General features: G+C 66.1%; 43 protein-coding genes, 2 tRNA genes and 1 pseudogene (1 of these 46 running past the window's edge). 30 read left to right on the top strand and 16 right to left on the bottom strand.

All coding sequences use genetic code 11. The features are described from left to right. The 4 genes from DUGA2_RS05420 to DUGA2_RS05405 form a co-directional block, all read left to right on the top strand. Window positions 1-706, top strand: partial view of a hypothetical protein gene (locus DUGA2_RS05420; RefSeq protein WP_070267744.1) — the 3' portion only. 260 nt of this gene lie to the left of the window's left edge; only the last 706 of its 966 coding nucleotides appear in the window; the start codon falls outside the window, past its left edge; its stop codon occupies window positions 704-706. Window positions 707-720: 14 nt separating this feature from the next. After that, entirely contained in the window at window positions 721-3,750 is a 3,030-nt protein-coding gene (locus DUGA2_RS05415) for a T6SS effector BTH_I2691 family protein (protein WP_070267743.1), read from the top strand. 19 nt (window positions 3,751-3,769) lie between these two features. Next, window positions 3,770-4,786 (top strand): DUF6708 domain-containing protein, encoded by a 1,017-nt coding sequence (locus DUGA2_RS05410; RefSeq protein WP_141753195.1) that lies wholly within the window; start codon window positions 3,770-3,772, stop codon window positions 4,784-4,786. 79 nt (window positions 4,787-4,865) lie between these two features. Further along, on the top strand, window positions 4,866-5,402 hold the full coding sequence (locus tag DUGA2_RS05405) for a hypothetical protein (protein WP_141753194.1): 537 nt from the start codon (window positions 4,866-4,868) through the stop codon (window positions 5,400-5,402). Window positions 5,403-5,408: 6 nt separating this feature from the next. Here the strand turns inward: DUGA2_RS05405 and DUGA2_RS05400 are convergent, their stop codons facing one another. Beyond that, entirely contained in the window at window positions 5,409-6,617 is a 1,209-nt protein-coding gene (locus DUGA2_RS05400; protein WP_070267739.1) for a cation:proton antiporter, read from the bottom strand. Window positions 6,618-6,876: 259 nt separating this feature from the next. Between DUGA2_RS05400 and ahpC the strand changes: the two genes are divergently transcribed. Both ahpC and ahpF read left to right on the top strand, forming a co-directional pair. Next, complete coding sequence (ahpC, locus tag DUGA2_RS05395; protein WP_008442943.1) at window positions 6,877-7,440, top strand: alkyl hydroperoxide reductase subunit C; 564 nt, start codon at window positions 6,877-6,879, stop codon at window positions 7,438-7,440. 108 nt (window positions 7,441-7,548) lie between these two features. Continuing rightward, the gene (gene ahpF / locus DUGA2_RS05390; RefSeq protein WP_070267737.1) at window positions 7,549-9,144 is read left to right on the top strand and encodes an alkyl hydroperoxide reductase subunit F; all 1,596 of its coding nucleotides are present in this window, start codon (window positions 7,549-7,551) and stop codon (window positions 9,142-9,144) included. Window positions 9,145-9,274: 130 nt separating this feature from the next. Here ahpF and DUGA2_RS05385 read toward each other — a convergent pair whose 3' ends face one another. The 7 genes from DUGA2_RS05385 to DUGA2_RS05355 all read right to left on the bottom strand — a co-directional run bounded on the left by DUGA2_RS05385 (window position 9,275) and on the right by DUGA2_RS05355 (window position 15,225). After that, window positions 9,275-10,402 (bottom strand): AI-2E family transporter, encoded by a 1,128-nt coding sequence (locus DUGA2_RS05385; protein ID WP_070267736.1) that lies wholly within the window; start codon window positions 10,400-10,402, stop codon window positions 9,275-9,277. Continuing rightward, window positions 10,399-10,881, bottom strand: a complete 483-nt coding sequence (locus tag DUGA2_RS05380) for a cyclic nucleotide-binding domain-containing protein (RefSeq protein WP_008442934.1) — start codon at window positions 10,879-10,881, stop codon at window positions 10,399-10,401. Before DUGA2_RS05380 ends, DUGA2_RS05385 begins: the two co-directional genes overlap by 4 nt. Before the next feature lie 64 nt (window positions 10,882-10,945). Continuing rightward, window positions 10,946-11,563, bottom strand: coding sequence for an ATP-binding cassette domain-containing protein (locus tag DUGA2_RS05375; protein WP_070267734.1), 618 nt, complete (start codon window positions 11,561-11,563; stop codon window positions 10,946-10,948). After that, window positions 11,554-12,693, bottom strand: coding sequence for a hypothetical protein (locus DUGA2_RS05370; RefSeq protein WP_229214601.1), 1,140 nt, complete (start codon window positions 12,691-12,693; stop codon window positions 11,554-11,556). Before DUGA2_RS05370 ends, DUGA2_RS05375 begins: the two co-directional genes overlap by 10 nt. A gap of 143 nt (window positions 12,694-12,836) precedes the next feature. Next, window positions 12,837-12,913 (bottom strand) — tRNA-Asp (locus tag DUGA2_RS05365). Between the two features lie 23 nt (window positions 12,914-12,936). After that, window positions 12,937-13,012: transfer RNA gene (locus DUGA2_RS05360), tRNA-Val, on the bottom strand. Between the two features lie 110 nt (window positions 13,013-13,122). Continuing rightward, entirely contained in the window at window positions 13,123-15,225 is a 2,103-nt protein-coding gene (locus tag DUGA2_RS05355; RefSeq protein WP_070267732.1) for a S9 family peptidase, read from the bottom strand. Window positions 15,226-15,275: 50 nt separating this feature from the next. On the opposite strand from DUGA2_RS05355, the gene DUGA2_RS05350 reads away from it, so the two are divergent. The 3 genes from DUGA2_RS05350 to DUGA2_RS05340 all read left to right on the top strand — a co-directional run bounded on the left by DUGA2_RS05350 (window position 15,276) and on the right by DUGA2_RS05340 (window position 17,908). Beyond that, window positions 15,276-16,556 (top strand): MFS transporter, encoded by a 1,281-nt coding sequence (locus DUGA2_RS05350; RefSeq protein WP_070267731.1) that lies wholly within the window; start codon window positions 15,276-15,278, stop codon window positions 16,554-16,556. Window positions 16,557-16,626: 70 nt separating this feature from the next. Beyond that, window positions 16,627-16,983: a nuclear transport factor 2 family protein gene (locus DUGA2_RS05345; protein WP_070267730.1), complete on the top strand. Its 357-nt coding sequence runs from the start codon at window positions 16,627-16,629 to the stop codon at window positions 16,981-16,983. An 88-nt stretch (window positions 16,984-17,071) separates the two neighbouring features. Further along, complete coding sequence (locus DUGA2_RS05340; protein ID WP_070267728.1) at window positions 17,072-17,908, top strand: helix-turn-helix domain-containing protein; 837 nt, start codon at window positions 17,072-17,074, stop codon at window positions 17,906-17,908. Here DUGA2_RS05340 and DUGA2_RS05335 read toward each other — a convergent pair. Beyond that, window positions 17,905-18,738: an ABC transporter substrate-binding protein gene (locus DUGA2_RS05335; RefSeq protein ID WP_070267727.1), complete on the bottom strand. Its 834-nt coding sequence runs from the start codon at window positions 18,736-18,738 to the stop codon at window positions 17,905-17,907. The genes DUGA2_RS05340 and DUGA2_RS05335 overlap by 4 nt on opposite strands. Before the next feature lie 124 nt (window positions 18,739-18,862). Between DUGA2_RS05335 and DUGA2_RS05330 the strand changes: the two genes are divergently transcribed. The 4 genes from DUGA2_RS05330 (at window position 18,863) to DUGA2_RS34770 (ending at window position 32,328) form a co-directional block, all read left to right on the top strand. After that, complete coding sequence (locus tag DUGA2_RS05330) at window positions 18,863-20,014, top strand: DNA polymerase IV (RefSeq protein ID WP_070267725.1); 1,152 nt, start codon at window positions 18,863-18,865, stop codon at window positions 20,012-20,014. A gap of 81 nt (window positions 20,015-20,095) precedes the next feature. Further along, window positions 20,096-20,992, top strand: a complete 897-nt coding sequence (locus DUGA2_RS05325) for a recombination-associated protein RdgC (RefSeq protein ID WP_070267724.1) — start codon at window positions 20,096-20,098, stop codon at window positions 20,990-20,992. A gap of 172 nt (window positions 20,993-21,164) precedes the next feature. Next, window positions 21,165-28,988, top strand: a complete 7,824-nt coding sequence (locus DUGA2_RS05320) for a hypothetical protein (RefSeq protein WP_070267722.1) — start codon at window positions 21,165-21,167, stop codon at window positions 28,986-28,988. Window positions 28,989-29,115: 127 nt separating this feature from the next. Further along, window positions 29,116-32,328, top strand: a complete 3,213-nt coding sequence (locus DUGA2_RS34770) for a hypothetical protein (RefSeq protein ID WP_070267720.1) — start codon at window positions 29,116-29,118, stop codon at window positions 32,326-32,328. A 5-nt stretch (window positions 32,329-32,333) separates the two neighbouring features. On the opposite strand, the gene DUGA2_RS05310 is transcribed toward DUGA2_RS34770, so the two are convergent. Next, window positions 32,334-32,819, bottom strand: a complete 486-nt coding sequence (locus tag DUGA2_RS05310) for an asparaginase domain-containing protein (RefSeq protein WP_070267719.1) — start codon at window positions 32,817-32,819, stop codon at window positions 32,334-32,336. A gap of 139 nt (window positions 32,820-32,958) precedes the next feature. Here DUGA2_RS05310 and DUGA2_RS05305 point away from each other — a divergent pair, with 139 nt between their 5' ends. Then, window positions 32,959-33,726, top strand: coding sequence for an L-asparaginase (locus tag DUGA2_RS05305; RefSeq protein ID WP_070267718.1), 768 nt, complete (start codon window positions 32,959-32,961; stop codon window positions 33,724-33,726). Here DUGA2_RS05305 and DUGA2_RS05300 read toward each other — a convergent pair. Beyond that, complete coding sequence (locus DUGA2_RS05300) at window positions 33,723-34,718, bottom strand: D-2-hydroxyacid dehydrogenase family protein (protein WP_070267717.1); 996 nt, start codon at window positions 34,716-34,718, stop codon at window positions 33,723-33,725. The genes DUGA2_RS05305 and DUGA2_RS05300 overlap by 4 nt on opposite strands. A 282-nt stretch (window positions 34,719-35,000) precedes the next feature. Here DUGA2_RS05300 and DUGA2_RS05295 point away from each other — a divergent pair, with 282 nt between their 5' ends. The 6 genes and pseudogenes from DUGA2_RS05295 to DUGA2_RS05275 all read left to right on the top strand — a co-directional run bounded on the left by DUGA2_RS05295 (window position 35,001) and on the right by DUGA2_RS05275 (window position 41,654). Further along, the gene (locus DUGA2_RS05295; protein ID WP_070267716.1) at window positions 35,001-36,869 is read left to right on the top strand and encodes a phosphoenolpyruvate carboxykinase (GTP); all 1,869 of its coding nucleotides are present in this window, start codon (window positions 35,001-35,003) and stop codon (window positions 36,867-36,869) included. A gap of 126 nt (window positions 36,870-36,995) precedes the next feature. Next, window positions 36,996-38,042 (top strand): annotated as a pseudogene (locus DUGA2_RS34360) (dipeptidase); the annotation flags it as partial. After that, window positions 37,948-38,247 (top strand): membrane dipeptidase, encoded by a 300-nt coding sequence (locus DUGA2_RS34955; protein ID WP_373994823.1) that lies wholly within the window; start codon window positions 37,948-37,950, stop codon window positions 38,245-38,247. The pseudogene DUGA2_RS34360 and the gene DUGA2_RS34955, both read left to right, overlap by 95 nt. Before the next feature lie 38 nt (window positions 38,248-38,285). Beyond that, complete coding sequence (locus DUGA2_RS34355) at window positions 38,286-38,903, top strand: TetR/AcrR family transcriptional regulator (protein WP_070267715.1); 618 nt, start codon at window positions 38,286-38,288, stop codon at window positions 38,901-38,903. A gap of 191 nt (window positions 38,904-39,094) precedes the next feature. After that, window positions 39,095-39,715 carry an HAD hydrolase-like protein gene (locus DUGA2_RS05280; RefSeq protein WP_070267713.1) on the top strand — a complete coding sequence of 207 codons (621 nt, stop codon included), beginning with the start codon at window positions 39,095-39,097 and terminating at the stop codon, window positions 39,713-39,715. Between the two features lie 124 nt (window positions 39,716-39,839). After that, window positions 39,840-41,654 carry a DUF885 family protein gene (locus DUGA2_RS05275; protein WP_070267711.1) on the top strand — a complete coding sequence of 605 codons (1,815 nt, stop codon included), beginning with the start codon at window positions 39,840-39,842 and terminating at the stop codon, window positions 41,652-41,654. Window positions 41,655-41,737: 83 nt separating this feature from the next. On the opposite strand, the gene uvrA is transcribed toward DUGA2_RS05275, so the two are convergent. Continuing rightward, window positions 41,738-44,584, bottom strand: a complete 2,847-nt coding sequence (gene uvrA, locus DUGA2_RS05270) for an excinuclease ABC subunit UvrA (protein ID WP_070267710.1) — start codon at window positions 44,582-44,584, stop codon at window positions 41,738-41,740. A gap of 232 nt (window positions 44,585-44,816) precedes the next feature. Here uvrA and ssb point away from each other — a divergent pair, with 232 nt between their 5' ends. After that, window positions 44,817-45,326, top strand: coding sequence for a single-stranded DNA-binding protein (ssb, locus tag DUGA2_RS05265; RefSeq protein WP_070267708.1), 510 nt, complete (start codon window positions 44,817-44,819; stop codon window positions 45,324-45,326). Window positions 45,327-45,498: 172 nt separating this feature from the next. Next, window positions 45,499-46,587: a lipid A-modifier LpxR family protein gene (locus DUGA2_RS05260; protein WP_083296222.1), complete on the top strand. Its 1,089-nt coding sequence runs from the start codon at window positions 45,499-45,501 to the stop codon at window positions 46,585-46,587. On the opposite strand, the gene DUGA2_RS05255 is transcribed toward DUGA2_RS05260, so the two are convergent. After that, complete coding sequence (locus tag DUGA2_RS05255; RefSeq protein ID WP_070267705.1) at window positions 46,569-48,626, bottom strand: DUF262 domain-containing protein; 2,058 nt, start codon at window positions 48,624-48,626, stop codon at window positions 46,569-46,571. The genes DUGA2_RS05260 and DUGA2_RS05255 overlap by 19 nt on opposite strands. Further along, a complete protein-coding gene (locus DUGA2_RS05250; RefSeq protein WP_070268333.1) occupies window positions 48,619-50,016 on the bottom strand; it encodes a DUF262 domain-containing protein in 1,398 nt (465 codons plus the stop codon). The genes DUGA2_RS05255 and DUGA2_RS05250 overlap by 8 nt, the downstream gene beginning before the upstream one ends. A gap of 115 nt (window positions 50,017-50,131) precedes the next feature. On the opposite strand from DUGA2_RS05250, the gene DUGA2_RS05245 reads away from it, so the two are divergent. The 4 genes from DUGA2_RS05245 (at window position 50,132) to DUGA2_RS05230 (ending at window position 52,456) form a co-directional block, all read left to right on the top strand. Then, complete coding sequence (locus DUGA2_RS05245; RefSeq protein WP_168167764.1) at window positions 50,132-50,857, top strand: ABC transporter substrate-binding protein; 726 nt, start codon at window positions 50,132-50,134, stop codon at window positions 50,855-50,857. 83 nt (window positions 50,858-50,940) lie between these two features. Continuing rightward, window positions 50,941-51,762, top strand: coding sequence for a hypothetical protein (locus DUGA2_RS05240; RefSeq protein WP_083296220.1), 822 nt, complete (start codon window positions 50,941-50,943; stop codon window positions 51,760-51,762). Next, the gene (locus DUGA2_RS05235) at window positions 51,759-52,112 is read left to right on the top strand and encodes a hypothetical protein (protein ID WP_070267703.1); all 354 of its coding nucleotides are present in this window, start codon (window positions 51,759-51,761) and stop codon (window positions 52,110-52,112) included. Before DUGA2_RS05240 ends, DUGA2_RS05235 begins: the two co-directional genes overlap by 4 nt. Before the next feature lie 74 nt (window positions 52,113-52,186). Beyond that, window positions 52,187-52,456 carry a hypothetical protein gene (locus DUGA2_RS05230; RefSeq protein WP_141753193.1) on the top strand — a complete coding sequence of 90 codons (270 nt, stop codon included), beginning with the start codon at window positions 52,187-52,189 and terminating at the stop codon, window positions 52,454-52,456. A gap of 19 nt (window positions 52,457-52,475) precedes the next feature. Here the strand turns inward: DUGA2_RS05230 and DUGA2_RS05225 are convergent, their stop codons facing one another. Continuing rightward, window positions 52,476-53,129 (bottom strand): hydrolase, encoded by a 654-nt coding sequence (locus DUGA2_RS05225; RefSeq protein WP_070267698.1) that lies wholly within the window; start codon window positions 53,127-53,129, stop codon window positions 52,476-52,478. 250 nt (window positions 53,130-53,379) lie between these two features. Between DUGA2_RS05225 and DUGA2_RS05220 the strand changes: the two genes are divergently transcribed. Then, window positions 53,380-55,449 carry a HAMP domain-containing sensor histidine kinase gene (locus tag DUGA2_RS05220; RefSeq protein ID WP_070267696.1) on the top strand — a complete coding sequence of 690 codons (2,070 nt, stop codon included), beginning with the start codon at window positions 53,380-53,382 and terminating at the stop codon, window positions 55,447-55,449. Continuing rightward, on the top strand, window positions 55,446-56,210 hold the full coding sequence (locus DUGA2_RS05215) for an ABC transporter substrate-binding protein (protein WP_070267694.1): 765 nt from the start codon (window positions 55,446-55,448) through the stop codon (window positions 56,208-56,210). The genes DUGA2_RS05220 and DUGA2_RS05215 overlap by 4 nt, the downstream gene beginning before the upstream one ends. A gap of 35 nt (window positions 56,211-56,245) precedes the next feature. Here DUGA2_RS05215 and DUGA2_RS05210 read toward each other — a convergent pair whose 3' ends face one another. Further along, window positions 56,246-56,824: a hypothetical protein gene (locus DUGA2_RS05210; RefSeq protein ID WP_070267692.1), complete on the bottom strand. Its 579-nt coding sequence runs from the start codon at window positions 56,822-56,824 to the stop codon at window positions 56,246-56,248. A 77-nt stretch (window positions 56,825-56,901) separates the two neighbouring features. On the opposite strand from DUGA2_RS05210, the gene DUGA2_RS05205 reads away from it, so the two are divergent. Both DUGA2_RS05205 and DUGA2_RS05200 read left to right on the top strand, forming a co-directional pair. Continuing rightward, entirely contained in the window at window positions 56,902-57,228 is a 327-nt protein-coding gene (locus DUGA2_RS05205) for a hypothetical protein (protein ID WP_229214600.1), read from the top strand. 78 nt (window positions 57,229-57,306) lie between these two features. Then, on the top strand, window positions 57,307-57,671 hold a 365-nt coding region (locus tag DUGA2_RS05200), incomplete at its 3' end, for a TolC family protein (protein ID WP_168167763.1).

Here is a 57,671-nt window from a genome sequence, read left to right as displayed (position 1 = left end):
CCTGGACCTTGCGGAGGATGAGCGGGCCGCCGCCCAGGCCGGCGGACTCGATGGCGAGGGCCGGGCGGCGCACCGCATCGGCGGTTGGCTGCAAAGCAGCATGCAGTCCGAGGAACTGGCCGGGCTCGTGGCCAGCATGTGCCGCCTCGACACCGACGCCTACACCAAAGCCACGTATCTTCGGCTGGGCGACCGCCGGGTGCTGGATCTGTTGTGCCATGTGGTGGACGCCAGCCGGGTCGCCGGCCAGTTCGGACGCCTGCAAAGCTGGGACTATCTCGACCCCGCAGGGCGCTTGCGCCGCCTGCGTTCGCCCGGCGAGCAAGCGGCGCCGTTGCGCTTGAGTGCGGGGGAGTGGCAGCGCCTGGTGCGCGGCGAGCTGCTGCACCGGACCGTGGCCCAGTGGCTGGGGGAGATTGCGCAAACGGATGGCGTGCCGCCGGAGGTGCTGTACGCCGCCGCCGAAAGCGCGGTGGAGCATGCCGCCAGTGCGGCGCGGGTATGGCCGCACCGATTCAAGACTGCCGGCGATGAGGCGGTATGGGCCGTGCTGTCGCTGCTGCATCCGTCGCTGCCGCACGCGCCCGCTGTGCTCAAGCTGCTTGCCGACTCCGGCTCGGAAGACGATCCACCCGAACCCATGCGCTATTTGCACCGCGATGTCCGCAGCCTTGCGCAGCAGGCCAGCGCCGTATTGAATCGATAGAAAATCAGGAAACCATGGTAACGACTACCGGTTGCGATGTCTGCAACAAGAGCTCTCTTTCACTACTGCTGTTACGTCCCAGCCCGATCGCGAACAGCCCGCTGCTGGCCGCCGCCGGCGCCCGGGGTGTGGCCGCCGACCCGGCCGTATTGACCGGCATGCTGCCGAGCCCTGCGCCCAAGCAGTCGCGCTTTGCGCTGCGCCTGCTACGCGCCGGCTATGTGCATATCTTCCTGCCGTCGCCGCCGGCCGGCGTACCGAGCTGGCTGGTGTACCGGGTAACGGAACAGGCCGACCTGGTGCCCGAGGGCAGCGAGCTCTTCGCTCAGGCAGACGCCAGCGTGAGTTGCAGCCGCAGCGGCCACATCGCCATGGGCTTGAAGGTCGTCAGCATTCCGCAGGCGCACAAGGTCACGGAACTGTGGGTGGCGTACAGCGCCAACCTGTGGAACGACACGCTGCGCGGCAAGAACAAGGCGGATCCTGCGGTCATGCAAAAGATCTCCTTGCAGAGTTGTGGCGTCAACAGCTTTGTCCCCACTGCGGACAAGCTCAAGGCGCAGGTGCTGGAATGTGCGCTGAACAAGCTGTCGATCGACGGCGCGTCGGATCACGATTTTCCATTCAACAGCATCGCTTCCAGCGCGGAGGACTTGGCTGCCAATCTGAAGCTGGCCGCCGCCAAGCATCCCAAGACAGCCGGCAAGGAAATCGCGGTTGTCCTGCGCGATCCGGTCGGCATCGCCACCGAGCTCAACGCCCTGCGCGTACGGCGGAATGAACTGCTCAAGAAGGAAATCGCCAAGCCGGAAAACCTGCATCCGTTGAACAGCTCCGCCACCGTGCTGGGCTTGAAGCAAAGTCTGGTGCGGGAGGAAGATCTCAGCAGCTTTGAGCAGGTGAGTCCGTTGCGGACGCTGTCGGCCTATATGCAGGACGACTGGCCGGCCGGCACCGAATGGCAGGCCGTGACCGATGAAGACAGGAAGATGCTGCTCAGCCGCGTCAAGGGCGACGGGGCGTTCAGCGAATTCGTGCTGTCGCCTTACAAAGCCGTTTTCGAGAAAAAGAACCTGGGACGGGTTTTCTATCCCGACCATGACAAGCGCGCCGCCGAGTGGACGAAGAAAAAGGTCGAGGAAAACTGGTCGAAACTGGCCAAGTATCATGACGAGGAGGCACGCGCCGCCTGGATCAAGAACTTCGATGCCAAGATGAAGACCCTGCACTACGATCCGCTGGCATTGTTCGAGGAGGACTGGCACGCGGCGACGGAGGACAAGCAGACGCTGGCGTATTTCGCCCGCCATTTCGATCCGCTGGCCAAGGCCGACCCCTTGAAGCAGCCAGCCTCCGGTGTGCTCTACGCACGTGAAAATCATCTCATCAATCAGCCCGCGCCGTTTAGCGAGGGCTTGCTGACGCGCTATCTGGCCAAGCTCGGCCGGCCGATCACCGACGAGGAGGCGGTCGTGCTGCGCGCGCTGGTCGGCAATCAGGATGCGATGATCAAGATGGTGCACATTCAGTTGACCGGCGACCCCGGCGCCGCCGGCATGCGCGACAAGAGCTATGACCTGGTCAAGGGCTTCAGCGAGCTGGGCATGTCGAAAGGGGCGCTCACCGCCAATTCCTGGATAGGCCACGCGATTGCGCTGTTCAGCGTCGGCCAATTGAGCGCGTTGAGCGGCGCTGCGCTGACGGTCGCCGCGCGTGAAGCCAAGACCAGCAGCGTTACCGCGAGCATCATGGCCAAGCTGCAGATGATGGCGCACGTCCAGCGCTGCCTCGAATATTCGGTACAGGGGGCGCTGCATGGCAATGCGCCAAATGTGCCGGTGCTGCTGAAGATGCAGGTCAGCGCGGACGACGCTCTCAAAATATTTGCGGCACGTTCCGGACAGCCGATGGGGACGAGCAAGACGCGCATCAAGAAAGCCAAGGCCAACAACGCCAAGGTCACGCTCACCCTGGCGACGGACACGGACGCCATCAAGGCCGCCAACGGCAACGTGGGCGACATCGCGCAGAATCCTGCGTCAGGCTCCGTCAAGATGGGCAAGGCGGCGACCTCGGCGGCGATCGGCGCGGCGGGTTCGACGGCCGTCCTGACCGAAGAAAAATTCCTGCAGCTGTATCAAAGCCAGGCAGGGACGGGAGCGAAGGCCGCGAATATGCTGCGGTCCGCATTGCCCAACCTGGCCAAGACCAGCGGCGGCGCCTGGTTGATGGCGATGGCGAAAACGCTGGACGCGCGCCTCGCCTTGGGCAGCATGATTATTCAGGCAATAGGCGTCTGGAATGGTATGGACGCGGCCAGTCAGGCGAAGTCGGAATCAAGTTTGACGGATGCCAATTACGGTGTGCTAGACAGCGTCTTAGGTTTTACCGGCGGAGCTTTGGCGTTGTGGAGTGTCGGAGCCGAGCTGCGAGTAGTGGCGCGGCTGGGACATCAAGCTGTGGGAGCCCATATTGGAATTGGCTTGCTTAAAATTGGTGGGTCCATCACGGGGATCGCGGGTGGTGCGGTGAACTATGTCGCCTCCCAGAAGAAGAGTGACGATCAACGAGCTCTCGGCAATAAAGATGCCGCGCGCCTATACAATTATTCTGCTATCGCATTCCTGGCCACGGGCGCAACCTCAACCCTTTTAACTGGGGGCGCAATTGCCGGTGCCTTAGAGGCCCGCGCCATCGGCGGCGCAGTTGTGCGGACGGTTGCCACCCGCCTCGCAGCCAATGCGGTTTTTGCCACAGTGGGTGGAATTGGCCTCACCGTGTCGGGTATTGGATTATTGCTGCTGGGAGCTGGTGTGGTGGCACAGATTGGGGCTATCGTCCTCACCCCTACTGATATGCAACGCTGGCTAGGCCGAAGTTATTTTGGACGTGACGGTGGTCTGATATTCTCAGGAAAAAGAGATGATATGTTTAAAAAAGGTGACTGGGCGGCTGAAAAAGAGGCGTTGGACGAAATAATCGCCGACGCTGCCAAACAGCAAAGTGAAAATAAAGATACAAAAAAAGTAGAGCAATCCGCTTAATGAAAGAGGCAAAATTGCCATGAAAAAAAAACTTAACATTGAACCTGTCTCACCCACGGATGAAGAAAAATCAATGGTGAATGGAAGTGTTCCACGCTCAGAGAGAGAAACGTCAGGGATTGTCAGTAGATATAAAAAATATCAATCTGCAGGTACAGCGTCAATTTCCTTTGGTTTGATTAAAAAAAACTATGAGAACGCTATTGAATATACGGGCATCGCTAAAGGAACCCGCGGAGTCCTGATGCTCACTGGCTTGCTCGCGGCATGTTTCACGTTTTGGGGCGGGCAAGACATCCTTTTCAGGATGTTAAATAGAGAATCAGATGGGTTGTTTGATGTAATCCCAGTTGTCGCCGTAATTGCCTGCTTTGCTATCGGCAGCTATATGGGAATAAAGTACACGCGCTTTGAACTCTTTAGGCCTGAGGACGAACCGACTATTTTTGATCGAAAAAACCGCAAGGTGTACCGCATCTTTAGAGAGACGTATTCGGGTTGGCGAGGTCTGTTTCTCCCGTGGCCTTTGAAAAGCGCAGAGTATGACTGGGATCTGGTGGATGCCGAGCATCAAGCTGCAGTGACTACCACGGGCTCAACGGTCAATCGTATCCATGCGTTGATTTTCCTGGTCCGCAAAAGCGCTGACGATCCCACCATTGTAGACAGCTTCACCATCGGGAACAGCATGCAAATGGGCGAAGTGACGGTACCCGCCGTGTGGGAACATATCCGTCGGTTTATGGAGGAAGATGGTCCTCATCTGGCGCCCGGTGAAGTACTGCAGTCCTTCGACCCACCTAAAGGTTTTTTGCAGTGTATGGCCGCCACCGGCCCATATGGTAAGAATTTTCGAAGCTGGTGGAGGGACCACCCTTTGCTCATGGTGATGGGCCTGGTTTTCTTCCCCATTGTTTTTCCGCTGATGACACTCGTCGGCATTTTTAGCTGGCTCAGCTACAAAACTGCTATTCCCATCAAATGGTCTGCTGCGGTGCTGGCGGCGGTAGGGCCGGCAGTAAAACAGACTAAATAATATGGCGGAGCGATTCGTTAAGCGTGCCGGAGTAGTAGAGCATCTGCACGTGGAACGGGACGCCAGCGGAGACCTGGCGATGGATATCTTTTCCTGCACCGTCGGCGGCGAGGAGCTGAGAGGGGGATTTCATCAGGTCGAATTCCACAACGGCGACTTCATTGAGTTTGCCGTCGGCTTCGAGACCGGCGACGCGACCGTCTACGCCGCCAGAAGCCCCAGCCTGCGCATCCTGTGGATGCCGCCGCACCGCGTGCGCGGACACGCGATACAAAAGATCTGCGATATCAAGTGGAGTTTTTTCTTTCCCACGCTGGCGATCATTCTGATCGGGATATCGGAATTTTTTATCGACAAGGATTTCGGCAAGAATAGCTTCGCCGCCGATTTCTGGTTTTACCTCATGTTCTTCGTGCTCACCCTGATCATCACCGTGTGGATACGGTCGCGCTTCAGGGCGTTCGCCGTGGAGACAACCGAGGTGATGCGTGCACTTGGCTATGACCACCCGGAACAGGTCGATTTGTGGGTACGTCACAAGGCGGCGCAAAAAGCAATGGCCGCGTCGACGAACACGCCGCCGCCATTGCTGAAACCCTGGAGCTATCGATATTAAGCCCGCTCAGGAACTGGCCTGCTGCACCAGCCCCGCATGGGCTGAGCGGTTCAGCTTGGGATGCACGACCGGGATGGTCAGCATGGTGCTGGTGGCCGCCATCAGCAGCAGGGCCGTGAAGGTTTCGTTGGTGATGATCTGCTTGTCGAGCAGGATGTTGGCGAAGATGATTTCAATCAGGCCCTTGGTCTGCAACAGCCAGCCGATGATGGACGCCTCGCCCGCTTTCCATTTCAATATCCTGCCGGCGATGTGGACGCCGACCAGCTTGCCGCCGACCGAAGCCAGTAACAACAGCCCCGCCACGAAGAACACCGAATAGCCGCCCAACTCCCACTTGGTGCGCAGGCCGGTGCTGAGGAAGAATACCGGCATCAGGATCAGCAGCACATGCTTGAACAGCGTATCGAGCGTGGCGCGGTCGAACCAGTCCGCGTCCATCACCACGCCGGCCAGGAAGGCGCCCACCATGAAGTGCAGGCCGGCCCAGTCGGAACCGAAGCTGCAGATCACCAGCCAGATCAGCGCCGCGTACCAGCGGTCGTTCTCCTGCAGGCGCACCATGACGCGGCGGAACACGAAGGTCAGCACGCCGAAGGCCAGGATGAAGCCGGCCTGGCGGCCCACGCGCTCCCAGTCAAGCAGGATCAGCGCCAGCACGCCCCAGATCGCCACGTCGTCGAGGCTGGCGTAACGGAGGATGCGCTGGCCCATCGGCTGGCGCAGGATGTCGAGTTTTTCCAGCAGCAGCACCAGCACCGGCAGCGCGGTCACGGCGCAGGCCATGCCCACGCCCAGCGTGAATTGCCAGTCCAGGCCCTTGGCGCCCTTCCAGCCCTGGTAGCCCAGCAGCAGCACGGCGGCGGCGCAGCCGAATACCAGCGGCATGCCGAGCGCGAAGCTGGCCGTGGTCGCGCTCTCGCGGCGGTATTGCCAGACTTTTTTCAGGTCCAGCTCGATGCCGGCGATCATCACGAACAGCATCACACCCCACCAGGCGATGCCGTTCAGCGCCTTCACCACGTCCGGCGCGAAGACGAATTTGTGGTACTCGGGGAAGGCCGCGCCCAGCACGCCGGGACCCAGCAAGATGCCACCGATGATCTGGATGATGACCAGCGGCGCGTAGTAATCGGTCTTGAAGATCCGCCATACCAGGTAGGGCACGGTAAAGATCAGCAGCATCGCGATCAGGAAGATTTCGGTGGTGTTCATGGGGAAACGGGCTCCTCGTGTTATTCCGGCAATGTTATCCAACTCATCCTCCATGGCGCAATCGGAATAAAAGGGTGTGGTAACGTTTCCACAATGCGCACCGCTGCGCGAGCCTGCCCGAAACAGGGATAATAGCTATTCGCTTTGCTTGTTCTATAGCTAGTGACTATTGAAACTATTGGAACAATCAATTTTGCAAATGAGGCGAAAGCCCTTAAACTGGCGTCTCAATGATTCACAACCCAACGAGGAAACCACAATGTCCCTGATCAATACCCAAATCAAACCATTCAAGGCAACCGCTTACGCTAACGGCAAATTCATCGACGTCAGCAACGAATCCCTGAAAGGCAAGTGGTCCGTCCTGATGTTCTACCCAGCCGACTTCACCTTCGTCTGCCCTACCGAACTGGAAGACCTGGCCGACCACCAGCCTGAATTCGCCAAGCTGGGCGTGGACGTGTACGGCGTGTCGACCGACACCCACTTCGCGCACAAAGCATGGCACGACACCTCGGATGCAATCAAAAAAGTTAACTACCCGCTGATCGGCGACCCAACCGGCACCCTGTCGCGCAACTTCGAAGTCATGATCGAAGAAGAAGGCCTGGCACTGCGCGGCACCTTCGTCATCAATCCGGAAGGCTTCATCAAGGTGCTGGAAGTGCACGACAACGGCATCGGCCGCGACGCTTCCGAACTGCTGCGCAAAGTGAAGGCCGCGCTGTACGTGGCATCGCACCCAGGCGAAGTTTGCCCGGCTAAATGGACCGAAGGCGCAGCGACCCTGACCCCATCGCTGGACCTGGTTGGCAAGATCTAAGTCCGAGCACGTCTTGAAAGAGACCGCAGCACACAAGTAATACCGCGATGCCGGTCCGGGCGTCCGGCCCGGCATACGCCTAAATATTTGTAAAAAGGAAGAAAAATCATGTTAGATGCAACTCTCAAAACCCAGTTGAAAGCCTACTTGGAAAAAGTGGTGCAACCGATTGAGATCGTCGCTTCTCTCGATGACAGCGCCAAGGCCCGCGAGATGGAAGAACTGCTCCAGGAAATCGTCCTGTTGAGCGACAAGATCACGCTGGTCAAGCGCACCGACGATGCCGAACGCAAACCGTCGTTCAGCATCAACCGCCCGGGCACCGATATCGGCGTGCGTTTCGCCGGCGTGCCGATGGGCCATGAATTCACCTCGCTGGTGCTGGCGCTGCTGCAAGTGGGCGGCCACACCATCAAGTTCGACGACGCCGTGATCGAGCAGATCCGCAACCTGGATGGCGATTACGAATTCGAAACCTTCATCTCGCTGAGCTGCCACAACTGCCCGGAAGTGGTGCAGGCGCTCAACGCGATGTCGGTGATCAACCCCCGCATCAAAGTGACCACCATCGACGGCGGCGTGTTCCCGCAGGAAGTCGAGGCGCGCCAGATCATGGCCGTGCCGATGATGTTCCTGAACGGCGAGCATTTCGGCCAGGGCCGCAGCAACGTCGAAGAGATCCTGTCCAAGCTGGACAAGAACGCCGGCGCCCGCCAGGCAGCCGAGCTGAGCAAGAAAGACGTGTTCGACGTGCTGATCGTCGGCGGCGGTCCCGCCGGCGCGGCGGCGGCCATCTACGCCGCCCGCAAGGGCATCAAGACCGGCGTGCTGGCCGAGCGTTTCGGCGGCCAGGTGCTGGATACGCTGGCGATCGAGAACTTCATCTCGGTCACGGCCACCGACGGTCCCAAGTTCGCCGTGGCGCTGGAGCAGCACGTCAAGGAATACGAAGTCGACATCATGAACACCCAGCGCGCCGCCAAGCTGGTGCCGGGCAAGCTGATCGAAGTGCAGACCGCCAGCGGCGCGACCTTGAAAGCCAAGTCCGTGATTCTGGCGACCGGCGCCCGCTGGAGGGAGATCAACGTGCCGGGCGAGAAGGAATACCGCAACCACGGCGTGGCCTACTGCCCGCACTGCGACGGCCCGCTGTTCAAGGGCAAGCGCGTGGCGGTGATCGGCGGCGGCAACTCCGGCGTCGAGGCGGCGATCGACCTGGCCGGCCTGGTCAAGCACGTGACCTTGATCGAGTTCGGCGCCGAGCTGCGCGCCGACGCGGTGTTGCAGCGCAAGCTGCGCAGCCTGGCCAACGTGACCGTGATCGTCTCGGCGCAGACCACCGAGATCCACGGCGACGGCAAGATCGTCAACGGCTTGAGCTACAACGACCGCGTGTCGGGCGAGGCGAAGAAGGTCGAGCTGGAAGGTGTGTTCGTGCAGATCGGCCTGGTGCCGAACACCGAGTGGCTCAAGGGCGCGGTGGCGCTGTCGCGTCATGGCGAGATCGAAGTCGATGCGCGTGGCCAGACCTCGATCCCCGGCGTGTTCGCGGCCGGCGACGTCACCACGGTGCCGTTCAAGCAGATCATCATCGCCACCGGCGACGGCGCCAAGGCGGCACTGTCGGCCTTCGATCACCTGATCCGCTCGGACGACGAGGAAGTCGTCGCCGAGTCGGCCGGCAAGCAGGCGATGACCGCGTAAAAACATTGGGGTCAAGTCTGACATTTGGACACAGGCTCTACCGTAAGCAGCCGCTTGCGGCAGAGCCCGTGTCCAAATGTCAGACTTGACCCCCGACCTTTAAAAGGGCCGCTACGACAGCGGCCCTTTTTTATGTGGCCAGGTCGGCGCTGGCCTGCCGGGTGCGCAGTTCCATGGCGTTGCGGTGGCGTGCGCGCAGGCGCGGGTCGGTGATCAGGCGGCCCAGCGTTTCGCCGATCACCATCACCACGCCCAGCAGCGGCAGCACCAGCATCAGCCCCGCCACGCCGGCTACCGAACCGCCGATGAAGATCATCAGCACCGTGATCAACGGATGGATGTGCAGGCTGCGGCCCAAGGTCAGCGGCATGAAGACGAAGTCGTCCAGCAGCCGCACCGTGATGAACACGCCGATCGCCATGTACGCCACCGACGGATCGGCCGGCGCGTCGGTCGAGGCCACCATCACCACCAGCACGCAGCCGACGATGGAGCCCACATACGGCACCCACGCCAGCATCGCCGCGATCAGCCCCAGCACCAGCGGCGACGAGACGCCGATCGCCCACAGCCCGAAGGCCAGCACCGCCGTGTCGAGCACGGTCAGCTTGATCAGGCCCTGGAAATAGCGGTGCGCGGTCTGGTCGACTTCGTGCAGCAGGTACAGCGTGCGTTCGAAGAAAGCATTCGGCACGGCGCGCGCCAAAAACTTCTTGAAGCGCAGGCCGTCGCGCAGGAAGAAGAAGGTCAGGAAGGGCGCCAGCAGCAGCGACGGCAGCCACGCCGCCACCGACACCAGGATGTCGGTCAGGTGCTTTTGCACGAAGGTGCCGGTGAAGGCGCTGACGCGGCTGTTGACCGTGCGCGCCAGCTTGATCTGCTTGAGGATGGGGAATTGCTGCTCCAGCGACAGCATCGTGTGGCGCACGAACTCCAGGCCGCCGCTGAGGTACTTGCCCAGCATGTCCTGCCACGAGTCGGACGGGCCGGCGTCCCAGTAGATGAAGACCAGGCAGGCCGCCACCAGCAGCAACAGGAACACGCTGCCGACGATCAGCGTGGCGGCGTTGTGGCTCACACCCATGCGTATCAGGCGCTGCATCGGCGGCTGCAGGATGTAGTACAGCACGATCCCCAGCAGGAAGGGGATGGCCAGGAACAGCATCTGCTGCAGCAGGAACAACAGCACGCAGGTGGCGGCGATGATGCCGCTCCAGACCACCGGCCCGGCGCGCTGCTGGGTGGGCAGCAGGTTCATAGGGCCTCGACTTGCGGTTTGCCGGTCATCCAGTCGCGCAGGCGGCTGCCGATGTGGCGCGCCAGGGCCAGCGAGATCTTGTAGCCGATCACGGCGTCGGTCTCCATCAGGCCCATGAAGTCGGCGCGGAAGAATACCGCCAGTTCGCAGTTGTCCAGCGCGCGCGTCTGCGCGTTGCGCGGCGTGTTGTCCAGCAGGGCCAGGTCGCCGAAGAAGGAACCGGCCGACAGCTCGGCCACCACCTCGCGCGTGGCGCCCAGCTTGCGGCTGATGATGACGCGGCCCGACATCACCAGGTACAGCGCCTGGCCTTCCTCGCCCTCGTCGAAGATGATTTCATCGGCCAGGTAGCGACGCTCGTGCATCAGGCCGTCGACGATCTTCAGTTCGAGCGGGGTCAGCGTGGCGAACAGCGCCGATTCCTTCAGGCGCAGCAGGCGCGGCGACAATGCGGGCGATTTCAGGAAACCAAAGATCAAGGGAACTCCGTGCAGGACTAGGTAGGCCGGCCGGGCCGGCTCGGCTCATCGTTCCCATGATAACTTAAAGTTGCACGGTACCGGCCAGCGGCAAGGCCGGGTCGAGGTGGCTGGTGAGCAGGATGCACTGGCGCGCCAGCCGCTCCGGCGCCGACAGCTGACGGCGCAGATAAGCCATGGCGTCGGCGTCGAGGCCGTTGAACGGTTCGTCGATCAGCAGCAGCCGCACCGGCAGCGCCAGCGCCAGCGACAGCTGCATCTTCTTGTGCTGGCCCAGCGACAGCGTGGTGACGGGCTGGTCCAGCGTATGCAGCAGGTGGAAGGCTTCCAGCTCGGCGTTGAGCAGCGCGGGGTCGGTGTGGGGATACAGCGACAGGTGCAGGTCGAGGATTTCGCGCACGGTCAGCCACGGCAGTTGCGGCGTGTCGCCGCCGCAGTAGCAGCACTGCAGGCGGTAGGCCAGCGGCTGGGCCTGCAGGTCGATGCCGTCCAGCGTGATCCTGCCGCCATGCGGCGTCAGCGCGCCGCCGGCCAGCTTCAGCAGCGTGGTCTTGCCGGCGCCGTTTTCGCCGCGCAGCCAGGTGATGCCGGCGCCCAGCTGCAGGTCGTAGCGGCGGAACAGCGGATGGCTGGCGAATTCAAAGGTCAGCTGGTCGATGCGCAGCACGGGGTTCAATTCCATAGTTCGCTTCCAATGGCAATCAGGATGATGATGGCGCTGATGACCAGCCCCACGCGGCCGTTCACGCTCAGGCGGCGCAGCGCGATCACGGCGACCTGGGCGACGCCGGCAAAGCACAGCCAGACGGTGGCGACGGTGGTGCTGTAGCCGGCGCTGCTGGCGCGGCCCAGGTGGCCCAGCGTCAGCAAGGCGAACCAGGCCATCACGGCCAGGCCGGGCAGCAGCGCCGACACGCGCGCAAAGCGGAACAGCTTGTCGATCGGCGCCGGCCACGCCGCCGCGACCGGGCGCAGCAGGGCGATCTGTTCGGTCACGGCCTTGTCGCCGCGGTCGGTCAGCAGCATCAGCAGCAGCGCGGCGTTGGCGGCCCACAGCGTCGGCGGCACCACAGGCGGGCGCCACAGCCACACGGCGATGCTCAGGACCGCGCCCAGCAGCAGCACGGTCTGCTGGATGCCGACCACGTTCTCGCCCCGCCAGAACGGCAGCCAGAACAGCTGGCGCCAGTGGTGCAGCGCGGTCCAGGCGCGGCGGCGCGGGCTGGCGGCGGCCATGCGCTGCAGGCTGGGTACGCGCGGCACATACGGCGCGGGCGGCGGACGGTGGGCGTGAAGTGTGGGAGCGGCCGGCATGCGGCAGCGTCGGGCCAGCACCAGCGTCGAGACGATCCAGCCCAGCAGCAGCGAGCCGGCGGTCAGCAGCACGGCTTGCGGCGCCACCGGCCGCAGCCAGTCCGGCCACTGCCACAGCCAGATCGCGGTGGACAGGGCGTAGGCCATGCCGAGCGGGACGATGATGATGCCGGCCACGGCGATGTTGGCGGTCCATTGCGCGCGCGCGGGTATCGGCAGCGGGCGGCACCACAGCAGCACCTGTTCCGGCAGCAGGCGCTTGCGCAGCAGCCAGACCGGCGCGCTGGCCAGCAGCGCCTGGCCGGCGAACAGGCCCAGCGCCTGCGGCCACGGCCGCGTCGCCGCGAACAAGCCCGGCAAGGCCAGGCAGGCGATCAGGCCGACCAGCACCTGGCCGAAGCCCAGCATGATGTAGCCCAGCGAAGAAGCGAAGCTGGCCACGAACTGCAGCATCGCCTGGTGCGCCATGCGGACGCGGAAACGCAGATAGGGGGGCAAGGAATTTGCGGAGAGAATCATGCCGGGAGAATAACACCGGCGGCATGGGCCGTCGCTTAACCTGGCATTAATAGCTGGCACTAGCGACACCAGGCGGCGCAGAAATGATTAAGGGCCCGACGAATCGGGCCCTTAAAGGAATTTGGCGGAGCGGACGGGACTCGAACCCGCGACCCCCGGCGTGACAGGCCGGTATTCTAACCAACTGAACTACCGCTCCAAATTTCGTTTTCTCTGTTTTCTTGGTGGGTGCTGAGAGGGTCGAACTCCCGACCTACGCCTTGTAAGGGCGCCGCTCTACCAACTGAGCTAAGCACCCAGAAAACATATCAGCTTTGCTTCACTACTTTGTCGCAACTGCTGAACGAGGCCGTATTCTACAAGGTGGTTTATCCGTTCCGCAAGGGTTTTTGAAAATAATTTAGAAAATTATTCGTTGATGCCCCATTGCGACAGCATCCAGGCCAGTTCGAACGCCCTGCCGTCGATGGCGTCGTAGCGGCCGGAAGCGCCGTAATGGCCGGAACTGAAGTCGGTCTTGAGCAGCAGCGGCCGGCTGTCGGTCTTGTGTGCGCGCAGCCGCGCCACGTATTTGGCGGCCGGCCAGTACTGCGCCTGGGTGTCGTTGAAGCCGGCCGTCACCAGCATCGCCGGATAGGCCTGGCGCTTGATGTTGTCATACGGCGAGTAGCTCTTCATGTAATCGAAGGCGGCCTTCTGCTTCGGGTCGCCCGACTCCAGATATTCGTATGTGACCATCGGCAGCGTCGGATCGGTGATCTCGTGCAGCAGGTCGGCCTGCGGCACGGACGCCAGCACCGCATGGAACAGCTCGGGCCGCTCGTTGGCCACCACGCCCATCACCATGCCGCCGAAACTGCCGCCCTCGGCGATCAGCCGCTCCGGCCGCGTGTAGCCTTCGCGCACCAGGTGCTCGGCGCTGTCGATGAAATCGTTGAACACGTTCTTCCGCTTCATCAGCTTGCCGTCGTCGTGCCATTGCTCGCCCAGGTCGTTGCCGCCGCGGATCTGCGCTTCGGCGTAGATGACGCCGCGCTCCATCAGGCTCAGGCGGCGCAGGCTGAAGTCCGCCTCGCTGGGGAAGCCCCAGCCGCCGTAGCCGTACAGCAGCAGCGGCGCGCTGCCGTCGAGCTTGACGTCCTTGCGGTAGGCCAGCCACACCGGCACCCTGGCGCCGTCGCGCGCGGTGATCCAGATGCGGCGCGTGGCAAAGCGCTCCAGGTCGACGCCGGCCAGCGGCTGGCGCTTGAGCACCTTGCGCGCGCCGCTGGCCATGTCGATCTCCAGCACCATCGGCGGCGCCACCGGCGACTGGTATTGCAGCCGGTAGCTGCGGTCGTCGTAGCCGGCGTTGCCGGTCTGCTGGAGCAGGTAGACCTCGTCGTCGAACTGCACGCTGCGCCATTGCCCGGTGGCGAAGTCGAGGATGCGCGGGCGGCTGAGCGCGCTGGCGCGTTCGCTCAGCACGAGGAAATCGCGGAACACGTCCATCGATTCGATCAGCGTACCGGCCTCGGGCCGCGTCACCTCGGTCCACTCCTGCGGCGAGGCCAGCGGTGCGCTGACCACGCGGAAGTTGGGCGCGTCGCGGTTGGTGCGCAGGTAGAGCCGGTCGTCGCGCGTGTCGGCGTCGTAGCGGTGGCCTGTGGTGCGCGGCATCAGCAGGCGCAGCGCGCCGGTGGGCTGGTCGCGCGGCAGCAGCCAGGTGTCGCTGGTGTCGGCACTGAGGGCCATCAGCTGGAGAAAGCGGCCGTCGTGCGTGCGGCCCACGCCGAGCAGGAAATTGCCGTCGCGCTCGCGGTACACTTCCACCGGCTTGCCGCCCGCCGTCGACACGCGCAGCAGGCGGTCGGGGCGCAGCGTGGACGGATGGGCTTGCGTCAGCAGGATGGTGCGGTTGTCGGCGGCCCATTCCATCGATGTCACGCGCGCTACGCCGAGGGGCAGCTCGCGGCCGCTGCGCAAGTCCTTGATGTGCAGCTGGAACTGGTGATTGCCGCTGGTGTCGGCGCGGTAGGCCAGCAGCTGGCCGTCGGGGCTGGGCATCATGCCTTCCAGCGCGAAGAATTTCCTGCCTTGCGCCAGGCGGTTCTGGTCCAGCAGGATATCTTCCGGCGCGCTGTCGTCGTAGCCGCCGTCGGCGGCCGCGCGGCGGCGGCAGTTGAGCGGGTATTGCTTGCCGGCGACGATGCGCGCGTAGTAGTAGAAGTCGCCCTGGCGCCACGGCAGCGTCAGGTCGCTGGCCGTGGTGCGGGCGGTGAGTTCGGCCGCCAGGCTTTTCGCCAGCGGCGCGATGGCGGCGGTGGCGGCCTCGGTGTAGGCGTTCTCCGCCTTCAGATAGTTGAGCACGGCCGGATCGTTGCGGTTTTGCAGCCAGTGGTATTCGTCCGCCAGCGCTTGTCCATGGTAGCGATCGACCCACGGCTTCTGCGCCGCGACCGGCGGCACGGCGGGATGGGCCAGCGCCAGAGCGGCGGGCAGGGCGAGGAAGGCGGGCAGGATGCGTATCATGGGTAATCCGGGCTGATCGTCAGCCGCAAATTGTATTGCAAATTAAGCAAATGAAAACAACTATTTCCGACGCCGAGCTCGACCCCTTGTACCGCCGCGTCAGCTGGCGGTTGATGCCGTTTCTGTTCCTGTGCTACGTGGCCGCCTACCTGGACCGCGTCAACGTCGGCTTCGCCAAGCTGCAGATGCTGGCCGAGCTGCGCTTCAGCGATACCGTGTACGGCCTGGGCGCCGGCATCTTCTTCATCGGCTACTTCCTGTTCGAGGTGCCGTCCAACCTGCTGATGACGCGCACCGGCGCCCGCATCTGGATCGCCCGCATCATGATCAGCTGGGGCTTGATCTCGTCGGCGCTGATGTTCGCCGACAGCGTGGCGAGCTTCTACCTGCTGCGCTTCCTGCTCGGTGCGGCGGAGGCCGGCTTCTTCCCCGGCATCATCCTGTACCTGACCTACTGGTATCCGGCCCGGCGCCGCGCGCGCATGGTGGCGCTGTTCATGAGCGGGGTGGCGGTGGCCGGCGTGGTGGGCGGGCCGCTGTCGGGCTGGATCATGCAAGCCTTCGGCGGACGCTACGGCCTGAGCGGATGGCAGTGGCTGTTCCTGCTGGAAGGCTTGCCGTCGGTGCTGATCGGCGTCTGGACGCTGTTCTATCTGGACGACGGCATCCGCGCCGCCAAGTGGCTGAGCGAGGACGACAAGCTGCAACTGCAACGCGCCATCGCCGAAGACGGCCAACACCAGCAACGCCTGCCGCTGGCGCAGGTGTTCCGCAGCGGCACGGTATGGCTGCTGGCGCTGGTGTACTTTTTGTTCGTGATGGGCTTGTATGGCGTGAGCTTCTGGCTGCCGCAGCTGATCAGGAACAGCGGCGTCAAGGACGTGCTCGACATCGGCCTGCTGACGGCGATCCCGTATTCGGTGGCGGCGGTGGTGATGGTGCTGGCCGCGCGCCATTCCGACCGCAGCGGCGAGCGGCGCTGGCATGCGGCGGCGGCGGCCGTGGCCGGCGCGCTGGGGCTGGTGGCCGCCACCATCTACAGCGACAACACGGTGCTCGCGATGGCCGCGCTGAGCGTGGCCACGGCCGGCATCCTGAGCACCTTCCCGATCTTCTGGAGCCTGCCGACCGCGCTGCTGGGCGGCACGGCGGCGGCGGCCGGCATCGCGCTGATCAACTCGGTCGGCAACCTGGCCGGCTTCGCCAGTCCCTATCTGGTGGGCGCGATCAAGGATGCCAGCGGCAGCACCGCCAACGGCATCTACCTGCTGGCCGCCAGCCTGGTGGCCGGCGCCGTGCTGGTGGTCACGCGGCGATTACCTGGGACGTAATCGCCGCCGCGCAGCGATTTCCGGAGAATGGGTTCTGTCGCTACGACACAACCCATTCAAGGAGATCGCCATGACCACCCCATCCCACATCGCTACCCAATATCTGGCCGTCTGGAACGAACGCGACGCCGCCGCCCGCCGCGCGCTGGTGGCCCGTGCCTTCGCGCTGGACGCCAGCTACCTCGATCCGATGATGCGCGGCGCCGGCCACGACGGCATCGACGCCATGATCGCCGGCGCCCAAGGCCAGTTCCCCGGCTACCGTTTCGAACTGGACGGCACGCCGGACGGCCACAACGACGTGGTGCGCTTTTCGTGGACGCTGGCCGTGCCCGGCAGCGCGCCGGTGGCGCACGGCACCGATGTCGCCGAACTCGGCGCCGACGGCCGCCTGACCCGCGTCACCGGCTTCCTGAACGCGCCGTGATTGCAGTCGGGCTATCATGGCCGTTCAAGGAGATCATCATGCCTGCATCCAGCACAACCAACGATGGCGCCGGCCTGGCGGAAGGCCCATGAGCGGCGCGGCCGACTACTTCAGCGACTTCGCCGCCGCGCTGAAGTACTGGCGCGGCAAGCGCGGCTACAGCCAGCTGCGCCTGTCGACCGAGAGCGAGATTTCGCAGCGCCACATCAGCTTCCTGGAAAGCGGCCGCTCGCAGCCGAGCAAGGACTTGATACTGAAGCTGGGCATGGTGCTGGAGATCCCGCTGCGGCAACGCAATGTGATGCTGCTGTCGGCCGGTTTCGCGCCGGCCTACCAGGAGCGCAAGCTGTCCGATCCCGAGCTGGGCGCGGTGCGCCAGGCGCTGGACTTCATGCTGGCGCAGCAGGCGCCCTATCCGGCGCTGGTGGTGGACCGCCTGTGGAACCTGGCGATGGCCAACGCGCCGGCGGCCGGCATGATGCGCTGGCTGCTGGGCTTGCCCGACGACGCGGTCCTGCCCGCCGACGGCTCGGTCAACGTGCTCAAGCTGATGCTGGACCCGCATGGCGTGCGCCAGTACCTGCACAACTGGGAAGCAGTCGGCGCCGACCTGCTGCACTGGATACAGCGCGAAGCGATGAGCGACGGCCCCGGCAGCGCGGCCACCGTGCTGCTGGGCGAATTGCTGGCGCTGCCCGGCGTCGCCGGCATGCGGGGCGCGGGCCATCTTGCGCCCAACCTGGACCGCCGCGCCTTGCCCTTCCTGCCGGTGACGCTGTGCAAGGACGGCGTCGAACTGAACCTGTTCACCACCATCGCCACGCTGGGCACGCCGCATGATGTGACCGTGCACGAATTGCGGATCGAATCATTTTTCCCGGCCGACGAGGCCAGCGCGGCATGGTTCCGCGCCCGCCATGGCTAGCTTGCCGGCATCGCGTCCAGGATTTCGCGCACGCCGCCGCTGAAGATGCGGCGGGTGATCTCTTCGCCCAGGTAGCGCTCGTAGATTTTCTGCACCGTGCCGTCGCCGACGATGGCGCGCAGCGCGTCGATGTAGCGCTGACGCGCCGCCGCCGGCACCTGCCTGGACACATACATGCCCACCATCGCGCGCGGCGATTCGGCGAACGGCGTGCCGGTCATCTTGCCCAGCATGTGGAACTGGCGCTGGTGCAGCACATGGATGGCGGGCGGCGCCAGCGTGCCTTCGGCCCGCCCGGCCAGGATCTTGCGGAACACCACGCCGTAGTCGTTGACGTATTCCAGCCGTCCCAGCTTTTGCAGGCGCTCCATTTGCACCATCGTCGCGGCCGAATAGGAAATGCCGCGCGTGACGTTCAGGCGCGCCTTGCTGCGGTCGACGAAATCGGCCAGGCTGCGGAACTTGCCGGCGTCTTTGTTGAGCAGCAGCAGTTCGAAGTGGGTGTAGGTGTAGGGCAGCCACAGGCCGTGGCGGTCGCGCTCGGGCGTGCGCAGCGAGGCGCCGGTGAGGTCCAGGCTGCCGTTGAAGAACTGCGCGTACAGCCGGCCGTGCGGGTACCACGCCAGCTGGAAGGCGCAGCCGCTGCGCCGGTGCATCTCTGCCAGCACGTCGACCGTGCTGCCGTGGATGACGCCGCCTTCGCGGTAGGCCGAGTAGCCCAGGTCGCTGAGGCCGGCCCGCGCCGGCGCGCACGGCGCGGCCGCCGCCCGGGCCGCAGGCGCGGCCAGCAGCAGGATGGCCAGCACAACGGTACTCAGTCTTTCGGACATGTCGGCGATGCGGTGTCGGTGTAGTTGTCTCAGTGTAACACTTGGTCACGCGGAAAAGTGCATGCTTGCACACAGCCGGGTTTCCGTAGATACTGTATGTATTCACAGTAATCGTTTCCGCACCATGGCTGAAGACCTGCGCCGCATCGCCCACCTCGACATGGACGCGTTTTATGCGTCCGTCGAGCTGCTGCGCTACCCGGAATTGCGCGGCCTGCCGGTGGTCATAGGCGGCGGCCGCGACGCCCAGCCGGTGGTGCAGGCGGACGGCAGCCACACGTTCTCGCGGCTGCGCGACTATGTCGGCCGGGGCGTCATCACCACCGCCACCTACGAGGCGCGCGCGCTCGGCGTGGGCTCGGCCATGGGCATGATGAAGGCGGCCAAGCTGGCGCCGGATGCCATCCTGCTGCCGGTCAATTTCGACTCCTACCGCCATTATTCGCGGCTGTTCAAGAACGCCGTGGCCGCCATCGCGCCGGATTTCGAGGACCGCGGCATCGATGAAATCTATATCGACCTGACCCATGTCGAAGGCGAGACGCGCGAGCTGGCGCAGCGCATCAAGCAGGCCGTGCGCGACGCCACCGGCTTGTCGTGCTCGATCGGCGTCACGCCCAACAAGCTGCTGTCGAAGATCAGCTCGGACCTGGAAAAACCCGACGGCCTGACCATCCTCGGCTACGACGATATCCCGGCGCGCATCTGGCCGCTGGGCGTGCGCAAGATCAACGGCATCGGCCCCAAGGCCACCGAGAAGCTGGCGGCGCTGGGCATCGAGACCATAGGCCAGCTGGCGGCGGCCGATGCCGGCCTGTTGCAGGACCATTTCGGCGCGCACTATTCGGCCTGGCTGGCCGAGGCCGCGCACGGCATCGACCATCGCGACATCTCCACCAGTTCCGAGAGCAAGTCGATCAGCCGCGAAACCACTTTCGAGCGCGACCTGCATGCGCGCCAGGACCGCGACACGCTGTCCGGCATCCTGACCCAGCTGTGCGCGCGGCTGGCGGACGATCTCAAACGCAAGGGCTACGTCAGCCGCACCATCAGCATCAAGCTGCGCTATGACGATTTCCAGATCGTCAGCCGCAACGTCACGCTGCCGCAGCCGGTGGCCGACACCACCGGCATCCTGCACGCGGCGCGCGAGTGCCTCAAGCGGGTGCCGCTGCAACGCCGGCTGCGCCTGCTGGGCGTGCGCGCCAGCACGCTGGAGCCGCCCGGCTCGGGACAGCAGGTCAGCTTGCCGAGGCAGGGCGAATTGTTCGCCTAGGTCAGCAACAGATTCGGTCCGGCGCCGCCATCACCGTGTAAAATGGCGCTCCCCTGGCATTACTGAAACAAGGCTCAACACATGTGGTTCAAGAATCTACAGATTTACCGTCTGCCGGCCCCTTGGGCCTTCACCCCCGAACAACTGGAAGCAGCGCTGGCCCCTCACGCCTTCGTCCCGGCTAGCAGCAATGAGCTGCTGCGCCAGGGTTGGGACACGCCGCGCCCGAACGGCGGCCTGGTGCACGTGGTCAACAAGCAAATGCTGATCCTGCTGGGCACCGAGAAAAAGCTGTTGCCGAACACCGTCATCAACCAGGTCGCCAAGGCCCGCGCCGCCGAAATGGAAGAGGCGCAAGGCTTCGCCCCCGGCAAGAAGGCGATGAAGGAGCTGAAGGAGCGCGTCGCCGACGAGCTGCTGCCGCGCGCCTTCTCGATCCGCAGCAATGTCTGGACCTGGATCGATCCGGTCAACGGCTGGCTGGTGGTCGACGCCGCCAGCCCGGCCAAGGCCGACGAAGTGATCAAGCTGCTGCTCAAGGCGGTCGACAAGCTGCCGCTGGAAAGCCTGCGCGTGCAGCGCTCGCCGGTGGGCGTGATGACCGAATGGCTGCAGGCCGACGATGCGCCGGCCGGCTTCACGGTCGACATGGACACCGAACTGCGCGCCACCGGCGAGAGCAAGGCGGCGGTACGCTACGTGCGCCACACGCTGGAAGCGGACGAAGTGCGCCGCCACATCGCGGCCGGCAAGCAGTGCACCCGCCTGGCGATGACCTGGGACAGCAAGATTTCCTTCGTGCTGACCGAGTCGCTGGCGATCAAGGGCATCAAGCCGCTGGACGTCATCGCTGAAAAGGAATCGAGCACCAAGAACGACGACGAGCGTTTCGACGGCGACTTCATGCTGATGACCGGCGAACTGGCCAAGCTGATGACCGATGTGGTCGAGGCCCTGGGCGGCGAAGCGAAGGCTTGATCGGACTGCAACAAAGCCGTTGCCTGTTGGTTAAAGATGCCGCAAAGTCTTTGATTTTGCGGCTTTTTTCATGTAATTTTTGATAAAAACCAGGGAAAATAGTTTCGTTGCTCTGTAGAAATTAGCGCGATTTCTGCTATAGTGAAAGATGTTATCAAATTAGGAACTCGTCATGAGCACCTTCGTCCCGATTCTTTCCACTGACCAGATCGCCACCATCCTCACCACGCAGGATGTATTGAGCTGGACCAGCGAAGATATCGCGGCGTTGAGTTCGCTCCAAGTTCCCGCCCTGCGCACCGATCACCTGGCCGTCATGACCAGCCAGCAGCTGGCCTACCTGGCCGCCAGCAATGTCGCGGTGCTGACCACGCAAGACCTGGCCGCGATCAAGGCGACCGTGCTGAACGCCGTCGGCGCGCTGCCGTCGGGCTTCATGGGCGCGCTGAACAGCGCCCAGATCGCCGCGCTGACCACCGCCCAGGCCGCCGCATTGGGCACCAAAGCCTTCACCAGTCTCAGCAGCCAAGCCATCGCCGCGTTTGAAACGGCCGATCTGCTCGCCTTGAGCACCGCCAATATCGCCAGCCTGTCGTCCGACCAGGTGGCCCTGATGGGCACGGGGCAATTGAGCGCCTTGAGCACGCGCCAGCTGGCGACCTTCTCGGCCGATGAGATCCTGGCGATCGGCACGAACGGCATCGCCGCCCTCGGCACGCGCGGCATCAGCGCGCTGGCCACGGCGCAGCTGGCCGCGCTGAGCGCCGGCCAGGTGGTGGCGCTGAGCACGGCCCAGGCCGCCGCATTGAGCGGCGCGCAGTTGAACGCCCTCTCCACCGACGCCATCGCGGCGATGGAAACGGCCGATATCGCCGCCCTGAAAACCGCCGCCATCGCCGCGTTGTCGACGCGCCAGGTGGCCGCGCTCGGCCAGGCCCAGTTGACCGCTTTCAGCACCGCCGATTTCGCCGCCTTGAGCAGCGCCCAGCTGGGCGCGCTGTCGACCGCCGGCATCGCCGGGCTGGAGAGCCGCGACCTGGCCGCGCTGAGCCTGAACGCGCTGCCGGCGCTGGGCACCGGCCTGTTGTCTGCGCTGAGCACCGCGCAGTTGGCGGGCTTCGGCTCGGGCCAGCTGGGCGCGTTGAGCAGCAACCAGGTGGTGGCGCTGACTTCCGAACAGATTCACTCGCTGAGCGCGGCCCGCATCGCCGGCTTCGGCTCGCGCCAGGTGGCGGGCTTGTCGGCGCAGGATATCGCCGATCTCAGTTATGCCGCGCTGGCCGGCCTGAGCACCGCGTTCATGGCGGCGCTGTCGTCGGACCAGTTCGCCGAGCTGGGCACCGGCTCCATCCAGAATACCGACCAGGTGTTTTCCGACCTGGGCACGGCGCAGATCGCCGCGCTGCGCACCGCCACGCTGGCGGGCATGAACACGGCGCAGCTGGCCCATTTGTCGACCGCGCAGGCCGCCGCGCTGAGCAGCGCGCAGCTGGCCAGCCTGTCGACGGCGCTGATCGCGGCGCTGGGCACGGCCGATGTGAAGGCGCTCAAGACCGCGGCCGTCGCCGGCCTGACGACGCAGCAGATGGCGGCGCTGGATACCGCACAGTTGGGCGCATTGACCACCGCCCAGTTCGCCGCGCTGAGCAGCCGCCAGATCGGCGCGCTGTCGAGCGCCGCCATCGCCGCCTTGCCGGCGGCCGACCTGCTGGCCATGAATGCGGCCACCATCGCGGGGCTGAGCCCGGCCGTGATCGCCTCGTTGACGACGCTGCAGCTCGGCGGCTTGAGCACCCGCCAGTTCGCCGGCCTGACCACGGCCCAGATCGCGGCGCTGTCCACCGGCCAGGTCGTCAGCCTGACGACTGCGCAACTGGGCGTCCTCTCGACGGCCCAGTTCGCCGCGCTGTCGACCGACGACGTGGGCGCGCTGTTCGCCTATCCCCTCCACAGCCGGGCGCTGAGCACGGCAGTGATCGCCACGCTGTCGTCGGCGCAGCTGGCCGCGATCTCCGGGCCTTCCGGCGGCGATATCGCGGCGCTGACCACGGCGCAGATCGCTGTCCTGCGCACTGCGGCCCTGGCCGGGCTGGGCAGCGGGCAGTTGCAGGCGCTGACCACCGCGCAGGCCGCCGCGCTGAGCGCCGCGCAGCTGAGCAGCTTGTCCACGGAGCAAATCTCCTGGCTGATGACGGACGACGTGCCGGCCCTGAAAACGGCCGCCATCGCGGCGCTGAGCACGCAGCAGGTCGCCGTGCTGAGCAGCGCGCAGGTGCGCGCCATGACGACGTCGCAGATCGCCGCGCTGAGCAGCCGCCAGTTCGACGCCCTCACCAGCGACGGCCTGGCCGGCCTGGAATTCGCCGACTTCGCCGTGCTGGGCGCCGGCGCGATCGCCTCGCTCGACACCGCCAGCCTGGCCGGCCTGACCACGGCCCAGCTGGCCGGCCTGGGCACGCGCCAGATCGCCGCGCTGAGCACCGCCCAGTTGAACGCGCTCAGCAGCACGCAAATCCACAGCCTCACGTCGGCCCAGGTCGCCGCGTTGAGCTCGCTCCAAGTGGGCAGCCTGACCACCGAGGACATCGCCGGCCTGGCGTCGGCCACGCTGTCGTCGCTGCGCACGGCCGCGGTTGCCGCGCTCAATTCCGACCAGCTGGCCGTGCTGGGCGCCGCCGACGGCGGCAACGGCATGGTGCAGCTGCTGACCACCGCGCAGATCGCCGCGCTGCGCAGCGCAGCGCTGACCGGCCTGAGCACCGCCGAGGCGGTGGCGCTGACCGCCGGCCAGGTCGCCGCCCTGAACAGCAGCCAGTTGCGCGCGCTGAGCACGCAGGCCATCGCCGCCATGGAGCCGCTGGACCTGGCCGCGATCCGCACCGCCGCCATCCCCGGCCTCAGCTCGGCCCAGGTGGCCGCGCTGTCGAGCAGCCAGCTGGCCGCGCTGACGATGGGCCAATTCCTGGCCATGAACGCCGCCCAGCTGGGCGCGCTGTCGTCCGACACCATCGCCGGCTTCTCCAGCGCCAATATGGCCGCCTTCGGCACCGCCTATATCGCCGCGCTGAGCCCGGCCGCGGTCGCCAACCTCAGCGTGCTGCAATTGTCCAGCCTGACTTCGCAACAATTCGCCGCGCTGTCGAGCGACCAGTTGGCGGCGCTGCGCACGGTGCAGGTCGCCGGCCTGGCCGCGCAACAGGTGCTGGGCCTGAGCTCGCGCAACATCGCCGGCCTGTCGAGCGTCGACATCGCCGTGCTCAACTCCGCCACGCTGCGCTCGCTGAGCACGTCGGCGCTGGCCGCGCTGCGCGCCGACCAGCTAGCCGCGCTGGCCAACGATGCGGCCGGCAGCGCCTTCGGCAGCCTGGGCACGGCGCAGATCGCCGCGCTGCGCCCGGCCAGCCTGGCCGGCTTGACCAGCAGCCAGACGGCGGCGCTGACCACCGCGCAGGCGGCCGTGCTGAGCAGCAGCCAGCTGGCCGCGCTGTCCACCGCCGATATCGCCGCGCTGGAAACGGCCGACCTGGCCGCGCTCAAGACCCAGGCCTTGACCGGCTTGAGCGCCCAGCAAGTGGCCGCGCTCAATAGCGACCAGGTGACGGCGCTCACCAGCGCCCAGGTCGCCGCGCTGAACAGCAGCCAGATCCTGGCGCTGCAATCGTCGGCCATCGCCGGCCTGCAGACCAACGACATCGGCGCGCTGAGCACGGCGGTAATCGCCGCCATGCCGGTCGGCGTGCTGGCCGGCCTGAGCAGCGCGCAGGTGGCGGCGCTGAGCACGCGCCAGATCGCCACGCTGAGCACCGACCAGTTGACCGGCCTGAGCGCGCAGCAGTTGGCCGCGCTGGGTTCGGCGCAGCTGGGCGCCTTCGGCTCGCGCCAGATCGTGGCGCTGTCGCCGTCCGCCATCGACGCGCTCGACGCGGCCGCCGTGGCCGGCCTGAAAACCGCCGCGCTGGCCGCGCTGAGCGCCGCCCAGCTGGCGCAGCTGGCCAATGACGCCGCCGGCGCCAGCCATATCGACCTGTTGTCCACGCAGCAGATCGCCGCGCTGCGCGCCGCCGCCTTCAGCGGCCTGAGCACGCGCCAGATCGTCGCGCTCAGCACCGCCCAGGCGGCCGCGCTGAACAGCGCGCAGATCGCCGCGCTCGGCACCGCCGATATCGCCGTGTTCGAAGGCGCCGACGTGACGGCGCTGCGCACGGCCGCGCTGACCGGCCTGTCGACCGACCAGATGCGGGCGCTGACCGCCGCGCAGCTGACCGCGCTGACCACCCAGCAATTGGCCGCCCTCAGCAGCCAGCAGCTGGGCGCGCTGTCGAGCGATACGCTGGCCGGCTTGTCGACCGCGAATCTGTCGGCGCTGACCACGGCCGCGATCGCCGGCCTGAGCACGCGCGTGATCGCGCAGCTGACGCCGTCGCAACTGGCGGCCCTGAAATCGCAGCAGGTGGCGGCCTTGAGCAGCGACCAGCTCGCCGCGCTGAGCACCCAGCAACTGGTCGCCTTCGGTTCTGCGCAGCTGGCCGCGCTCGGTTCCAAACAGATCGCCGGCCTGTCGACCAATGACCTGGCCGCGCTCGACAGCCGCGGCTTGCCGGGCTTGAGCACGGCCGTCATCGCCGCGCTGACGTCGGCCCAGCTGGCCGCCCTCGGCGGCGGCGTCGCCAGCGCCCAGTTCGCCTCGCTGCGCACCGCGCAGATCGCCGCGCTGAGCACCGACGCCCTGCAGGGCCTGACCCGTCCGCAAGTGATCGCGCTCACCACCGCCCAGGCCGCCGCGCTGGGCAGCCGCCAGCTGGCGGCGTTCAGCAGCGCCCAGATCGCCGCGCTGGAAGGGGAAGACCTGGCCGCGCTGCGCACCGCCGCGATCGCCGTGCTCAGCTCCGACCAGCTGGCCGCGCTGGGCAACGATGCGGCCGGCGCCAGCCATATCGATGTGTTGACGACGGCCCAGGTCGCCGCGCTGCGCAGCGCCGCGCTGGCCGGCCTGAGCACGCGCCAGGTGGCCGCGCTGAGCACCATGCAGGCTGCCGTATTGTCCAGCCAGCAGGTGGCCGCGCTGTCGACCCAGCATATCGCCGCCATCGAAACGGCCGACCTGGCCGCGCTGAAGACCGCCGCCATCGCCGGCCTGGGCAGCGACCAGATCGCCGCGCTGACCAGCGCCCAGTTCGCCGCGTTGACGACGGCCCAGTTTGCCGCGTTGAGCAGCCGCCAGATCGCCGCCCTCAGCGGCCAGACCGTGGTCGGCCTGAGCACCGCCAACCTGGCCGCCCTGAGTCCGCAAGCGATTGCCGGGCTCGACGCAACCCTGCTGTCCCATCTGACCCAGGTCCAGCTCAACAGCCTGAGCACGCGCCAGATGGCGGCCCTGCTGAGCCAGCAGATCGCCGCCCTCGGCAGCGACCAGCTGGGCGGCCTGACGTTGGCGCAGATTGGCGCCTTCGGTTCGCGCCAGATGGCGGGCCTGTCGGGCTCGGACTTCGGCGCCTTCGATGGCGCCCGCGTCAGCGCCTTCAGCACGGCGGCGATTGCCAGCCTGAGCTCGGATCAGCTGCCCTGGCTGGGCATGGACGGCTTCGGCTTCTCGGCGCGCTTTGCCGCGCTGACCACGGCCCAGATCGCGGCGCTGGGCACCGGCGCCCTGCAGAACTTGTCGTCCTCGCAGGTGATGGCGCTGACCACCCAGCAGGCGGGCGCGCTGAACAGCGCACAACTGGGCGTGTTGTCGCCGGCGCTGCTGGCCGGCCTGGCGACGGCGGATGTGGCGGCGCTGCGCACGGCCGCCATCGCCGGTCTCAAGACGGCCCAGGTCGCGGTGTTGGACGGCAGCCAGCTGGCCGCGCTGACCACGGCCCAGGCCGCTGCACTGAACAGCGCCCAGGTGGCGGCGCTCAGCGATGCGGCGCTGGCCGGCCTGCAGAGCGCCGACCTCGGCGCGCTGAGCACCAATGCGCTGGGCGGCCTGTCGGGCGACGATATCCGCGCCCTGACGGTGTCGCAGCTGGCCGGCCTGACGTCGGCCCAGGTGGCGTCGCTGCGCAGCGCCCAGATCGACGGCCTGCTGACGCAACAGATTAACGGCTTGAGCTCGCTGCAGATCCACGCGCTGACTTCGCGGCAACTGGCGCGCCTGTCGGTGGATGATATCGCCGCCATCCGCACCGCCAACCTCACGGCGCTGAGCACGGCGGCGCTGGCCGGCCTGACGTCGGATCAAATGGCGGCGCTCGGCGCCGACCCGCAGGGCAGCCCGGCGCAGCTGATCTCGGTGCTGACCACGGCGCAGATCGCCGCCTTGCGCACCGGCGCGCTGCAGGGATTGAGCGCGGCGCAGGCGGCGGCGCTGACCACGGCCCAGGCCGCAACGCTGAGCAGCGCCCAGCTGGGCGCGCTGCAGCTGACGGTGGTGGCGGCGCTGGCAACGGCGGACGTGGCGGTCCTGAAAACCTCGGCCATCGCCGGCCTCAAGACCCAGCAGGTGCTGGCCTTGACGGCCGGCCAGCTGGCGGCGCTGAGCACCGGCCAGATGGCCGCGTTCAGCAGCAATCAGTTGAGCATCCTCGGCGCCAGCCAGGTGGCGGCGCTGAGCACGGCCGATGTGGCCGCGATCAATCCGCTGCTGCTGAACGCCGCCGCGCGCGAAGGCAATCTGCTGGCGGCGATGAACTCGGCCCAGCTGCGCGCCCTGACGACGGCGCAGTTTGCCGCGCTGAACTCGGCGGCGGTGGTGCAGATCCAGGCCCCGCTGTTCGGTCTGCTGGAAGCGGCCGATATCGCCGCGCTGTCCACGGCCACCATCCGCGCGCTGCTGGACGACCAGGTGCATGCGCTGGGCACCGGCCAGGTCGCCGCCCTGACGCTGGCGCAGGTGGCGGCCTTGCGGCCGAGCGATACCGGCGTCGACCAGTTCACGACGGCGCAGATCGCGGCGCTGTCGTCGGCCCAGGTGGGGGCGCTGAGCACGGCGCTGCTGGCCAGCCTGACGGCGGCCAACCTGACCGCCATCGAGACCCGCGACATCCCCGGCCTGAGCACGCGCCAGATCGTTTCGATGACGCCGGAGCGGATGCAGTTATTGCTGCCGGCCCAGCTGGCGGCGCTGCCCCTGCCGCAGACGCATGCGATGTCGTGGGAGCAGTACAACGGGATGAGCGACGCCCAGCAGCACGCCTTCAGCGCTGCCCAGATCGCTGTCATGACTTTCCCCACGCCGCTGGTACTGGACCTCGACGACAACGGCGTCCGCACGCTGGGGCTGGAGGCCGGCGTGCGCTTCGACCTGGCGGCCAGCGGGCGGCAGCGCGCCACCGGTTGGGTGGGACCGGGCGACGGCTTGCTGGCGCTGGACCGCAACCACGACGGCGTCATCAACGACGGCAGCGAACTGTTCGGCTCGGCCACCAGGCTGGCCGGCGGCGGCACCGCCGACAACGGCTACCAGGCGCTGGCGGAACTCGACCGCAACCACGACGGCATGGTCAGCGCGCTCGACGCCGGCTATGGCGACCTGCGCGTGTGGGTCGATGCGAATGCCGACGGCGTCAGCCAGGCCGGCGAGCTCAAGACGCTGGCCGAGCTGCGCATCGCCAGCCTGAACCTGGATGTGCAGCAGGCGGGCGCCATGGATCACGGCAACCTGATCGGCCTGACGTCCAGCTATACCAGCACCGACGGCCGGCAGCACGCGGCGGCCGATGTCTGGTTCCAGCAGGGCTTGAGCGCCCAGGTCAGCGGCATGGCGCAAGCGCTGTCGTCGTTCGACGCGGCGGCGCAGCCGGCGCCGCGCACCGGCCAGGACCGCGTCCCGGACCTCGGCGGCCAGCCGCCGGCCGGTCCGCTGGCGGCCAGCGCCGCGCGCATGGCCGATGTGCTGCAGCAGTTCCACGACCTGGGCCGGCAGGCCGCCGCCGGCCAGGCCGACGGCGACACGCTGCGCCTGAAGGCGCTGCAGGCGTCCGGCAGCCACGGCATGCTGGCGGTGCCCAAATAGCCCCGGCCAGCGCGCCAGGAAAGCCCGCAGCTTGCGGGCTTTTTTTGCTGGTGCGCGATAGCATTTGCTTAATATTTCCTTTCCCCTCAACTCATCTGCGTCACCACTTCATCAAAAAGGAAATACCATGACCTTCGACAGCAGCCTGACCCCGGCGCAGTTTGCCGCCGGCGGCACGCGTTTGATCACGAGACTGACCACGGCCGACATCGCCCGCCTGGGGATCGAATACATCGCGGCGATGACCACCGCCCAGGCCCAAGCCTTGACCGGCGCGCAGCTGTCGGCGCTGCCGGCCGCCAGCATCGCCGCGCTGGAAACGCAGGACTTCGCAGCCCTGCAAACGTACTCGCTGAACCTGGTATCGAAGTCGACCGGCTTCATGGCGGCGCTGTCGCCGGAACAGCTGGCGGCGATGACGCCGGGCCAGGCGGCCATGCTGAGCCCGAACGGCATACGCGGGCTGGCGCCGGAAGCGCTGGCGGCGCTGCGCACGGCGCAGATCAGCCGGCTGGCTCCGATGGTGATCGGCAATCTGCTGCCGGAGCAGGTGCACGGCCTGGGCGCCGGGCAGATCGCCGCGCTCAAGCCCGGCCAGGTGGCGGCGCTGCCGTGGGCGCGCCGCGACGGGGAGGACATGTTCAGCGCCGCGCAGCTGGCGGCCTTCACCACCGGACAGATGGCGTCGCTGAGCACGGCGTTGATCAGGCAGTTGAGCGCCACCGAACTGGGCGCCATCGAAACGGCCGACATCGCGGCGCTGAGCTCGCGCCAGATGGGCGTGCTGAGCGTGGCGCAACTGCTGGCGCTGAGCCTGGACCAGTTGCATGCGCTGCAGAGCCGCCAGGTCACGGCGCTGGGCAGCGCCCAGATCCAGGCGCTGGACGCGGATCGCCTGCACGTGCTGGGCACCGGCGTGATCGCCGGCCTGAGCACGGCGCAGATCAACGCGCTGCAGGCCGGGCAGCTGCACGCGCTGAGCAGCGCCCAGCTGGGCGCCCTGAACGCGCGCCAGTTCGGCGTGCTGTCGACCGATGACATCAAGGCGCTGGACGGCGCCAGCCTGGCGGCGCTGCGGGTGGCGGTGATGGCGGCGCTGAACTCGGCCCAGCTGGCGGCCCTGGGCGCCGGCGGCGACGGCGATTTCGGCCAGTTCACGACGGCGCAGGTGGCGGCCTTGAGCAGCGCCGCGCTGACCGGCCTGACGGTGGAGCAGGCGTCGCAATTGACCGCCGTCCAGGCCGCCGCGCTGAGCGCGCTGCAAGTGGGCGCGCTGTCGACGCAGGTGATCGCCCAGCTCGACACCGGCGACCTGGCGGCGCTGAAGCCGGCCACGGTGGCCGCGCTGAAGACGCGCCAGATCGCGGCGCTGAACGGCGAACAGTTCGCCGCGCTGAGCACGGCGCAGGTGGCGACGCTGAGCAGCAGCCAGGTCAATGCCCTGAGCAACGATACCTTTGCCGTCATCGAGACCGCCGACCTGGCCGCGCTGAGCCCGAACGCCATCGCCGGCCTGGCGACCCGCCTGCTGGCGGTGCTGGACCCGGACCGCATCGCCGCGCTGGCGACACGCCAGGTCGCGGCGCTGACCTCGGCCAGCCTGAACGCGCTGAGCGTGGACCAGTTCCAGGCGCTGAGCACGGCGCAGATCGCCAAGCTCAACCCGGCGGCGGCCGGCGGCCTGTCGACCGCCAACCTGGCGGCGTTGACGCCGGCCGCGCTGGCCGCCCTGCCGGCGCTGGTGTACGGCGCGCTGAACTCGGCGCAGTTTGCCGTGCTGGGCGGGGCGGAGCACCAGATCGGCACGCTGAACACCACGCAGATCGCCCAGCTGAAGCCGGCCGCGCTGGCCGGCATGACGGTGGAGCAGGCGATCGCGCTGACCACGCTGCAGGCGGCCACGCTGAACGGCGCGCAGGTCGCCGCGCTGTCGCTGGAGGCGGTGGCGGCGCTGGAGTCGCAGGACTTCGCCGCCCTGCGCGCGGTGGCGATCTACGGCTTGCGCACCGCGCAGCTGGCCGTGCTGGGCAGCGACCAGATCCTCGGCCTGACCACCACCCAGGCTTCCGGCCTGGGCAGCCAGCACATCGCCGCCCTGTCCGCCGACGTGCTGGGCCACATGCTGACGGCGGAAATCGCCGCGCTCAATCCGGCGGCCATCGGCGGCCTGCGCACCGACCAGCTGCAAGCCATGGGCAGCGACCAGATCAATGCCATGAGCGCCCTGCAGATCGGCGCGCTGAGCAGCACGCAGTTCGCCGCGCTGTCGGCCGACGTGGTGGCCAACCTGCAATTGAGCGACCTGGCGGCGTTGAACACGTCGGTGATCGCGGCCCTGTCGCCGGCCACGCTGGCGGCGCTGAGCACCCGCCAGATCGGCGCGCTGTCTGGCCGCCAGGTGGCGGCGCTGACCACCGCCGCGCTTGCCGGCCTGAGCATCGAGCAATTCCTCGGCCTGAGCGCGCAGCAGTTCGGCGTGCTCAGTTCGCGCCAGTACCTGGCCCTGACCGCGGACGAGGTGGCGGCCATCGGCACCGGCCAGCTGGCGGCGCTGTCGTCGCAGGTGATCGCCAGCCTGAACACGGCGCAACTGGCGGCCTGGTCGACCACCCAGGTCGCCGCCCTGAGCGCGGCGCAGGCCGCCGCGCTGGCGGCGTCGCAGTTGCGCGGCCTGGGCAGCGACGGGCTGGCGGCGCTGAACACCTCGGCGGTCATCGGCCTGACCACCGCCACCATCGCCCAGCTGCTGCCGGGACAATTGCAATCGTTCGGCACGGCGCAGATCGCCGCGCTGACGCTGCGCCAGATCGGCGCGCTGCCGACGGCGCACCTGGCCGGCTTCGACGTGCTGAGCACCGATCAGATCGTGGCGCTGACGTCCAGCCAGGTGGGAGCGTTGAGCAAGCCGCTGCTGGCGGCGCTGGGTTCGGACGACCTGGCGGCGATCGAGACGCGCGATTTGCTGGCCTTGAGCAGTGCGCAGCTGGCGGTGTTGTCGACCGCGCAGATCGGCGCGCTGACGACGGCGCAGGCGGTGGTGTTCACGACGGCGCAGACGGCCGGCCTGAGCACGGCGCAGATGGCGGCGCTGGCGGCGGCCAAGCTGCCGCATCTGGCGGCGCAGGGCGGACCGTCGTCGTTGCGGATCAAGGTGGGCGGCATGGTGGAGGCGCTGGCGGCCTTCAACACGGCCGGGCAGCCGGAGGCGGCGGGCTCGTCGTCGCTGACGATGCCGGGCGCGCTGAAGGAGGGGGCCGGCATGCTGGCCGCACCGGACAGCTTGCGTCTGACTACCCTCTTGCCGGAGGCGAAAGACTTGCTGGCGCCCCCGCGCAAGTAAGGAGGTTACAGCGGCTGGAACACGCCGGCCGCTTTATTTTTCTGCACGTTGTCCCACGCGAAAATCTTGCCGTTCATGGCCACGTACACGCCGGGCGGCAGGGTTTGCGCCACGCCGGCGGCAAAACCCAGGTTGAACAGCGCGTCGGAATTGGCGATGTCGTAGGGGATCATGGCGCCGGTCAGCACGATGGTCTGGTCCAAACCGGCCGGGCCCAGCACGGCGGCGGTCTGCGGCATGGTGTCGGTGCCGTGGATGATGACGATCGCCTTCTCGCCGGCGGCGCGGCAGGCGGCCAGGATGCGCTCGCGGTCGGCGTCCACCATGTCCAGCGAATCCATCAGCGGCAACTGCTCCAGCTCCACGTCCACCGTCAGGCGGCAGCGCGCCAGCACGGCCGGCAGATGGCTGTCGGCGAAGCCCAGGGTGCCGTTCAGTTCGTTGTAGTGTTTGTCGAAGGTGCCGCCGGTGGCGAGGATGCGCAGGGTCATGATGAAAGCTCAGGCAGATTAAAATGATCTGCATCATAACCCAAACCGCAGCCGCCCAAGAACGCGAAAACAGTCGCTCGGCGGGCTGGAAACTTGGGCATACTATGGCTACACTGGTTTCTTTGTTCGTTTCGATACCATGAAAGCGCTTGCCCCCGGAACCGTCATTTTCCACCGCCATCGCGGCTACGGCGTCATCACGTCGGTCAATCTGCTGACCGGCTGGATCTCGGCCCGTTTCGGCAGCGAGGCGCGGACGCTGGACTTGAACCTGTCCACCGACGAGGTGCAGTTCGCCGACGGCGAAGCCATCCTGTTCCGCCGCGCCCCGCCCGACCGCATGCCGCACGCGCGCCTGATGGCGGTGGTGCGCGCGTTGCACCAGGCCGGTTACGAGCGGCTCTACCTGTATTCCTGGCCCAAGCCGTCCGGGCTGCACTGGCGCTGGCATCTGTTCACCGGCCGGCGCGACTGGATGCAGCGCTCGTGGCGCGAGGGCTGGTATGGCTCGGGCGCCGACTACAACGTCAATCCGGTGATGGGCTGGGGCGACACGCCGGGCGCCAGCACCGAGGAGCTGATCCACGCGCTGGCGCGCTTCGACCCGCAGGGGCTGGCGCAGGCGCTGGGGCGCGACGAAGACCACACCGCCTGGTTCGCCGGCGTGTGCGAGGCCCTGCTGCCGGGCTATATGTACAGCCTGGACATGCAGCGTCCGGACGGCGGCCCGCTGGTCGACATGCCGCCGGTGCCGGTGGTGCCGGTGCGCGCCTCGCTGGCGCCGTACCCGGGGCCGGACATCGCCTGGCCGCCCGGCTGGGCCGGCTTGTGGAGCAAGGTGCACGCCATGCCCGCGCCGCGCATCAACCTGACCGGCCTGCCGGAAATCCCCGAGCAAACCGACTAGCGGGCGTTGGCCAGGTAGCCGGGATTGTTGATCTGGTCGCAGCCGCCGGCGGCGAAATCGACGATGTTCTGGAACGCATGGCGGAAATACAGCTCGTAACTGTCCTGCTCCACGTAGCCGAGGTGCGGCGTGGCCAGCACGGTCGGCATGCGCAGCAGCGGGCTGTCGGCCGCCAGCGGTTCGGATTCGAACACATCCAGCGCCGCGTAGCCGGGCCGGCCTTGCGGCAGCGCCTGTTCCAGCGCGCCCGGCTGCACCAGCTCGGCGCGGCTGGTGTTGACGAACAGCGCGCCCGGCTTCATGCGCGCCAGGTCGTCGGCGGTGACGATGCCGCGCGTGTCCGGATGCAGCCGCAGGTGCAGGCTCAGCACATCGGCCTGTTCGAACAGCGCCGCGCGCGACGCCGCCGCCGCATGGCCGTCGGCCACCGCCTTGTCGCGGCTGGACTGGCTGCCCCACACCACCACGTGCATGCCGAAGGCGCGGCCGTAGCCGGCGATGAGCTGGCCGATCTTGCCGTAACCCCAGATGCCCAGCGTACGCCCCTTGAGCACCACGCCCAGCCCGTTCAGCTGCGGATGGATGGACGCGGTCTGCCACAGGCCATCCTTCAGGTTGGACGCGTAGGGCACGATCTTGCGCGCCGCCGCCATGATCAGCGCCCAGGTCAGCTCGGCCGGCGCGGTCGGCGAACCGACGCCCTCGGCGATCGCGATGCCCAGCTCGGTCGCGGCCTCGACGTCGACGTGGCCGGCCAGCTTGCCGGTCTGCGAAATGAGCTTCAGATTGGGCAGCTTGGACAGCAGCGCCCGGTTCAGCGCGGTGCGTTCGCGTATCAGCACCAGGGCCTCGAAAGGCGCCAGCCGGATGGCCAGCTGGCCCAGCCCCCGGGTCGAATTGTTGAACACTTTAACGTCGTGTCCGCGCAATAAATCCAGGCAGGCGAGTGTGGTCGTGGCATTCTGATAATCGTCGAGAATCGCAATTTTCATGGAAGATAACCGATTTTATGAGGAATTTCGTAGGGAAATAACGGCTTGCAAAAGAACCTGAATAGCTTACTACTTTACTCAACTAATTCTCCTACATTTTTGACTGGAACAGCTATTGACGGGTGTACAATCGCCTCAAAAAACAGGCCTGTCGATCACGCATCCGGGCCGCGCAAGACCGCCGTGATACCGCCGACCCATTTCGAATGGGCCTCTGAGCGCAAGCCAAAAGCTGACGACGATCCTGCCGCATGCAGAATTTTAATTAGCATTGGAGGTAGTATGAATCAACCCGTCATGGGTGGCGTTGCAGCACTGCTCAACGTCCCAGCTTACATCAAGCAGCAAAAGTTGATCAACTGGGTAGCGGAAATCGCGGCCCTGACCAAACCGGCACGCATCTACTGGTGCGACGGTTCCCAGGAAGAGTACGACCGCCTGTGCGGCGAAATGGTTGCCGCCGGCACCATGAAAAAGCTGAACCAGGAACTGCGTCCGAATTCCTACCTGGCCTGCTCCGACCCGACCGACGTCGCGCGCGTCGAAGACCGCACCTACATCTGCTCCAACACCAAGGAAGAAGCCGGCCCGACCAACAACTGGATGGCGCCGTCGGAAATGCGCGCCACCCTGAACCCGCTGTTCGACGGCTGCATGGCCGGCCGCACGATGTACGTGGTGCCGTTCTCGATGGGCCCGCTGGGTTCGCCGATCGCCCACATCGGCGTGGAACTGTCGGACTCGCCATACGTGGCCGTCAACATGCGCATCATGACCCGCATGGGCAAGGCCGTGTACGACGTGCTGGGCACCGACGGCGAGTTCGTGCCGTGCGTGCACACCGTCGGCGCGCCGCTGGCCGCCGGCCAGAAGGACGTGGCCTGGCCGTGCAACGCCACCAAATACATCGTGCACTTCCCGGAGACCCGCGAAATCTGGTCCTACGGTTCGGGCTACGGCGGCAACGCGCTGCTGGGCAAGAAGTGCTTCGCGCTGCGCATCGCCTCCAACATGGGCCACCAGGACGCGCAAAACGGCGGCACCGGCTGGCTGGCCGAGCACATGCTGATCCTCGGCGTCGAATCGCCGGAAGGCAAGAAGCACTACGTGGCGGCGGCCTTCCCTTCGGCCTGCGGCAAGACCAACTTCGCCATGCTGATCCCGCCGGCCACCTTCGACGGCTGGAAAGTCACCACCATCGGCGACGACATCGCCTGGATCAAGCCGGGCGCCGACGGCCGCCTGTACGCGATCAATCCGGAAGCCGGCTACTTCGGCGTGGCGCCGGGCACCAATACCCGCACCAACTCGAACTGCATGGCCTCGCTGGGTTCGGACACCATCTTCACCAACGTCGCGCTGACCGACGACGGCGACATCTGGTGGGAAGGCCTGACCAAGGAAGCGCCTGCGCACCTGATCGACTGGCAGGGCAAGGACTGGACGCCGGCCTCCGGCACCAAGGCCGCCCACCCGAACGCCCGCTTCACCGTGGCCGCGACCCAGAACCCGGTGATCGATCCGGCCTGGGACGATCCGGCCGGCGTGCCGATCTCGGCCTTCATCTTCGGCGGCCGCCGTTCGACCACCGTGCCGCTGGTCACTGAAGCGCGCAACTGGGTCGAAGGCGTCTACATGGCCGCGACCATGGGTTCGGAAACCACCGCCGCCGCCGCCGGCCAGATGGGCATCGTGCGCCGCGACCCGTTCGCGATGCTGCCTTTCATCGGCTACAACATGAGCGACTACTTCCAGCACTGGCTGAACCTGGGCGAGAAGCTGGGCAAGGTCAACGCCGCCACGCTGCCGAAGATCTACTGCGTCAACTGGTTCCGCACCGACGAGCAGGGCCACTTCGTCTGGCCTGGCTTCGGCGACAATATGCGCGTGCTGAAGTGGATGCTCGAACGCATCGAAGGCACGGCCGGCGGCGTCGAGAACATCTTCGGCACCACCCCGCGCTTCGGCGACCTGAAGTGGGACGGCATCCCGTTCTCGCCGGAAGAGTTCGAAACGATCACCTCGATCGACAAGGACGCCTGGCGCGAAGAGCTGAAACTGCACGATGAACTGTTCGCCAAGCTGGCCTACCATCTGCCTACCGAACTGACCGCCGTCAAGGCTGAGTTGGAGAAGCGCCTGGCGCGATAAGCCGGCCGGAGGAGACCGAAAGCGGCGCGCGTGGGTGATCCCATGCGCGCCGTTTTTTTTTGCGCGGCGGACCAGCATGCTAGTATCGGCCGGCTGATGTCCCCCTCCTTTTCGATCGGATAATTCATGTCGCGTCTGCCAGCCCTGCTGCTTGTTCTGATCCTGCCGTTTGCCACAGCCGCCGTTGCCGCCGACGATGCCGCGCTGGTCCACGCGCGGGCGCTGCTGAAAACCACCATCCTGCTGGACGGCCACAACGACCTGCCGTGGACCATACGCGAAGACCCGAAGGCGCCGACGGATGTCGAAGCCTACGACCTGCGCAAGACCACCAGCGGCGAAACCGATGTGACGCGGCTCAGGCAAGGCCAGCTGCGCGCGCAGTTCTGGTCGATCTACGTGCCGGGCGAGACGAAGGAGGGCTATGCCAAAGTTCAGCTGGAACAGTTCGACATCGCCCGCCGCATGATCGCCAGGTACCCGGAGGCGATGGCGCTGGCGCTGTCGGTGGCGGACGTGCGCCGCATCGCCGCGCAGGGCAAGGTGGCGTCGCTGCTGGGCATGGAGGGCGGCCACGTGCTGGAAAATTCGCTGGGCGCCTTGCGCATCTACTACAGCCTCGGCGCCCGCTACCTGACGCTGACCCACAACGTCACGCTGGACTGGGTCGACGCCGCGCTGGACGAACCGCGCCACCATGGCCTGACCCCGTTCGGCAAGGAAGTGGTGCGGGAAATGAACCGGCTCGGCATGATGGTCGACATCAGCCACGTGTCGCCCGAGGTCATGCGCGACGTGCTCGACACCAGCGCCGCGCCGGTGATTTTTTCGCACAGCTCGGCCTTCGCGCTGGTCGCCCACCCGCGCAACGTGCCGGACGCCATCCTGAAGCGCATGGCCGCCAACGGCGGCGTGGTGATGGTGACTTTCGTGCCGCCGTTCGTCAACCGCGACGCCATGGCCTGGGACGCGGGACTCGCAAAACTGAGCAAGGGCATCGCCGGCGAAGCCGAGCTCAAGCGCATAGAAGAGGCCTACATCAAGGAACATGGCCCGTCGCCCAGGGCCACCCTCAAGGATGTGGCCGACCATATCGATTACGTGGCCAGGACAGCCGGCCACGACCACGTCGGCATCGCCAGCGATTTCTACGGCGGCGCCACGCCGGCCGGCCCGCTGGAAGACCGTGTCCAAATATCCCGAGCTGTTCGCCGAGCTGATCCGCCGTGGCTGGCGCAACGCCGACCTGAAGAAACTGGCCGGCGAAAACATGCTGCGCACTTTCGGCCAGGCCGAGCGGGTCGCCGGGCGCTTGCAGCGGGAACGCCCGGCCAGCACCGCCACCATCGCCACGCTGGACGGCAAGAAGGAAAAATAAGGCTGGCTATTTCGCACGGGTGTGCTAAAGTTCGGGCCATGGACACCCTGACCGCAAAAAGCGAGGCGACTTTCGCCGCCATCATCGACGCCGCGCTGGACATGGCGGCGGCCGACGGCATCGGCAAGCTGTCGCTGGGCGAGCTGGCCAAGCGCACCGGCATCAGCAAGAGCGGCGTGTTTTCCCGCGTCGGCTCGCTGGAGACGCTGCAGGCGGCCGTGCTCGACGAATACGACCGCCGCTTCGCGCGCGACATCTTCCTGCCCGCGCTGCAGCAGCCCAAGGGCTTGCCGCGGCTGATGGCCATGGTCAGCGCCTGGTCGCGGCGCGCCTGCAACGAAGGCTTGAACAACGCCTGCCTGTACAGCGCCGGCGCGTTCGAGTTCGACGACCAGGCCGGCCCGCTGCGCGACCGCCTGCAACAGGGCGTGATGGCCTGGCGCGCATCGCTGCGCAAGACCATCCTGCAGGCGATGGAGCTGGGCCAGCTGCGGCCCGACACCGACGCCGGCCAGCTGGTCTACGAAATCTACAGCCTGATCGTCGGGCTGATGCACGATACCCGTTTCCTGCGCGACGAGCAGGCCGGGCGCCATATGCAGCGCGCCTTCAGCCGGCTGATCTCGACCTACAAAAGCTTCAACGACATGGAATAAACCCGGCCGCAGCGCGTCTGCGGTTTTCTTTCAATCAATTTCGCACACATGTGCGAAAAAGGAGAATATGATGGCCGCCTTGCTGATGTTGATACCGATCGGACTATACTTCGCCTACCGCAGCCCGCTGTGGTGCGTCCTGCGTGCGCTCCCCAGCTGCAACGAGGATTTCGTACTGTTCTGAGGACCGCTTGAACCGCCAACTGATCATCTTCGATTTCGACGGCACGCTGGCCGACACCCTGCCGGTGTTCGTCGACGTGTTCGACCAGGCCGCCGACAAATACGGTTTCAAGCGCATGGACCGCAGCCGCACGCAGGCGCTGCGCCAGCTCGACGCCCGGCAGATCATGGCGGTGCACGAGATCCCCTTGTGGAAGGTGCCGGCCATCGCCACCTTCATGCGTTCGGCCATGGGGCGCAGCGTCGGCCATATCCGCCTGTTCGACGGCATCGACGGCGTGCTGCGCGCGCTCAAGGCGCGGGGCGTGATCCTGGCCGTGGTCAGCTCCAACTCGCGCAGCAATGTGGTCAACGTGCTGGGCCCGGAACTGGCCGGCCTGTTCAGCCACTTCGAATGCGGCGCCTCGCTGTTCGGCAAGCTGCCGAAGATACGCAAGGTGCTGGCCGCCACCGGCGTCGCCCGCGAGTACGCGCTGCTGGTCGGCGACGAGATCCGCGACGCCAAGGTCTCGGCCGAAGCCGGCATCGATTTCGGCGCCGTGGCCTGGGGCTTCAACACGCTCGATGCGCTGATGGCGGAAAACCCCAGCCGGGTGTTCCGCGCCGCCGGGGACTTGCTGGAGCACTGATTTCGTCTGTCGCGGAAATCTGCATTTCATGCCCTTGTTTCAACATTCCAGCGCAATTCGCGCGCGCCTGCGCGGGCGCGGGCCTACAGTGCATGCTCACCATTTTTCCTGATAGGCCTATAACATGACAACCGCAACCACCCGTATCGGCGTCGCCAGCGCCCTGTTGTTTTCCCTGATCCTGGGCACGGCCCACGCCCAGTCCGGCGGCGCCGCGCCCGACCTGGCCGGCCGCCGCGCAGCGTTGAACAGCCTGATCAAGGAACAGTGGGAATACACGATGCGTTCCAGCCCGGAATGGGCGTCGCTGCTGGGCGACAAGCGCTACAACGACAAATGGTCCGACTTCTCGCAGGCCGGCATCGAGAGCGACCTGAAAATCACCGCCGACTTCCTCAAGCGCTTCGAAGCGGTGGACACCAGCGGCTTCCCGCTGCAGGAACAGCTGAACCGCGACCTGATGGTGCGCCAGCTGCGCCAGAACGTCGAAGGCGGCCGCTTCAAGGATTGGGAGATGCCATTGGCGCAGAACTCCGGCATCCACATCGACGCGCCGCAGCTGGTGTCGGCGCTGCCGTTCGACACGGTCAAGGATTACGAGGACTACATCGTCCGCCTGCACGCGCTGCCCAAGCTGTTCGACGAGACCCGCGTGCAGATGGAAAAAGGCGTGCAGGACAAGCTGATGCCGCCGAAGTTCCTGATCCCGAAAATCGTCAAGCAGTGCGAGGACGTGGCCGCGATGAAGCCGGCCGACTCGCCGTTCGCCGAGCCGCTGAAAAAATTCCCGAAAGAGTTCTCGGACGCCGACAAGGCGCGCCTGAGCAAGGAAGTGCTGGCGGCGGTGCAGAAGGACGTGATCCCGGCCTACAAGAAGCTGGCCGTCTATACCAAGACCAAGTACGCGCCTTACGGCCGCAAGGACGTCGGCATGTGGTCGCTGCCGGACGGCGTGGCGCGCTACTCGTACAAGGCCAAGTCCTCGACCACCACCGAGATGTCGCCGGAAGAGATCCATCAACTGGGCCTGTCCGAAGTCCAGCGCATCGAATCGCAGATGCTGGCGACGGCGCAAAAGCTGGGCTACAAGGATCTGAAGAGCTTCAACAAGGCGGTGGCCGCCAAGCCGGAGCTGCATCCGAAATCGCGCCAGGAAATCATCGACCTGTACCAGAAATATACGGACCAGATGTACACGCAACTGTCGCAGCAGTTCGGCGTGCTGCCCAAGGGTAAGGTGGAAATCAAGCCGGTCGAGGAATTCCGCGAGAAGGGCGCGTCGGCGGCCGCCTACATGCCGGGTTCGCCGGATGGCAAGCGCGCCGGCCGCGTGATGGTCAACACCGGCGATTTCGCCCAGCGCTCAACCATCGGCATCGAGACCACGGCGCTGCACGAAGGCGTGCCGGGCCACCATATGCAGCTGACCATCGCGCAGGAGATCGAAGGCTTGCCGACCTTCCGCCAGCAGGGCAACTACACGGCCTACGCCGAGGGCTGGGCCTTGTATTCGGAGCGTCTGGGCGAGGAGCTGGGCTTCTACAAAGATCCGTACAGCTACTACGGCCACTTGCAGGATGAGATGCTGCGCGCGATCCGCCTGGTGGTCGACACCGGCCTGCACGCCAAGAAGTGGAGCCGCCAGCAGGTGGTGGACTTCTTCCACGCGCACTCGGGCATCGAGGAAGTGGATGTGCAGAGCGAGACCGACCGCTACATCGTGTGGCCGGGCCAGGCGCTGGGCTACAAGATCGGCCAGCTGAAGATACTTGAGCTGCGCGATTACGCCCGCAAGGAACTGGGCGCCGGCTTCGATATCCGCCAGTTCCACGACCAGGTGCTGGGCGCGGGCGCGCTGCCGATGGATGTGCTGGAATCGCACATCAAGGACTGGGTGGGCGCCGAAAAGCTGAAGCAGACCCGCACCGCCGCGCAGTAAAGGCCGTCACCCCGCACTGCGGCCGAAAGGGGTCGGACCCCATGCGGGGTCCGACCCCGGCATCCGGGGTGCGGGTCTAGGGCTTACTTCAGCAAAGGCTGCAGGTACTTGCCGGTCACGCTGGCAGGGTTGGCCGCCACGTCTTCCGGCGTGCCGGCGGCGATGATCTTGCCGCCGCCCGCGCCGCCTTCCGGTCCCAGGTCGACGATCCAGTCGGCCGTCTTGATCACGTCCAGGTTGTGCTCGATGATGACCAGCGTGTTGCCCTGGTCGCGCAGGCGGTGGATCACCTTCAGCAGCAAATCGATATCGTGGAAGTGCAGGCCGGTGGTCGGCTCGTCCAGGATGTACAAGGTGCGTCCGGTGTCGCGCTTGGACAATTCCAGCGACAGCTTGACGCGCTGCGCCTCGCCGCCCGACAGCGTGGTCGCGCTCTGGCCCAGCTTGATGTAGCCCAGGCCCACGTCCAGCAGCGTGTGCAGCTTGCGCGCGATCAGCGGCACCGGCTTGAAGAACTCGTGCGCATCTTCGACGGTCATGTCGAGGATCTCGGTGATGTTCTTGCCCTTGTACTGCACTTCCAGCGTTTCGCGGTTGTAGCGCTTGCCGTGGCAGACGTCGCACGGCACGTACACGTCCGGCAGGAAGTGCATCTCGACCTTGATCACGCCGTCGCCCTGGCAGGCTTCGCAGCGGCCGCCCTTGACGTTGAACGAGAAGCGCCCGGCGCTGTAGCCGCGTTCCTTGGCGGTCGGCACGGTGGCGAACAGGTCGCGGATCGGCGTGAACAGGCCGGTGTAGGTGGCCGGATTCGAACGCGGCGTGCGGCCGATCGGCGCCTGGTCGACGGCGATCACCTTGTCGAAGTGCTCCAGGCCGCTGATGCTGTCGTGCGGCGACGGTTCGGTCTGCGAGCCGTACAGGTGGCGCGACAGCGCCGGGTACAGCGTGTCGTTGATCAGCGAGGACTTGCCCGAACCGGACACGCCGGTCACGCAGGTCATCAGGCCGACCGGCAGGTGCAGATTGACCTTCTTCAGGTTGTTGCCGGTGGCGCCGGTAATGACCAGCTGCTTGTCTTCGTTGGCCACGTGGCGCTTCTTCGGCACGGCGATCTTCAGCGTGCCTTTCAGGTACTGGGCCGTCAGCGAGTTCTTGTTCTTCAGGATGTCCTGCAAAGTGCCCTGGGCAATGACGTCGCCGCCGTGCACGCCGGCGCCCTTGCCCATGTCGACGATGTAGTCGGCGGTGCGGATCGCGTCCTCGTCGTGCTCGACCACCAGCACGCTGTTGCCGATGTCGCGCAGGTGCTTGAGCGTTTCGATCAGGCGGTCGTTGTCGCGCTGGTGCAGGCCGATCGACGGTTCATCGAGCACGTACATCACGCCGGTCAGGCCGGAGCCGATCTGCGAGGCCAGGCGGATGCGCTGCGCCTCGCCGCCGGACAGCGTGTCGGCGCTGCGGTCCAGCGACAGGTAGTCGAGGCCGACGTTGTTGAGGAATTGCAGGCGCGAGATGATTTCCTTGACCACGCGGTCGGCGATCTCTTTCTTCGCGCCCTTGAGCTTGAGCTGTTCGAAGAAGGACAGCGTGTCGCGCAGGGGCTTCTCGGCGATCTCGTAGATGGCCTTCTCCTGCTTGCCGGTGCCGACCTTGACGAAGCGCGCTTCGACGCGCAGGCGCGCGCCGTGGCAGGACGGGCACTGCTTCTCGTTGATGAACTTGGCCAGTTCTTCCTTGACCGCCATCGAATCGGTCTCGCGGTAGCGGCGCGCCAGGTTGGTGACGACGCCTTCGAAGGCGTGTTCCTTGACGACAGTGCGGCCGCGCTCGTTGACGTAGGTGAACGGGATGTTGGTCTTGCCCGAGCCGTGCAGGATCACTTCCTGCGCGGTCTTCGGCAGCTGCTCGTACGGCAGGTCGAGGTCGAACTCGTAGTAGGCCGCCAGGTTGGACAGCATCTGGAAGTAGAACTGGTTGCGGCGATCCCAGCCCTTGACCGCGCCGGAGGCCAGCGACAAATTCGGGAAGGCGACGATGCGCTTGGGGTCGAAGAATTCGATGTGGCCGAGGCCGTCGCATTCCGGGCAGGCGCCCATCGGGTTGTTGAACGAGAACAGGCGCGGCTCCAGCTCCTGCAGCGAATAGCCGCACTCGTTGCAGGCGAACTTGCTCGAATAAACGTGTTCGGTGCCGCTGTCCATCTCCAGCGCGACGGCGCGGCCGTCGGCCAGGCGCAGCGCGGTCTCGAAGCTTTCGGCCAGGCGCTGCTTGATGTCGGCGCTGACCTTGACGCGGTCGATCACCACGTCGATGGTGTGCTTCTCGGTTTTCTTCAGCTTGGGCAGGTCGTCCACTTCGTAGATCTTGGCGTCGTGGGTGCCGCTCTGCACGCGGAAGCGCACGAAGCCCTGGGCCTGCATCTGCTCGAACAGGTCGGAATGCTCGCCCTTGCGGTTGGCCACCACCGGCGCCAGGATCATCAGCTTGGTCGCTTCCGGCATGGCCAGCACGGCGTCGACCATCTGCGAGACAGTCTGCGCGGCCAAGGCGTGGTCCGGGTGGTTGATGCAGTAGGGCGTGCCGACGCGCGCGTACAACAGGCGCAGGTAGTCGTGGATCTCGGTCACGGTGCCGACCGTCGAACGCGGATTGTGCGAGGTGGCCTTCTGCTCGATCGAGATGGCCGGCGACAGGCCTTCGATCAGGTCGACGTCGGGCTTTTCCATCAGTTGCAGGAACTGGCGGGCGTAGGCCGACAGCGATTCCACATAGCGGCGCTGGCCCTCGGCGTACAGCGTATCGAAAGCCAGCGAGGACTTACCGGAGCCGGACAGGCCGGTGATCACGATGAGCTTGTTGCGCGGCAGGTCGAGGTTGATGTTTTTGAGGTTGTGCGTGCGTGCGCCGCGGATGCGGATCTGTTCCATGGATTTTTTGCCTTTCGGGTCAACCCGCTACTATAGCTGGGTTTGAATATATGCGCCGACCTTGCGCCAGATCGAACTTGGGCGTCGCGGCACTGTATATAATACCAGTATTTTCTTGAAGGGCCGCAATGGAAATTTTGGCGGGCGGCTGGCCCCTTCGACTATAATCGCTGTTTGCGCATCACATAAACAGCCCGCTTGAGGCGGCCGCCGTTACTCAGGAGTTTCATACATGGCATCAGTCAACAAAGTCATCATCGTCGGCAATCTGGGTCGCGATCCGGAAATTCGCTACATGCCTAGCGGTGACGCGATCGCCAACATTGCTGTGGCGACATCGTACAAATCGAAGGACCGCAACACCGGCGAGCAGAAAGAGCTCACCGAATGGCACCGTATTTCCTTCTTCGGCCGCCTGGCCGAGATCGTTGGTCAATACCTGAAAAAAGGTTCGTCGGTCTACGTCGAAGGCCGCCTGCAGACCCGCAAGTACACCGATAAGGATGGCGTCGAGAAGTACGCGACCGACATCATCGCCGAGCAGATGCAAATGCTGGGCGGCCGTCAAGGCATGGGCGGCGACGCCGGCATGGACGACGGCGGCGGCTACGACGCCCCGCCACAGCAGCAGCGCCAGGCGCCGGCTCCGCGTCCGCAGATGGCGGCACCGGCGCCAGCGCCGCGCCCGGCCCCGCGCCCGGCGCCGAACTTCTCGGACATGGATGACGACATTCCGTTCTAAGAACGCATCTGTCGCAGGAACGTCACCAGAACCCCATAACTCTTTGCAGTTATGGGGTTTTTTGTTGCTTGCATCGTCAAGGCGTAAGCAATGTGACAATTGTTGAGAATATAAGTCCCTCTTTCGGCGCACTATTTACTTCACCGCGTTCACAATAAAAAGGAGAAGCGAAATGTGGTGCTTAAAATTGTTGCGTACGATTGCAGCCGTCCTTGTCCTTCAGGCCTCCGTGTACCCGGTCTTTGCACAATCGATTGATACCGCATCACGCTTTTCTTTGCTCGTGGAGAACGATATGTGGGGCCAGCCCGTCTCCTCGGACCGCAGCTACACGATGGGGGTGTCGCTGGGCTGGATGACGAAGGCCGAAGGACCGTCAAGCAATCTTTGGCTGAACTCGCTGGAAAAGCTGAACGGGGTTCTGGGTGGCGTTGCGCGGCCAGTCGACCGCGATGATCCGGTCGCCTGGCTGCTTGCGGAAAGCGCGTTCACGCCGCAAAACATCACGACGAAGGCGCCCATCCCTAACGACCGCCCGTTCGCCTCGCTGCTGTATGGCGGCCCGTCATACTGGGTGCCCGGGCCGGATGGCCAGATTCGTGAAACGCAACTCTATTTCGGCATGCTCGGCCTGGGCATAGGCCGGGTGGTGCAGACGAAGATCCACGAACGCTGCTGCCCTGATCGCTTGCCGCAAGGATGGGACAACCAGATCGGCAACGGCGGTGCGCCAACTTTTCTCTACCATGTGAAGAACATCGTGCCGATCGGCGAGGGCTGGTCGGATCATGCCAAATTCAATGTCTCGGGTGGCTATGAGTTCGGGTACCTGACGCGCTTGATGGCGGGCGCCTCGTTCGTCTATGGCCTGGAGCCGGCCGACGTGCGCAATGTCTACCTGATGACTTTTGCCAACCCGACTTCGAATCTGAAGGCGCTGTCGGCAAACGACAGGCCCCAGGCTGGCAAAGGATTCGCTCTCTGGCTCGATGTGGAAGTGAGCGCGATAGGCTATAACCAGCTGTTGCAAGGCGCATGGGCCGGGGATAATCGGGTCCGCATTCCACATCGCGAAGTCGCGCCTGTCGTGGCCAAGGTCAACGCAGGCGCCGAGCTGACGTTCCTGTTCCGGACACTGGGCATGTGGAACCAGTCGGGAAGCCGGCTTTACTGGACGCAGTCATGGCGCTCGCGCGATCTTCGGCATAACAACGAGACCAGGCATTTCTGGGGTGGTTTCATCTATACCACGCCGATCTGAACTGGCCTGGTTTGTTGATTGCGGCACTCTGCCATCAATAGATCCAGCATCTCGTCTTCATGCTGCATGACTTCCTTCTCGCCCCAGCAGTTATTCTTCTGCATCAGGGTGAGCATGGCAAGCAGCTTCAGGCTGTCGATGTGATTTTTTTTGAGGCTGGCCTCGAAATGCTCCCGCTTCTGCCTCGGCTGGAAATTGCTCAGCCGGGAGTTCTTGCTGTGGCTAATCAAGCAGAGGTTGCCAAAGGCGTGCAGCGACGCATCGTCCATCGGGGCGTAGCCGTCAATCGGATGTTGCGGGGAGAAGTGCTCGACCGAGCTGCGGAAGGTGAACTCGTAGCGCCGGACCGTCTCGTCGCTATCCCTGTCCCGGCCCCAAAGAAGGTAGTCGAGGAAGTTGAACACAAAGTTGTTCTCGATGGTGCGGTAGCGCGTCTTCTGCCGGATCGCCTGGCGATCGACACGCTCGTAGTCGACCGCCAGCGGGCGCCCGCCATCGGCGTAGATCATCGCGTAATAGGATGCCGCCTTGTCCGGCGGCGCCAGAAAGCGCAGGAAGACAAACCGCCTGGCCTGCTCCTCCAGATGATCGAGGTAGGCCCCGGCGCCGACGCCTACACCCGGCGCATGGGCATCGTAGAGATAGCGCAGCGCGCCATTGAGCCAGTGCTTGTAGACCAAGGTCGGCGCCGAAACATGGAAGGCCGACAGCAGCATCAGGATTTGCCGGTTGCTCCCCTCGTAGCCGCCCTCGCTATCGTCGAAAGTATTGATGTAGCTGACGCTTGTCTCCGAATACCAGCGCAGGCGTTTGAGGCTCCAGCCATCGCCGTTCTGGGCGAACTCGCGCTTGATAACGAATTGGTCGAACAGGTACTTACACTTGAGCAGCGCGTAGGCAAACTCCTGCACTGCGGCGATGGGATGCTGTCGTTTCAGCACGCGCAGCTCGAACTGGTCGAGCAGCTGCTTGTCGTCCAGCGGCACCCCTTCCGATGCGCCGGGGTCGCGGCTGACCACGCGCAGCACATGCAGCAGGAAGTTGGAAAAATTGATGACGCTATTGAAGCGCTCCGATCCTGCTGGCTCTTCTTTCCCGGCCTGGCCGGCGGCCGGCGCCGGGTCCGCCAGGATGTCGCTGAGCGTGCGTTCGCTGCCAGCCGTTGAAGCGCTTGCGCTGGGCGTCGGGGGCGCATCCAGGGACGTCGCCAACTGCTCGAAATCGGCAGGCATGAAGCGCCCCCAATCATTGCGTCCAAACAGGCGGTGGCGTTCTTCCGGCGTAAAGCCGTATTGCACGTAGCGCCCCATATTGGCGCAGGCTTCCCAGATTTTGGCGATGGCGTTCAGGCTCTGCTGGCGCAGCTCTGCATCGGCGATGCCATTGAGCGTGTCCATCAGGCGCGCTTTGACCACTTCGTGCTTTTCCAGCTGTTCGCCGCGGCTGTTCATCACTTCAAAAAAGTGATTCAGGTCGGTGTCGTGCGGCACCGCGATGCGGCTGATCTGCACGTGGTCGAAGAGATAGTTGCAGAAGTCCGCCAGTGCCTGACCGCGCAGCTGGAGTTCGTGCAGCGCCTTTCCTATCAGTTCATAGCCATTGACCAGGCCCTCGTTGTACTCGTCGCCCCGCAGCTGGTGGGCGTGCATCCCTTGCTCCAGCGCCTGGAAGGTCTTGCTGGAGATGGGGCGGCTCTCGAAATCGAGGTTCACGTGCGCGTACCAGGCCATGTCCAGCACCGATGGCGCATGGGCTTTCAGCCAGTTGGCGAGCAGGGAGAGCGTGGTGAAGCGCTGTTGGCCGTCGATGACCTCATGGCGGCCGTCGTCGCGGGCGAACACCACCAACGTGCCGATGTAGTAGGTGGGCGGGCGCTCGCACGCTGCCGACTTCTGCTGGTAGTCGGATATGTCTTGCACGAATTGCTTGATTTCCCCTTCTTCCCAGGCATAGTTGCGCTGGTACATGGGAATCACATAGCGGGCTTCGTGCCGGAGCAAGTCCCGCACGGAGAACGGTCGGACGCGCGCATCACTCATAGTATTTCATCTCCTTGAAGAGCTGGACCAGCTCATCTTTTGCGTCACCGGCGTTGTCCTTGTTGTTCTTGTAGTCCGCGATGGTGAGCGTGGGCCAGGCCAGGGCGTGGATATCGTCCGGCCGCCGCGCGTCGTGGATGACGCGGATGAGGTTATGCTTGAGGACGTAGTTGTCCATGGTGGCAAGCTGCACGACCTGCTGGCGCAGGCGGCAGCGGTAGGCCCAGATAAAGCACTTTTCCACCGCGGCCGACAGGCCCTGCGTGCCGAACTTGTCGATATAGAAGATCAGCGCGCAATCGAACATCGCGCGCACGTAGCGGTCGCCGGGCCGCGTGCGCCGCTTGTAGCTGTTGAGCGTGCGGAGGATGCGGCCCGCCTGCGGCGTCAGCGCGGCGTCGAGGAGCACGACGGCCTGCCCGCCGTCGGCCTTGCGCCCGCCCGCGATGATGGCCGACACCTGCCGTTGATAATGTTCCGCCATTTCGAAAAAGCGCCGGCCGTTGATGATCATCTGGTCCAGGTGAAACGGAAACGCCGTCCGCGCTTCATCGGCGCACCGGTGCACGATGCGCAGCGCGTCGACATAGGGGAAGTGGCCGACGCGATCGAGGTTGACGCCCTTGAAGAGATCCACCTGCTCCTTGCCGAAATAGCGGGCCGGCTTGCCCTCGGCCCATTGACGCACGCGATACAGATAGCTGGCGAACAGCGTTTCCAGATGCTCGCTCTGCAGGCGTTCCCAATGGGCCACGGCGCCGGCCTTGAGCGCCTCCTCGTGGTCGGCGAACTCGCGCAGGTGATAGGCCTTGAGCAGATCGTGGGGCGCGAGGTCGCGGCCGCGCGCATTTTGCGAGTCGAAGAACTGGAACGCCTCGGAGACGTCGTCGAGCACGAAGGACACCAGCTCGCAGCGGTGCAGCAGGAAGTCGATATGCTGCTCGGTGAATTCGGGCCGGTCGACCAGGCGCCGCAACTGCTGGTAGTTCTGCCTGAGGTTGACCTCGGAGATCCGGCTGGCGAAGCGCTGGCGCGCCATGAAGGCGTCGATGGCGGGGCCGAGTTCGGTCAGCGTGCGGACCAGGTCCGGCCGCTTCAGCGTTCCGAGGCGGCATGCGATGATGGCCTTGACCGCCAGCAGCAGGGTGAGCGTGCGTTGCTGGCCGTCCACGATGTCGAGCCAAGTGTCGCCGCCATCCACGCGCGCATGAAAAACCACCGTCCCCAGGCTGTAGGCGGACTTGTCCAGATGGCTGCCTATGTCCGCGAACAGCTCGCTGATATTTTTCAGCCCCCACTTGTACGGCCGCTGATACGCGGGGATGGCGAGCTGCCCGAGGCCAAGCAGGACGTGCACCGGCAAAACAGTTTTATCGAGATCTGGCTTCATGCGTGCGGCGTCGGCGCCGATTGTGTAAAGGAACATTATAGGGGGCTGGCCACGCCGGCCCGCATTTTCTCCTGTAGTAAGATAGATGCTCTGCCCTGCCGAGCCTGTAACCATCATGACGATGCGCGGACACTTCCTGTTGATGGCCTGCCTGCTGGGCGCCGCCGCCGCCGCGCGACCGGCCGAGCTGGTCGTCATGGTGGACAGCACGGCCAATATGCCGATGGCGCTGGTGGAAAACGGCCGGCTGGTCGATGGCGTCCACAAGGAAATCGGCGAGACGCTGGCGCGGCACATGGGGCGCCGGGTGCGCTTCGTGGTGCTGCCGCGTAAGCGGCTCGAAGCCGCGCTGCAAAACGGCGAGGCCGACCTCCTGTGCGCCTACATGCCGGAGTGGATGACCGGTGATTATCTGTGGAGCCGGACCGTCTTCACCACCGAGGAAGTGCTGATCACGGCGCGCAGCGCGCCCCGGCTGCACGCGGTCGCGGAGCTGAGCGGCCAGCCGGTGGGCACCATCCTGGGCTACCTTCATCCGGAGATGGATGCGCTGCTGGGCAAGGGCTTCGTGCGCGACAACGCGCCCAATATGGAAAGCAATATGGAGAAGCTGGCGCACGGCCGCGTGCAGCACATCCTGATCACCCAGGTGGTGCTCGACTACTACCAGCGCATCCGCCGGCAACCGCTGGCCATCCATCCGCCGCTCTCGGTCGCCACTTTCACGACGCGCTGCGCGGTGTCGCGCAAGGGCCGTGTCGGCCTGGAGGAGGTCGACCGCGCCATCGGGCTGGCCACCAGGGACGGCAGCCTCGCCAACCTGCCCGCGCACCCGCGCTGAGCGCCGGCCGCAAGGCGCGCCCTTAAGCTGGCGAGAAGGTTGGGCGGCATACAATCGAGCCTCCGTATCCGCGAAGGGCCACCATGCACCACTTCCATTTCTACGCCGCGCTGGCGGCGCTGCTGCTGCTGCCCGCTGCCGCAGCGGCGGCGGCCCCGGACCCCGATCAGGGCCAGGCCGCCGCCGTCGTGGAAGTGCAGGGCGTGCGCGACGACCGCGATGAAAAATCCTATCGCAAGATGCTGGCGGGCATGCAGGTGTTCGACAGCAACCGCCAACTGGCGCCGGGCGCGACGCTGCGCTTCAAGGTGCTGCCGCGCCGGGCCGGCGTCAGCCTGCAGGGCCTGAGCCTGCAACTGCGCGGCGCGCACACCAAGGTCGCTATCCCGCTGGACGCGGACATGACGTTCGAGCTGCCCAGGGACGCCGCCGCCGCGCAGGACGACGCCATGGTGACGAGCAACCGCAAGGCCGGCAGCCTGACCTGGCGGGCCGAGATCCGCAGCCCCGGCACGCCGGACAAGACGCGGCGCCTCGGCGACCTGCTGCTTGAATGTAAGGTCGGCATGGTGGCGGACCTGGTGGCCTATGTGCCCTCGCCGCTCAATGTCCTGATCACCAAGCTGCCCGACCCGTGCCGCACGCTGTCGATCAATATGTTCTATTTTACGGAGCGCCCCCTGTTCAGCGTCGCCCTCATGCAAGGCGCGCGGCGCGTGGTCTTGCCGGCGGCCCAGCTGCACGGGCCGGATGCGCCCATCCTGACCGACTTGCAGGACTGGTATTTTTTGCGCGACAAGGCCTACATGATGCAGTTCAAACCCCTGTACGAACAAGGCTGGCTGGATGACACGCTGCTGCAGTTCGACTACATGGACGACGACCCGCCGGGCGGTGCGCTGTGACGGCGGCCCTGCTGCGGCATGGCGCGGCCGCGCTCTGCGCGCTGGCGCTGGCGGCCTGCGCGACCACCGGCAACGGCAGGGCCGGCTCGCTGACGGCGGCCGAAGCGGCGCAGACGCTGGTGGTGGGAAAATCCTCGCGCGCCGACGTCAACGCCGCGCTCGGCGACGCCCACGTCACCCGCTTCGACAATGGCTACGAGCTGTGGCTGTACCAGGTCGGCGTGCCCAAGATCGTCGACTCGCTGCCGTGGCTCAACCTGGTCATGCGCAGCAGCGACAACGCCCGCGAGGTCTCGGTGCTGTTCGACCCGTCCGGCCTGGTCAAGAAGTACCAGGTGCGCGACAAGTAGGCCGGGCCTCTATATTTTCTCCACAATTGGCGGCGATAATGGGGCGCTCTCCACCCGTTACCGAAAGGACCATCATGTTACGCCTCGCCCCCCTTGCCTTGCTGCTGGCCGCCGCCGGCGCCTGCGCGCAGCAGCAGCCCCCCAACCCGCCCGGCCAGCAGCAGGAACATCGCGGCCCGCCGCAGGAAGCCTTCGACGCCTGCAAGGGCAAGAAGGAGGGCGACGCGGCGCAGATGAAGACGCCGCGCGGCGACGCCGTGGCCGGCACCTGCCGCATGGTGCTGGTGCCGGGCCGGGCGCCGGCCGAACGCACGCCGCCGCGCGAGCGCCAGCCCGCCAAGTAAGGCGGCAGGCCGCGGCGGCTCAATGCCCTTCGGCGGCGCCGAACATGGTCTTGGCGTACACCAGGCCGAGGCCGTAGCCGCCGCCGTGGGCGATGGCGGTGGCCACCGTCTCGTCGTAGCTGTCGCCGCGCGCCCAGTCGCGTTGCAGTTCCAGCAGGTATTGCAGCGAGGTCATCGGGCGGGCGCCCAGCTGCACCATGCGTGCCACGGCGCGCTCGTGGGCTTCGTCGGAGACGTCGCCGCTGGCGTCGGTGATGACGTAGACCTCGAAGCCCTGGTCCAGCGCCGACAGCGCGGGGCCGACGATGCACACCGAGGTCCACAGGCCGGCCAGCACGATCTTGCCGCGGCCGATGGCGTTGACGCGTTCGGCGATGCGCGGGTCTTCCCAGGTGTTCATGGTGGTACGGTCGATGGCGGCCTGGCCGGGGAAGACCGACTGGATTTCATCGAAGATCGGGCCGGAGAACGATTTCTCCGCCACCGTGGTCAGGATGGTCGGCACCTGGAAACCCTTGGCGGCCTTGGCCACCAGCGCGGCGTTGTTGCGCAGCTGGACCGGGTCGATCGACTTGGTGGCGAACGCCATCTGCGACTGGTGGTCGATCATGATCAGCGTGTGGTTGCTTGGGTCCAGCAGGGTGCGGCTAGGTTGGGCGATGGCGGTTGGCATGTGTAGCTCCTATATGTTCAATAATTTCGATGGGGTTGTGTGCGCGAATTTCAGTGTTTCGTGCTGCTGGAATGAAGTATCCACCACCTGCTCAAAAAATTAAAACGGAAAAATTTGCGCCGTATAGTCGAAAATTTCGATAGTGCGCCACCGCGCTACCTATTTGCAACAGTCATGCGCTGGCTGTTCAGCTGAAAGCGACTTCGTGTAATACTGGACCGACGCGCGAGTTCGCTACGGGGGCAGGGTGATGTCTGCATCGGAAACACGTTCATATGCCGTGACCGCCGGCGAGGCGGCCAAGGCCGAGCAGCAGCTGCAAACGCTGCGCGAGTGCCTGATGGCGCATGAAATGGCGCATTTTTCCTCCGTCCTGCAACAGCTGGCGTCGGCCCGGCTCAACGCCTCGCAGGCGCTGGAGCTGGAAGCGTTCCAGCTGCTGGCGCGCGCGGCCGACGTGGCGCTGGCGCCCGACGAGCTGCTGATGCCCGCCAAGAGCCTGCAGCTGCAGGCGCAAACCGAACAACATCCGCTGGCCCAGGCCGCCGCGCTGCGGGCGCTGCACTGGGTGCAGATGCGCATGCGCCTGCACCACGCGGCGCTCGACAGCCTGGCCAAGGCGGCCGAGCTGTACGAACGCTGCGCGCTGCCGCGGCTGGTCACGCAGATGCGCGCGGCCCGCTGCCGCGTCATGCTGAGCGCGGAGATGCACCTGGAGCTGCAGCAATTCTGCGGCGAGATGTTGGCCCAGCCGGGCGAGCTGGCGCCGCCCATCCACGTGATGCTGCTCGACTACGCGGCCTCGGCCGCCTACTACCTGGCGCTGGAAGAGGGCGACGACGACGGCGCCGCCGCGCTGTGGCGCGATTGCCTGGCGCGGCGCGCGCTGGTGCTGCGGCGCGCGCGCGAGCATGGCCTCGCTACGCAGGAATGCCTGGCGCTGCTGAACCTGGCCATGGTGACGGCCACCTGCGAGCGGGCCGCCGACTGCCGCGACTACATGGGGCAGCTGCGCGCCAAGTTCGGCCGCGACGGCTACTGGGAACCGTGGCTGGCGCTGTGCACGCTGCTGGCGGACTGCGCCGACGCGGACGCCGGGGGCGATGGCGAGGGCGCGCATGCGCCCGCCTGGCAGGCGCTGCTGGCCTACGACGCCGGCCTGGCCGGCGACACGCTGGCCAGCGCGCGCCTGCGCGAGATCAGCTTGCAGGCGATACGCCGCTACGGCCGCCGCTGGGGCTATCTGGAGCAAGCCTTGCAGGCGACCATCGGCCAGGTGGCGATGGAGCGCCGCTACAAGCGCGAGCTGGCCACCTCGCTGGGCGAGACGCTGAGCGCGGTGATGGAGCGCCCGCAATTGCTGTACCAGAACGCCCTGCTGGCGCAGCACGGCACGGTGCTGGAAAACTCGCTGGTGCAGCGCAACCAGGAACTCAACAACGCGCTGGCGACGCTGCGCCAGGAAGTCGCCGTGCGCCAGGCCACCGAGGAGGCGCTGCAGCTGGCGCACGACCGCCTGGAGCAGCAGGTGCGCGAGCGCACCGCCGACCTGGGCGAGGCGATGCGCTCGCTGATGCAGCAGGAGAAGCAGCTGGGCCTGTCGCGCATGGTGGTCGGCATGGCGCACGAGCTGAACACGCCGCTGGGCAACGCCCGGGTGGCGGCCAGCGCCATCACGGCCCAGGCCCAGGACTTGCGGCGCGGCCTGGACGCCGGCGCGCTGCGCCGCAGCCAGCTCGAAGGCTTGCTCGACAGCGTCACCCAGGGCGGCGAGCTGGTCGACCGCGCGCTGCGCCAGATCGGCCAGCTGGTCGAGCGCTTCAAGGGCTTGTCCGGCCAGACCACCGAGGAGCCGGCCATGCTGTTCGACCTGGCCGACCGCCTGCGCTTTTGCGCCGGCAACTGGCGCCGCGGCCTGCAGGCGCGCGGCGTGACGCTGACGCTGAACACGCCGGAGCAGCTGTGGCTGCACGGCTATCCGGGCACTTGCCAGGTGGTGTTCCAGCACCTGCTGGACAACTGCCTGCTGCACGCCTTCGCCCGCCACGCCGGCGGCGCCATCGTGGTCGAGGCGCGCGCCGGCGTCGACGCGGTGGTCGTCGACTGGATCGACGACGGTTGCGGCATCGCGCCCGAGCATCTGTCGCAGGTGTTCGAGCCCTTCTACACCACCCAGCTGGGCCAGACCGGCACCGGCCTCGGCCTGGCCAGCGTGCACAGCATGGTGGTCGGCCTGATGAAGGGGCAGGTCACGCTGGACAGCGCGCCGCAGCGCGGCACGCGCGTCTCGCTCAGCCTGCCCTACGGCGAGGCGCCATGAGCCGGCGCCGCCGCCTGCTGGCCCTGTTGCCGGCGCTGTTGCCGGCCTGGCTGCTGCCGGCCGCGCCGCCGGCGGCGGGCGCCGCGCCGGCCGAGCCGCTGCGGCTGGTGGCGGCCGACCTGCCGCCGTATGCGGTGGCGCAGGGCGGCGCCAGTCCGGGCTTGCTGGTGGAGCTGGTGCAGGACCTGGCGCGCCGCCTGGGCACGCCGGTGACGGTGGAGTTCTATCCGTGGCAGCGGGCGCTGGCGATGGCCGGCGTGCTGCCCCGCATCGCCGTGCTGCCCGTCACCCGCACGCCCGAGCGCGAGGCGCTGTTCCGCTGGCTGGTCAAGCTGCACCAGCAAAACTTCGTGTTTGTCGCGCTGCGCGGCGGCGTCGATGTGCGCGACCTGACGGCGCTGCGGCGCCAGCGCCTGGTGGTGCTGCGCGGCTCGCCGCACAAGCGCGTGCTGCAGGAGCTCGATTTTGTCGACGTGGCCGAATGCTCGACCGTGCGCGAATGCATGCGCATGGTGAAGAAGGGCATCGCCGACGCCACCTACGGCGGCGAGGACATCCACCGCAACGCCGCCGGCGCCGACGGCCACCGCGAGGCCGAGTTCGACTTCAGCCCGACCTTCCGCAGCGGCGACATCTGGCTGGCCGGTTCGCTGGACTGCAGCGAGGACGATGGCCGCAAGTGGCGGGCGGCGCTGGAGGCGGCGCGCGCCGACGGCACGCTGGCGCGCATCCTGCGCAAGTACGGCTTGGGCGGCAACTGAGCGGCCGGCAACCGAGCGGCAAGCGGGGCCGGCGCCTACTTCGCCGGCTTGGCGCGGCGCGCCTGGATCTCTGCGATCAGCTTGCGTTCCTTGTCGCTGGCCTTGTGCAGCAGCGCCTCGTGCTGGCGGCCCTGCTCGGCGTAGCCGGCCACCTCGGGCGGCAGCGGCGTGTCGGGCTGCAGCTTGTGGGTGGTGTAGGCCGTCAGCAGGCACATCAACAGGGTGGTGACGACGTAGGCGGCGATCCACAGGCCGGTCTGGCCGCGGCTGCGGTGCACGGCCTGGCACACCAGCTCGGCCTCGCGGGTGGCGGCGTGCAGCTGGCCCAGCAGGCCGGTGACGGCCGCTTCGGCCGCTTCGGTGGCGGCGCGCGCGGCCTCGCGCGCCACCGCCTCGCGCTCGGCCGCGGCGCCGGCCTCGATGCGCGCCGCCTCGGCGATGCGGGCGTCGATCTGGTTGAGGCTGATATGGGCCATGCGCACCAGCTTGTCGCAGCCGGCGATTTGCTTGGAAAAGTTTTGCAGCTCGGCGTGGAAACGGTCGACCAGCGCGCCGTGGGCGTCGACCTTGTCGTTGAGCGTGTTGAAGAAATCGCCTTGCTCGTCTTGGTTCATGCGATGCGCCTCTCCGGTGTCAGGATGGGCTTATTGTAAATTCAAGCTACAATAACGGCGTGAAAAAAATCCTGCTCATGTTGCTGCTGACAATCTTGCCTATCCAGTACTCCTGGTCGATGGCGGCCGTCTATTGCCAGCATGAGCCGGCCCCGGCCGCGCATTTCGGCCACCATGGCCACCACCACCAGGCGCAGTCCGACGACGGCGCCGACCAGGGCAAGCCGGTCAAGGTCCACAGCGACTGCGAGGTGTGCCATCACGCGGTGCAGGCCTCGCTGCCCGGCGGCGCCGCGCCGGCGCTGGCTGTCGCGCCGGACGGCCACGCGTCGCCGCCGCTGCCGCGCTACCTGTCCTACATCGCCGACGGGCCGGCCCGGCCCAATTGGCTGCTCGTCGCCTAGCGCGACGAGGCCCTCGCCCCTTTCTTTCCAGACGCCTGAGTCTCGTCGAATTCCTGTTCCTATCGTTGGGAGAATTCGATGTACAAGTATTTGCTGCCGCTCGTCGTAGCGGCATGGCCTGCCTGTGCGCAGGCCGAAATCGAGCCGTCCGCGCCGCTGACGCTCAAGGCCGCGCTGGCCCTGGCCGGCGCCGCCAACCCCGGGCTGTCGGCCGCCCGCCATGAGCTGGGCGCGCTCGACGGCGCGCTGCGCCAGGCCGGCCTGGCGCCCAATCCGACGCTGTCGGTCGAACGCGTCGACACCCGCCGCGCCGACGGCGACCGGCGCGAAACCACGCTGCTGCTGAGCCAGCCGCTGGAGCTGGGCGGCAAGCGCGCGGCCCGCGTGCAGGCGGCCGAACGGGGCCGCGACGGCGCGGCGGCGGAGCTGGCGCTGCGCCAGCT

The sequence above is a fragment of the Duganella sp. HH101 genome (assembly GCF_001758795.1).
In the GTDB taxonomy this organism is placed as follows: domain Bacteria; phylum Pseudomonadota; class Gammaproteobacteria; order Burkholderiales; family Burkholderiaceae_D; genus Rugamonas; species Rugamonas rivuli.
This window is presented reverse-complemented; position numbering and strand designations above follow the sequence as displayed.

Coding starts and splice junctions, on each gene's coding strand:
- DUGA2_RS05275 (WP_070267711.1), top strand. CDS start 39,840: ATGACAACCGCAACCACCCGTATCGGCGTCGCCAGCGCCCTGTTGTTT.
- DUGA2_RS05260 (WP_083296222.1), top strand. CDS start 45,499: ATGTGGTGCTTAAAATTGTTGCGTACGATTGCAGCCGTCCTTGTCCTT.
- DUGA2_RS05295 (WP_070267716.1), top strand. CDS start 35,001: ATGAATCAACCCGTCATGGGTGGCGTTGCAGCACTGCTCAACGTCCCA.
- DUGA2_RS05300 (WP_070267717.1), bottom strand. CDS start 34,718: ATGAAAATTGCGATTCTCGACGATTATCAGAATGCCACGACCACACTC.
- DUGA2_RS05415 (WP_070267743.1), top strand. CDS start 721: ATGGTAACGACTACCGGTTGCGATGTCTGCAACAAGAGCTCTCTTTCA.
- DUGA2_RS05230 (WP_141753193.1), top strand. CDS start 52,187: ATGTTACGCCTCGCCCCCCTTGCCTTGCTGCTGGCCGCCGCCGGCGCC.
- DUGA2_RS05215 (WP_070267694.1), top strand. CDS start 55,446: ATGAGCCGGCGCCGCCGCCTGCTGGCCCTGTTGCCGGCGCTGTTGCCG.
- DUGA2_RS05250 (WP_070268333.1), bottom strand. CDS start 50,016: ATGAAGCCAGATCTCGATAAAACTGTTTTGCCGGTGCACGTCCTGCTT.
- DUGA2_RS05330 (WP_070267725.1), top strand. CDS start 18,863: ATGGCTGAAGACCTGCGCCGCATCGCCCACCTCGACATGGACGCGTTT.
- DUGA2_RS34770 (WP_070267720.1), top strand. CDS start 29,116: ATGACCTTCGACAGCAGCCTGACCCCGGCGCAGTTTGCCGCCGGCGGC.
- DUGA2_RS05340 (WP_070267728.1), top strand. CDS start 17,072: ATGAGCGGCGCGGCCGACTACTTCAGCGACTTCGCCGCCGCGCTGAAG.
- DUGA2_RS05375 (WP_070267734.1), bottom strand. CDS start 11,563: ATGGAATTGAACCCCGTGCTGCGCATCGACCAGCTGACCTTTGAATTC.
- DUGA2_RS05225 (WP_070267698.1), bottom strand. CDS start 53,129: ATGCCAACCGCCATCGCCCAACCTAGCCGCACCCTGCTGGACCCAAGC.
- DUGA2_RS05385 (WP_070267736.1), bottom strand. CDS start 10,402: ATGAACCTGCTGCCCACCCAGCAGCGCGCCGGGCCGGTGGTCTGGAGC.
- DUGA2_RS05345 (WP_070267730.1), top strand. CDS start 16,627: ATGACCACCCCATCCCACATCGCTACCCAATATCTGGCCGTCTGGAAC.
- DUGA2_RS05305 (WP_070267718.1), top strand. CDS start 32,959: ATGAAAGCGCTTGCCCCCGGAACCGTCATTTTCCACCGCCATCGCGGC.
- DUGA2_RS05210 (WP_070267692.1), bottom strand. CDS start 56,824: ATGAACCAAGACGAGCAAGGCGATTTCTTCAACACGCTCAACGACAAG.
- DUGA2_RS05320 (WP_070267722.1), top strand. CDS start 21,165: ATGAGCACCTTCGTCCCGATTCTTTCCACTGACCAGATCGCCACCATC.
- DUGA2_RS05405 (WP_141753194.1), top strand. CDS start 4,866: ATGGATATCTTTTCCTGCACCGTCGGCGGCGAGGAGCTGAGAGGGGGA.
- DUGA2_RS05335 (WP_070267727.1), bottom strand. CDS start 18,738: ATGTCCGAAAGACTGAGTACCGTTGTGCTGGCCATCCTGCTGCTGGCC.
- ahpF (WP_070267737.1), top strand. CDS start 7,549: ATGTTAGATGCAACTCTCAAAACCCAGTTGAAAGCCTACTTGGAAAAA.
- DUGA2_RS34955 (WP_373994823.1), top strand. CDS start 37,948: ATGTGGCCGACCATATCGATTACGTGGCCAGGACAGCCGGCCACGACC.
- DUGA2_RS05400 (WP_070267739.1), bottom strand. CDS start 6,617: ATGAACACCACCGAAATCTTCCTGATCGCGATGCTGCTGATCTTTACC.
- DUGA2_RS05255 (WP_070267705.1), bottom strand. CDS start 48,626: ATGAGTGATGCGCGCGTCCGACCGTTCTCCGTGCGGGACTTGCTCCGG.
- DUGA2_RS05350 (WP_070267731.1), top strand. CDS start 15,276: ATGAAAACAACTATTTCCGACGCCGAGCTCGACCCCTTGTACCGCCGC.
- ahpC (WP_008442943.1), top strand. CDS start 6,877: ATGTCCCTGATCAATACCCAAATCAAACCATTCAAGGCAACCGCTTAC.
- DUGA2_RS05205 (WP_229214600.1), top strand. CDS start 56,902: ATGTTGCTGCTGACAATCTTGCCTATCCAGTACTCCTGGTCGATGGCG.
- DUGA2_RS34355 (WP_070267715.1), top strand. CDS start 38,286: ATGGACACCCTGACCGCAAAAAGCGAGGCGACTTTCGCCGCCATCATC.
- DUGA2_RS05240 (WP_083296220.1), top strand. CDS start 50,941: ATGCACCACTTCCATTTCTACGCCGCGCTGGCGGCGCTGCTGCTGCTG.
- ssb (WP_070267708.1), top strand. CDS start 44,817: ATGGCATCAGTCAACAAAGTCATCATCGTCGGCAATCTGGGTCGCGAT.
- DUGA2_RS05310 (WP_070267719.1), bottom strand. CDS start 32,819: ATGACCCTGCGCATCCTCGCCACCGGCGGCACCTTCGACAAACACTAC.
- DUGA2_RS05355 (WP_070267732.1), bottom strand. CDS start 15,225: ATGATACGCATCCTGCCCGCCTTCCTCGCCCTGCCCGCCGCTCTGGCG.
- DUGA2_RS05325 (WP_070267724.1), top strand. CDS start 20,096: ATGTGGTTCAAGAATCTACAGATTTACCGTCTGCCGGCCCCTTGGGCC.
- DUGA2_RS05245 (WP_168167764.1), top strand. CDS start 50,132: ATGACGATGCGCGGACACTTCCTGTTGATGGCCTGCCTGCTGGGCGCC.
- DUGA2_RS05220 (WP_070267696.1), top strand. CDS start 53,380: ATGTCTGCATCGGAAACACGTTCATATGCCGTGACCGCCGGCGAGGCG.
- DUGA2_RS05410 (WP_141753195.1), top strand. CDS start 3,770: ATGAAAAAAAAACTTAACATTGAACCTGTCTCACCCACGGATGAAGAA.
- uvrA (WP_070267710.1), bottom strand. CDS start 44,584: ATGGAACAGATCCGCATCCGCGGCGCACGCACGCACAACCTCAAAAAC.